Below are 56,678 nucleotides of genomic sequence, written 5' to 3'. Positions count from 1 at the left end.
GGTAGGAATCGGAATCCACCGGGACCTTCAGGGTGAAGAAGCGGCGCAGGCTTTCGGTATCGATGGAGGACCAGGCTGAGGGGGTGTCGCTGCTCAGCTTGTTGGCCTTGATGAGGAGATCCCATGAGAGGGCGGCGATGGCGGGGGCAGAGTAGGCGTCAGCATTCAGATCGGTGAGATCCCGGATGTCCCGATAGGTGACCAGGCTGCTGCCATTCGTATCCGCCAAGTACGGCGACTGCAGCAGGCTGGTGGCCATGCCGTAGGGCATCCCATCGATGAGGGCATGGATCGGATCCAGGCCGGTCTTACGGGCGAGTCCGGTGGCATCCAGGGGCAGCTGGTCGCTGGGGGGGGTGTAGGGCGTGACGGTCGTGTGGGAGTAGAGGGCGTTCCGGGCGCAGAGCATGAATATGATTGATTCATCCCATGCGTCATCGTTTGCATTGGCGCGCAGGGCGCCGTAGTAGCGGCTGGCATCGGAGTAATCGACGAAGCTACCCTGGGTGTCGTCGGCCATGTTCGGGCGGTAGAAGAGGTCCAGAGAGCCACCCGGCGTGGGGTCGCCGTAGACATCCGTGAAGGTGTAGATGGAGTCGATGATTCCCAGGACACGGCTTCCCACGGAGATCCCCAGGGTGGTGTCCTTTGTGGTCGTATTGAGGAGGGCTTCGAACTTCGCGGCGGTCTGGTCCGGGGAGGCGGCGATCCACCACGGCGTGCTGGAAGTTGCGGCGAAGTTCACGGTGACGTTTCCCGAAGACGCTGTGGCGTGAATCGAGTTCCCGGTGTCCGAGGTCCCGTCCAGGGCTTTGCGGAGGGAATAGAGGGTGCAGTCCGCAGCGACGGTGTCCTTGATGGTGGCGTCGGTGCCAGAAACGATGCGGATCGGTTCGGTGCTGCTGGTGCCGGCGATGCTCTGGACCTCGATGAAGGCGGGCACGCCCTTTTCGACGCTCAGGGAATAGTTCCCGTATTCATCGGTGTAGGTGGTGCTGGCAACGAGGTAGGTGGTGGTGCCTTCGTCCTTGGCCTCAATGGCGCGAACCCGGACGCCCCTGGCGGCCTGGGCGCTTCCCTCCGTCGCCAGGCCGCTGGGAATGCCGGTACTGGCGTTCTTGGCCAGGGCGCAACGTGTGTAGGTCACCTTGCCGCTTACAGTGACGTTGGAGGAATCGCCCCCGCTGCACGCGAGGGTCAGGAACGCCAGGGTCGCCACTGCAGCGCCCGCACATTTCCCATGCCAGAAACCTTTGAAACAAACCATGTCTTACCTCGGGAATCGAGCCAAAGCCCAGCCTACCACGCAGGCGACCCGAGTACGAGCCGCATCCATCATGGGTGCGCGTAAGGCTGGCAAGGTTCACCGCAGGCCCGCATCGCCGAACGTGTGGCGAAACGGGCCGATTGTTCCGGTGAATCGGGAAGGGTCAGCGCTCGGTGGTCATGGCCCGATTCTGGGCCATCATCTCGGCGGAGATCTCTTCGTCCTCATTGAGATAGGGCATGGGGTCGCGGTGGAGGCCGTCGAGCCGGACTTCGAAGTGGAGGTGGGGACCGGTGGAACGGCCGGTGGAGCCTACGGCTGCGATCTTCTGACCCCGGTGGACAATATCCCCTTCCTGGGCGAAATTGGCGCTGTGATGGGCGTAGAGGGTCGTAACGCCGTTCCCGTGATCGACCACGACGAAGTTCCCGTACTGCCTGTGATAGCCCGCGCTCACCACCTGTCCGTCCAGGGCGGCATAGACATCCGTTCCCGTAGGCGCGTTGAGATCGATGCCCTGGTGTCGGCCACTGAAGCGCACCTTGACCTTCCGTTTCCGCTTGCCTTTGACCTTGAGCACCGTGCGGGTCCGCATTCTGGGCCCGAACTCGGAGCTGACCGTACGGGTCTCCACGGGCCAGAGCAGGTCCAGCTTGTCGGGGTTTGCCGGCTCAAAGGTGGAAGAGGGCAGCGCTGCAGAACTGGGAACAGGGGTCTGGGGAAGGATGGGGCGGATATCGCCCAGGGGTACACCGGGCGACGGAGCGTTGTGCGCTTCGGGTGCCGTTCTGCGAAGGCTGGCTGGAAGCATGCGCTCCATGTGGGCCAGGTTAGTGGGGGCGATCCGCGGGGTAACGGGCAATTCCGGGGCCGCCTCATGGAGGGAGGGGGCCTTCCTGGTGGCAACCCGGGGGGCCGCACTTTTCCGAGGGGCCGCGACATGCAGAGTCGTCCCGACGCTCAGTTTGCTGAGCCGGACCCGGGGATTCAATGCTGCCAACTCATCCAGGGTCAGATCATGCTGGCTGGCGATCTTGGCAGCCGTCTCTCCCCGCTTGACTTTGTGGGCAGCCTTCTTGGTCGTCTCTGCCTTCCTGGCAGTCTGTGCTTTATGGACCCGGTTGGATCCCTTTCGGGTGGTCTTTGCTGCCTGGAGGTTCCCGGACATGCCAAGCATGGCGATGGCCAGAACGATCGGCGACAGTTTCATGAATCCTCCCCAAGGTGAGGGACCAAATGGATCTCTACACGCTAACGAGCCTCCTGGGGACCTGCCCCATGGTGGACATTTTTGGAATTTGCTAAATGCTACCCAGTCTCAACTGGAATTTCAACTTAACACGAACCAGGGGGGCCTTGGAACCCCCAAAGTGAGACAGTGTACGTACAAGGCTATTGTATGCAGCAATTGCTAGGGTCTGGGGAGCGCCCCGAGGAGCTTCTGGATGACCTGATCAGTGGTGACTCCGTCCGCCTCGCTCTCATAGGTGAGGAGGAGACGGTGGCGCAGGATGTCGGGGGCGATGGAGACCACATCCTCGGGCATCACGCGGTTCCGCCCACCCAGGAGGGCCAGGGCTTTGGAGGCGGATTGCAGGGCTAGGCTGGCCCTGGGGGAGGCCCCGTTGCGGAGCTGCTCCCGACCCTTCCATTCCTTGCCGTGACCGGGTCGGGTGGCGGAGACTAGGCGCACAATGTAGTCCCGGATCGCATCGTCCAGGTGCACCGCCTTGGCCTGGCGACTCGCTTCCAGCACTTGGGCGGCGTCCATGACGGGCAGGACAGGCTCTTCTCTCCCATCTGCCCGACGCAGGACCTCCACTTCTTCCTGAACGCTGGGATAGTCGATCTTGATCTTGAAAAGGAAGCGATCCATTTGGGCCTCCGGCAGGGGGAAGGTGCCCTCCTGTTCCAGGGGGTTCTGGGTCGCCAGCACCAGGAAGGGTTCCGGGAGGCGAAAGCTGTCTTCTCCCAGGGTGACCTGCCGTTCCTCCATGGCCTCCAGGAGGGCGGACTGGACCTTGCTGGGGGCGCGGTTGATCTCGTCGGCCAGGAGCAGGTTGCAGAAGACAGGTCCCTTCTTCGGGGTGAAGGTCATGGCCTTGGGGTCGAAGACCAGGGTGCCCATGACATCAGAGGGAAGGAGGTCAGGGGTGAACTGGATGCGACGGAAGGCCATGTGGGTGGCCTCGGCCAGGGTCTTGATCGAACGGGTCTTGGCCAGGCCGGGCAGACCCTCCAGGAGAACGTGGCCACGGCAGAGAAGGGCCACCAGGAGGCGGTTCAGGAGGAGGGGCTGCCCCACAATGACCTTGCGGCATTCGTGGAGGAGGGCGTCGAGGGGTTTGGCATGGGGCTGGGTCATGGTCTTCCCGAGTGATGCTTCATCTTGACGTGCCTTGGGGGATCCAGGCGAGCCTTCACTGCGCGTCCCAGATCCGCGACTGCTGAAGCATAGAAGAAGCTGCGGTTGTAGAGGGTGAGTACGTGGAAGTTCCGGAAGCCGATCCGGTACTGGGTCGCCTGCCCGGGGCTGGGCAGATCCACCACCAGCACCTGGGTTTCGCTTCCCCTTGGGCAGTGGGAAATCTGTACACCTGCCCTCCTCAGCTCCAGGAGGCTGAGCCTGGGTTCGGGAATGCCATCGGCGTGCGCGGCGGCGGCCTTCCGGCTGCCGGGTCCACCTGTCACCGGGAGGTCTACAGGGCGCCCCTCCTCCCATCCATGGGCCTTCAGGTAGTGGGCCACACTTCCAATGGCATCCGCCGGGCTGGCCTGGAGGTCGATGCGGCCGTCCCCATCAAAATCCACCGCCCACTTCTGGATGCTGCTGGGCAGGAACTGGGGAAGCCCCATGGCCCCCGTGTATGAGCCCCGCCAGCGATGGGGGTCCTGGTGGGTATCGCGGCACCACACCAGGTAGGCCTCCAATTCCTGGAGGAAGAGGGCCGTCCGCCGAGCCCGGTTGGGGGCTTCGGGGTATTCGAAGGCGAGGGTGGCCAGGGTATCCAGGACTGGGAAGGTGCCGGTGTTGCGCCCATAGATGGTTTCCACGCCGATGATGCCGACGATGATTTCCTCTGGGATTCCATAATCTCTGCGGGCCTTTGCCAGGGTGCCCCGGTGCTGGCGCCAGAAGGCAAGGCCTGCCCGGATCCGGATGGGCTCGATGAAGCGGGAGCGATAAAGTCGCCAGCTCTTCTGGATGGGCACCGCAGGGGGTTTGACCCACTGCTTGGCCATCTCCTGGGGCTGGACATGGTCAAGGAGTTCTCTCAGAGCGAGGGCTTCAAAGTGGTGCCGGTTCACCAAGTCCTGGATGAACGCCTTTGCTTCCGGGCGGTCGGCGTAGCCTCCCCTGAGGAGGCAGGTGCCAAGGAGGCAGAGGGGGAACAGGGCTTTGTGGAAGGTCATGGTTGGGACTCTTTGGAGAAGGTTCGCATGAGTCTAACCTGAAGCCGCTCCAGTCCTCGACTTGACGGAATCCATGACCGTGGGCAGTCTGACGCCTGAACTTTCACGGAGGAACCTATGAAACTGCTTCCCGCTTTGGTTCTGCTTTCCTGTTCCCTGGTCTTTGCCCAGACGCCTTCCCCGGCTGCCAAGGCCAAGGTGGCCTCCCCGGTGGGTGAAGTTGTGGCCAACAAGGAGTCCAAGGTTTTCCACAAGCCCACTTGCAAGCTCGCCGTGAAGATCAAGGCAGAGAACAAGGCCAGCCTCGCCTCCAAGGCGGATGCCGCCAAGGATGGATACAAGGCCTGCAAGATCTGCAAGCCTTGACGGCTTTGGGTTCTTCTGGCGCCTGGTCCCAGGTATAATCCCTGAACAGTTCCTGACTCTGCTCCAAATCCCCGATCCCGAAACCTCGCGAGGGGTCCCATGGTCTGGCGTCCTGCTTGATCCGAGACGGGGGGGCTTGCACAGCAAGGGTTGTGATAATTAGTATATTTCTACCGATACAGCCAACGCCTGTAGGGCGCCATAATATATCCAGGGGTGAATGAATGGGGGTCCAGATGATGAGAACCGGGTGCAAGGCTGTGCTCTCCGTGATTTGCCTTGGGGTGGCCAACCTCCTTCCTGCCCAGGCGCCCCAGGTCAGGCCTCTCGTGGCCGAGGGCGGCGAATGCCTGATGTACGCCATGGGTCTCTGGGGTGATGTCTACAAGGCGAAGGCGCCGGGTTTCTCCCTGGATGTCCGGGTCGAGGGTGAAGCCAAGGCCATGAGCGATTTGACCGCGGGTTCCGCCCAGATGGCCCTGCTCGCCAGGGACGCCTCTCCCGAAGAGATCGCCGCTTTCAGCAGCAAGTGGGGCTACCCCCCGACCCGGGTGGCCGTGGCTATGGACGCCCTGGTGTGGGTCGTGAACAAGGACAACCCCGTCAAAAAGTTGAGCCTACCGCAGATTGAGGCGATCTTTTGTGCCGAGCGCAGCCTCGGCTGGCCCAGGGAGATTCTGACCTGGGGAGAGGCCGGGGTGAAGGGCGCTGCCTGGACCGACCGGCCCGTCAACCGCTATTCACGCACCATGGACTCCAGTGTGATGGGCCTGATCCTCATGTTCATGCCCCCCACACCCCCCAAGCAGCCGACGCCCTTTGTCTCCGATGCCATGGCCATGACCGAGGCCCTGGCTGCGGATCCGAACGGCATCTGCACCGCCAACATGGTCGAGGTCTTCGCCTCGCTGAAGGCCGTCCCCATCGTCCCCCCCGGTTCAGATACCGCCGTCGAGCCTACCCCGGACACCGTCTCCTCGGGGGCCTATCCCTACTCGCGGTTCCTGTACGTCTATGTGAACAAGAACGCCAAGAAGGGGCTGGAGCCGACTCTCAAGGGTTTTCTCGCCTTCGCCCTCTCGCAGGAGGGGCAACAGCTTGTGAAGGCTGCCGGGCAGGCTCCCCTGGCCAGGGATATCTGGGCCCTCAATTACCTGAAGGTGACCGACCGTTTCGACATCGATTCCAACACGCTGCGGTAGTTGTCCTCACTCAAGGCCCGGGACTGGTAACGGTCCCGGGCTTTTCCTTTTCAGGAATCGCTCCATCTAACCCAGGGCCTCCCCGTGCACCCCCGGCCGAATAGCCTTTGGGGTCGGGATCGTGCCCAGGTCGAAGGGGGTGCGCTGGTAGACGCAGTAGTTCAGCCAGTTGGCATAGAGCAGGTGGGCGTGGGAGCGCCAGGTGATAGGGGGTTCCATTGCGGGGTTGTCCCCGGGAAAGTAGTTCCGGGGGACCTCGATGGGAAGGCCTCGCTCGCGATCGCGGTCGTATTCAGCCTTGAGGGTGAGGCGGTCGTACTCGGGATGTCCCGTCAGGAAGATCATTCGCCCGTCGGAGGTTGCGGCGAGCAGGACACCAGCCTCCTCGGACTCGGCGAGGATCTTCAGTCCGGGGATGTCCTGGAGATCCTCGCGGCGGACTTCGGTGTGGCGGGAGTGGGGGGCGAGGAACACCTCGTCGAAGCCCCGGAGCAGGGCCTCGTGTTCGTCCAGGACGCGATGGGGGAAGATTCCGAACATCTTCTTCCCCAGGCCGTATTTGGGGACGCCGAAGTGCCAGTGCAGCCCGGCCTGGGCAGCCCAGCAGACGTGCATGGTCGAGAAGACGTGGGTCTTGGCCCAGTCCATGACCTTCACCAGCTCGCTCCAGTAGTCCACCTCTTCGAAATCGAACTGCTCCACGGGGGCTCCCGTGATCACCAGGCCATCGAAGTTCTGGTCCCGGACATCCTCGAAGGTCTTGTAGAAGGTCTCGAGGTGCTCCTGGGGGGTGTTCTTGGATTCGTGGGTATCCATGTGGAGGAGGGTGATCTCCACCTGGAGGGGGCTGTTGCTGAGGAGGCGGAGAAGCTGCGTCTCGGTCTGGATCTTGGTGGGCATCAGGTTGAGCAGGGCGATCCGGAGGGGGCGGATGTCCTGATGGACCGCCTGGAGGTCCGACATGACGAAGATATTCTCTCGTTCGAGAATGCTCCGGGCTGGCAGATCTTGGGGAATGTTGACAGGCATTGAGGAACTCCTGGCCTTTCAGTCTAGCGGGTCGGCCCCGTGCAATCGGAAATGGACCGTCTGCAAAAGTGTGCCCTGCGTTCATCTGAATTTTTGTGTTGAAGCATCAAAATTACCGATCTAGACTTCCATCAATTCTTCAACCAACCAGGCTCCTTCCCGACGGATCGGGCCACCATTCAAAGGAGTGTCCTAATGGACATCAAGAAGGCTGTGCTTTCGCTGGGCATCCTGTCACTCGGCACCTCCCTCGTGGCTGGCGATGTGACCATCAACATCAAGGGTCTCAAGAGCAGCAAGGGACAGGTCATCGTCGGGTATTGGACCAAGGCCGACGGCTTCCTCGACAAGATGGAGAAAGTCGCTGCCAAGCAGGCTGCCCAGATCAGCGGCAATGCCGCCACTGTGGTCTTCAGGAATGTTGCCCCTGGCGTCTGCGCCTTCAACCTCATCCACGACGAGAACGGCAATGGGAAGATGGACACCAACTTCATTGGTATCCCCAAGGAGGGTTTCGGCTGCACCAACGACCCCCGCCCCAAGATGCGCGCGCCCAAGTTCGACGAAGCCAAGGTCAATGTAGGCGCTGCTGGTGCCGCCTACACCATCAACGCCGCTTACTGATCCCTCCTTCCAAAAGCAGAGCGGGCCCGCTGGGGCCCGCTCTGCTTTTGGAAAGGGCAACTACCTGCCGCTCTTCTTCCAGTCGGCCATGAAGCCTTCGATGCCCTTGTCGGTCAGGGGATGCTTGACCATCTGTTCCATCACCTTGGTGGGGATGGTGGCGACGTGGGCACCGGCCAGGGCGGCCTCGGTGACGTGGCGGGGCTGGCGGATGCTGGCGGCCAGCACCTGGGTCTCCAGGCCGTAGTTCTCGAAGATGGCGGCCAGTTCGCGGATCAGGTCCAGGCCATCGAGTCCGATATCATCCAGGCGGCCCACGAAGGGGCTGACGTAGGTGGCCCCGGCCTTGGCTGCCATGAGGCCCTGGGTGGCGGAGAAGCACAGGGTCACGTTGGTCTTGATGCCCTCGCTGGAGAGGACCTTGGTGGCCTTCAGGCCCTCAGCGGTGAGGGGCACTTTGACGACCACGTTCTTGTGGAGCTTGGCCAGTTCGCGGCCTTCCTTGATCATGCCCTCGGCTTCCAGGCTGATGACCTCGGCGCTGATGGGGCCGTCCACGATGTCGCAGATCTCCTTGATGATCTCCACGAAGGGCTTGCCGGACTCCTTGGCGATCAGGGAGGGGTTGGTGGTCACGCCGTCCAGGATGCCCCACTCGTTGATGCGGCGGATCTCGTCGATGTTGGCGGTATCCAGAAAGAACTTCATGTCGGCCTCCAGGGGGGATAGGGCGGGAACCGGGTACACCGACCGGGCTCCCTGCTCGCCTGCCAAGCTCAGCATTCTCTCAGGAATGCAGGGCAAGTCCAAGATCAGGTCTTCCAGGTCTGATGGGATAATCTGGGGACTACCCTGGAGGTTCCATGTCCCATCCTTCCATTCCCGTCCTGGACCGCGGCTTCGTGCAGCTGGTGGACCACATGGGCTCGGACCTGTCCATCGTCAACGCTGCCCGGGTCTCCTTCGGGAAGCGCAAGGAAGTCATGGACGAGGGCGACGAGAAGCTGATCCGCTACCTCGCGGCCCACGAGCACACCTCCCCCTTCCGGCACACGGCCATGACCTTCCATGTGAAGGCCCCCATCTTCGTCTTCCGGCAGTGGATGAAGCACCGGATCGGATCGGAGTTCAACGAGATCAGCGGCCGCTATGTCGAATTCGCCGAGAACGAGTTCTACGTGCCTGAGACCTTCCGCCAGCAGGCCAAGGTCAACAAGCAGGGGAGCGAAGGCCAGATCGAGGAGGGCAACCGCGCGAAGGCCCACGCCCTCTACCTGGCGACCTGCCAGACAAGTGTGGCCAATTACCGGGAGCTTCTCGCCATGGGCGTCTGCCGGGAGCAGGCCCGCTGCGTCCTGCCGGTGGGGCTCTACTCCGAGGTCTACTGGACCGCCAGCCTCCAGGCCGTGGCCCACTTCGTGCGCCTGCGCACGGATGGCCACGCCCAATGGGAGATCCAGCAATTCGCCCATGCCGTGAAGCAGGCCACCGAAGCCGTCTTCCCCTTCGGCCTGAAGGCCCTCCTGGAAGGCCCCACGGCGTGAACCAGGCCCCCCTGAACCCTGGGCTCTTTCGGCTGGATCCGGACCACCTCTGGGTCCAGCACTGTTCCGATGGGCCGATCCCGATGGCTTCGGTCCAGGCCGTCCAGGCCCACCTGGAGCGAGAGCTGAAACCCTGGGAAATGGACTTTCAGCGCGATGGCCTGGACCTGCCCGCTGCAGTCCGCCGGGAGGCCGCCCAGGTGATCGGAGGCCGGGCCTCGGACATCAGCCTCACCCAGAACACCTCTTCGGGGCTTGTGACCGTGGCTCAGAGCCTCTCTTTGAACGCGGGAGATGAAGTCCTGGCCCCCCTTGGGGAATTCCCCAGCAATGCGTGGCCCTGGAAGGCCCTGGAAAACCGGGGGGTCGTCTTCCGTGAAGTCGCTCTCTGGGAGGGGCACGCCGCAGGCGAAAACGCATGGTCTTCGGCGGCTCCTCAGGTGGCGGATGATCCGGAGGGCCGGATCCTGGCGGCCCTGGGGCCCCGCACCCGGGTGCTGGCCCTCTCCTGGGTGCGCTTCCAGGACGGGGTGAAACTGGATCTGGGCCGTCTGGGGGCGGGCTGCCGGGCGCGAGGCACTTTCTTGGTGGTGGATGGCATCCAGGGGGCGGGGTGCGCAATGCCGGACCTCAGCCAGGTGGATGCCTTCGCCACCGGCGGCCACAAGGGACTTCTCGCTCCCCAGGGCCTGGGATTCCTCTGGACTGCCTCAGCCTTTCGCGCCTGCCTCGCACCCACCGGCAGTTGGCTCTCGGTGGAGCAGGGAAGCGACTTCCGGCGGGCTTCCACGGATTTTGACAGGGCTTGGCTTTCCGACGGTCGCCGCATGGAGCCTGGCACCCCGAACATCCTGGCCTGTGCTGCCCTGGCCGAATCCTTGAAGACGCTCAACAGTGCAGGGGTGGGAGTCATCCAGTCCCATATCGTGGGCCTTCAGGCTCGCCTTCTGGATCGGGTTGTCCGTGGGCCCTGGGCTTCGGAGTCGCGGCGCCTTCGGGGCTTGCTGGAATCAGGTCGTCTGGGTCCCATTCTCAGCTTTCATCACCAGGGCTGGGGTGTGGAGAAGCTGCTCAAGCTCCTGGCCCACGCCATGGAGCGCGGCATCTTCCCCTCCGTCCGGGAGGGATACCTGCGCATCGCCTTCCATGGATGGCACACCGGAGAGGATGTGGACCGCATCGCCGACTGGCTTGAGACGGTATCCTGAGCATGTCGTTTGGAGTCCCCATGCTTGCTTTCCTCCTGAGTCTGATGCTTGCAGTGCCTGGAGGAGCTTCCGACGGGGGGCAGGTGTTCGCGAAAGGCCAGCGTTTCAAGGCCGAGGTGGCCCGGACTGACATGGACCGCTCCCGGGGGCTCATGTACCGGCAGTCCCTGCCCAAGGATCGGTGCATGATCTTCATCTACGATGAGGACGGCTATCACGCCATCTGGATGAAGAACTGCCTCATCTCCCTGGACGTGGTCTGGATGCTGGCGGATGGGACCGTGGTGGAGATGGCGGAGAATGTGCCGCCCTGTTCTCCGGTGCTTGGCAATGACTGCCCCAATTACGGTGGGACCATCCCCTCACGCTTTTTTGTGGAGTTTGCCCCGGGCACGATCCGTCACCTGGGGCTGAAGAAGGGAGACCGCCTGGGCTGGGATCTCACGCTGGACAATGGCCAGGCTCTGGTGGGGGGCGCTCCTCCGGTCAAGGAAGCCGCCAAGGCCAAGGGGCGTCGGAAGTAGCCCTACCGTGCGTTCAGGATCAGCATGGCATCGCCGTAGCTGAAGAATCGGTAGCGCTCTCGGATGGCCTCGGCATAGGCCTCCTGGGCCAAATCCAGGCCAAGGATCGTGGAGACCAGAACGAAGAGGGTGCTCTCGGGAAGGTGGAAGTTGGTCAGGAGCAGGTCTGCGGTCTTCAAGCGGTATCCTGGGCGGATGAAGAGTCGGGTGGAGCCGCTCTGTTTGAGGCTCTCCCCGTCCCAGGCCGATTCCAGGGTCCGTAGGCTGGTGGTGCCCACCGCCAGGAGCGGGCGGCTCCGTTCCCGCAGCACAGGCTCCAGTGCCTGGGCTGTCGTATCCGGAATCTCGTAGCGTTCCTGGTGCATGACGTGCCCGTCCAGGTGTTCTGCCGTCATGGGGCGGAAGGTCCCGAGGCCTACATGGAGACGCACGGGCTCCCACAGGCAGTCCCGTCCCCGCAGCTGGCCGATCAGTTCATTGGTGAAGTGCAGACCTGCGGTGGGGGCGGCTACGGCCTCACCCTCCTCGGCCCGGAAGACCGTCTGGTAGCGGCCCTCGTCGTCTTCTCCCGCGATATGGGTGATGTAGGGGGGCAGGGGCAGGCGACCGATGCGATCCACCGCATCCCAGTCCAGGGGCACTCCTCCCTGGGCGACCCGGACCCGGCGCAACCCTTCCTCCAGGGTTTCCTCGATCTGGAGTTCGGCCAACGGCGCCCCACTCTGAGGGTCCACCACTTGGGCGGTCTTGCCTGGCTTGAGGCGGGAGCCTGGACGTACCATGGCTTCGAAGGTGCCGTCGGGAAGGGCACGCAGGAGAAGCGCCTCCCCTTCGCCACCCCCGGCCCGGCGCAGGAAGAGCCGTGCGTGGCGCACCTTCACATCGTTGGGGACGCAGAGGGTTCCACGTGGAACAAGGCCCGGGAGATCCCGGATGCTGGCATGTTCCAGGGTTCGGGACCGGGGATCTACCACCAGAAGCCTGGCCTGGTCTCGCTGGAGGGCAGGGCTCTGGGCGATGAGTTCTTCCGGAAGGTGGAAGAAGAAGTCGGAGCGCTTCATGTCAGTCCTGGAACTGCATCTTGCGGAGCCGGTCGTAGTCCCCTTGCAGGGCCAGGAGTTCGGCATGGGTACCCATCTCGGAGATCCGCCCATGCTTGAGGACGCAGATCCGGGTGGCCTTCTGGACCGTGGAGAGGCGATGGGCGATGACCAGGGTCGTGCGGTCCTGCATCAGGACCTCCAGCGCCTGCTGGACGGCGCGCTCACTTTCCGTGTCCAGGGCCGAGGTCGCCTCGTCCAGGATCAGGATGGGGGGGTCCTGGAGCAGGGCTCGGGCGATGGCGATGCGCTGGCGCTGGCCCCCACTGAGGGTGGAGCCCGTCTCGGCCAGGGGGGTGTCATAGCCACTGGGAAGGGCGGCGATGAAGTCGTGGGCGTGGGCCTTCTTGGCGGCCTCCTCCACGGCCTCGCGGCTGGTCTGGATCCCATAGGCGATGTTGTCGTGGATGGAGTCCATGAAAAGCAGGGTCTCCTGGGTGACGATGCCGATGCGACGCCGGAGCTCCCTTGCATCGAAGTCCAGGAGGTCGACGCCGTTCAGGGTCAGGCGGCCAGCCGTGGGATCGAAGAATCGGGGCACCAGATTGACCAGGGTGGTCTTTCCTCCGCCGCTGCCCCCCACCAGGGCCACTGTCTCGCCGCTTCGGACCTCCAGACTGATGCCCTTCAGCACCTCGTTCCGTCCGTTCTTGCCGTCATAGCTGAAGTGGACATCCTCGAAGCGGAGGACCTCGGGGTGGATTGGCACGGGCTTGGGGTCAGAGGCGATATGCATCCCAGGCTGGCGGTCCAGGATCGAGTAGACCCGGTCCAGGCTGGCCCGGGCGGCCTGGATCTCGTTGTTGAGCTTGGTCAGGCGCCGGACGGGATCGTAAAAGGCGTAGACGCTCATCAGGTAGGCCGCGAAACCCGTGCCTGACATCTGGCCGGACTCGATCATGCGGCCCACGTAGAGGATCAGGGCGGCGAGCATGAGGCCTGCCACAATCTCCATGATGGGGCTGGAAAGCGCTGCGATCCGGGCGCTTTTCATTCCGATTCGGTAGAGGTGGTGATTCTGGCGCCGGAAGCGCTCCACCTCGTATCCTTCCCGGGCGTACCCGATGACGACACGGACATTGCTGAAGACCTCCTTGATGCGCTGGAGGAGCATGGCCGAGGCTTCCTGGTTGCCGTGGTTCACCTTGCGGATGAGCTTGCTGAGGCGACGGACAGGCAAGATCACCAGCGGAGCGGCGATGAAGATCACCAGGGACAGCCTCCAGTTCATGTAGAGCACCACGATGAGCAGGCTGACGGCCTTGGTGCTTTCGCGGACGAGCTCGGCGAACTGGTTGGAGGCGATGCCCTGGACAGCCCCCACATCTCCAATGCACCGCTGGAGCAGTTCCCCCACGGGGTGTTTCTGGAAGAAGGAGGGCTCCTGGTCCAGCATGCGGCCGAAGAGCCGCTCCCGGAGGGCCTGGGTGGCCTTGATGCCGCACCGGATCATGATGATGGTGCCAGCGTAGATCAGGATCGCCTGACCGCAGAAGAGGGCCACGATCACGAAGGGGATGAAATACAGGTCCTTGTGGAAAGGGGAACCCGCCGGCAAGAACGATTGGAGCCAGAGCTTGCCCTGGGCGATCTTGAGAAAGGCCCCGGTGTCAGGGATCTGGGAGCTCACCCCGAGGGCTTCCAGGACGAACTTGAAGCTGGCCGTGAGGGCACCCTGGAGACCGCCTGCCATCATGAGCAGCACGGAGGCCAGGAAGATCCAGGGCACGAAGCGGAGCATGTGCTCCTTGAAAAAGCGGCGCAATGATTCCATTGAGGAGTGTCCTAGCAAAACTACAGGTTACTCCACCGTCCGGAAATCCGGTTTCACCTGACTCACACCGTGAGGATCAAGCGGGCAGGTGACGGAGGGTGGCAGGTAGGTGCGGGCTGGCCAGAAGGGCCTGCTGTTCGCTTTCCGAAAGGAGGCCCCAGATACGGATGGCGGCTTCCCTAGGGGTCTTCGGGTTCAGGAGGAGTTCGGACATGATCGCCGGGTGGGCCATGAGGATGGGGTGGCCGGCAATGCGTTCCAGGACGCTCCTCGGGGTCTGCTTGTTTCTGGCCAGGCGCAGGAGGATGCTGGGGTCGAGTTGGCGATCCACCACTACCAGCAGCAGGGAATCCTCGTCCTTCAGCACCTCCTGGGGGAGTTGGCGGATCAGTTCGCCTCCGGAACTCCTCAATGCCAGAATCCGCTCTTGGGTGCTCATGCTCTGGTAGATCTGGCGGAGGGCCTCCAGGGCCTCCTGCTTGACTTCCATATGGGGGAGGCGGGAATCCCTCAGGACCTCCAGCAGGGCCCTGGGCGTTTTCAGGCGCTGGAGGAGCAGGAGGGCCGTGCTCGCGGATAGGTGGATATTGTGGAGGAGGGCTTCCGCGATGGCAGGGTTCTCCTGCCAGATCCGGTGGGAAGCCAGACGTTCCGCCCGGATGACGTCCATGCCTGGGATGGCCGCCAGGATCTCCCGGGGTGAAAGTCCCGGGTTCTCCAGCACCACCAGGAACACCTGGGGATCGGGGTCCTTGAGGGAGGCGATGAGCTGATCAGGCTGGGTGGCCTGGTTGGCCATGAAGACCCGCTCCTCGAGGGAGGCCCATTTCCCCTCGCTGGCGGTGGGGCTCATCCCCGTGGCGGTGTGGGTCCGTCTTCGTTGGAGTCGGTCGTAGAAGATCTTCACGACCCGCAAAAGGTTGGGGGCGTTCCGCTTGGCCCAATAGGTGAGGTACTGGTACTCGGACTCTTCGATCTGACTGAAGAGGGAGACGATGCGGTGCAACTCCGCTCCGTTACGGGGACCCTGCCCCAGGAAGGCGATCAACTCCCGGGTCCGGAGGATATCCTTGGCCAGGGACACCGGGCATGCAGGGGAGGTGTAGATGGCCTCACGGACCTTCTCCCGGAAGTACCAGCGGGCCTCTCCGTAGACCTCCTCCATCAGGCTTGCGGAACGGCTCCGGGGGAGCGCATCGCACAGGATGTCCTCAGTCACCATGGGGTTGCGGAGGGCCGCCTGCCAGAGCTCCTCGGCCTCCTCCAGCAGGTAGTCCATCAGTTCTTCGGGGGCCAGGGTGCGCTCGGCCCGAGACAGGTGCTCCTCCCGGGAGATCCTGAGGGGCACTTTCTGGAAGGCTTCCGTTTCGGCCGGTGGGGTTGTGAGGGTCTCCCAATCCTGGTCGTCCGAGGGCAGGGGGGGGAGCTCCTGGGTCACCCCTGTGGCACTCACGGGGCGGGCCAGCTGCTTGAGCTGCTGCTTGACAATGGGCTTGAGTTCCGCCGGGAGCTGCTGGTACAGGGACTTGGCCCCTTCAGCGTACTCCTGGCGGTAGGCCAGGGGAGCCTTGTCGGCCTCCCTCATGAGGTCGAAGAGGGAGACCGCCATCTCAAGGTCACGGCGGATGGGCTCCGGGGTGGCCTCGTTCTGGGCAAGGGCATTCAGCACCGGTCCGTGGAGCAGCCAGTGGGGAGTCCGGGCGATGAGGGTCAGCAGGCGCGGCGAATTGAGGGAGCGGGCCAGGCCTTCGACCAGCGCGAGCTGCCCTTCGGAGGGCAGCTGGGGCCGGATGAGGGCGAGATTCCGGAAGTGGGAGCGCTCCTGCTCCGTGAACTGGTTCAGAAAGGGTGGTTCCTGCTCCAGCACGGGGTTGGCTCCTAGGCGCAGGGCTGGGTGCTATGGAGCACCAGTTGGGGGTTCCCCGCCACATTCCAGGCATCCAGCAGGACGCCTTGGAGCCCAGGGATGGAGGAGGCGATGTGGACGTGCTCTTCCGTCGCGACCGTCCCACTCATCAGGAGGGGGATCTTGGCGATCTCGGCGATCCGGCGGGCACTCTGGAAGTCTGGCTCCTGGCCGGCCTCCCCAGGGATATCGATGAAGAGGGCCCGCCGGATGCCCAGGTCCCTGATGCGCTGGGCTGCCTGCTCAAGGGTGACGTCGGGCCTTGCCCCCCCTCCCGATTCACGGAACTGGCCATGGAAGGCGGGCAGGGTTGCCGTCAGACGGCTCTGGAAACGGGCCACCAACTGCTCGGTCATGATGGGGGAGCGCTGGAGGATTGCGTTGACGAGGATCCAGGTGATGCCGTGGTCCAGATACAGCTGGGCCATGTCGGAGCTGCGGATGCCGCCGCCCACCTGGATACAGACCTTGCCGGCACTCTTGACGAAGCGGTGGGCCAGCTTGAGGATGAGCTCGCGGTTGTTACCCTTTCCGACTGCGGCATCCCGGTCGATGAAAGTCACGTGGGTGCAGCCCAGATCCAGGAGCTGCTCCACCATGTCCACGGGGGAAGTCTGCGCCGGGGGCTCGCCGATGAAGGGAACCGTCAGGCCGTTTTCGATTTGCAGGGTGGGAAAGACCTTCAAAGGGGCACCTTTTGATCACTCAAACCTATTAATTCTAGCCGATGCCGGGCATCCGTCACGGGGATTAGTGCAATTCCTCCCTAAGGAGCCTGAGGGCCTCCCGTGCGGCCCTGGTCTGGGCTGCCTTCAGGGTGGGAGCCTCCCCCTGGGCCTCGATTCCGGCAACCTGGACCCTCACCAGGAAGTTGGGAGCATGGTCTGGGCCAGACTTCTGGAGCAGTTCGTAGGTCGGCGGCGGGCATCCCCGGGAGGCGGCAGTCTCCTGAAGCGTCGTTTTTGAATCCCTCTCGGCCCAGATCCCTTCGAAGGCCTGGCGAACCGGAAGCTCAAAGTGGCGGGCAACCAGGGCACTGGCGGCTGGCAGGCCCTGTCGTCCCTGGCCCTCCTCGTCCAGGTACACCGCGGCGATCAGGGCTTCCATGGCATCCGCCATGGGCTTGCCCGGAATGGTGGTGCTGGCTCCCTTTTTGGGAGAGCGGGGACCCCGGGTCAGGTCCAAGCCAAGCTCCGTGGCCCAGGCTTTCAGCGATTCGGTACACACCAGCATGCCCCGGAGCTTGGACATGGAACCCTCTCTCCAGTCCGGATGGATGGCGAAGATGAGACTGGATACACAGAGTTGGAGGATGGCATCCCCAAGGAACTCCAATCGCTGGTTGTCATCGGCCAGACCGGCGGACGGGGGGGTGAGGGCTTGCACCAGCAGGGAGTGGTTGGCGAAGGCGTGCCCCAGCCGCTGTTCAAGATTTCCTTTCCGTCGCGCATGACCCATGTCTGTTCGCACTCCCAGAATCGAAGCATACCTGTAATGCGGGGACCTGCTTTCGAGTAACCTGGATTAAGGACGGGTCCAGATCCGTCGAATACTTAATATCGTGGGAAATATGACAGATCCGGATGCTTCGCAGATTCTCCCCATTCTGATGGGTTCCCTGCGCCAACAGGGCGCGGAGGGCGAGCTTGTCCTGGAGCAGAATGATGGCAATCGACACCTCTTCTGGGTCGGTGGTGAATTGGTCCATCTCCACAGTGATGCCGCCGGCGAGCAACTGGGGAACTATCTGCTGCGTCAGGGGGTGCTCGACTTTCCGGCCTTGAGTGAGCTCCTGGCCAACGAGGAGCAGGGGCGCCTGGGGGAGAAGGTGGTGTTGTGGGGGCTGATGTCCGCTCAGGAGCGAGACTTTCATCTCCAGGCACTGCAGGAGCAGGTGATGGTGCATGCCCTGGAGCACCCCATCATCCGCTCCAGCTGGATTGAGAAGTCCGTGGGGCAGGAACTGAGCCAGGATCTGAAGTTCCGGCTCAATCATCGCCAGTTCATCTGGGCCACCTTCCAGGAGGCTCATCACCTTGGAGATATCGACGACCTCCTCTCTGCCGAGAGGTCATGGTGCTGGCAGGCTCCCCCGGACCTGCTTTCCGGTCTTGGTGATCTTCCCCTGACCCCGAAGATGGCCTATGCCCTTTCTTTTCTCGGGCAGGAACCCATCAACTACCCCATGTTCCAGAGTCTGGGCGGGCTCGATGAGAGCGATGCGGCTCGTCTTCTGGTTTCTCTCTGGGCCCTGGGGGCCCTCTCCCTGGTCAAGGGTGAAATGCCCAAGGTGGTGAAACGCCAGTCGCTGCCGGAACCTGCTCCGGAGGCGACCCCTACCCCTTCGACACCCCTGCCCCTCCTGATGCCTCCGACGCCGACTCCCTTTCCGGAGCTCCAGCTGGATCTGGACCACGGATACCTTCCGGAGCTGGAACGGGCCGATCAGGATCCCGAACCCCGCCATATCGAACTGGATCAGCCTTCTGAGGAGGGGGAGGCGCCTGCCCTGAGGGCTCGGAAGCTTTTTCTCTTTGCCCGAAACCTTCTGGTTCAAGAGCGCTATGCCGAAGCCCTGAAGTCCTTGGAGCAATCTCTCCAGCTGGATCCGGAATCCGACCTGGCGTTTGACCCCTGGCTGACCCTTGGCAAACTGCGTCTCGCCAATCCCGCCTGGTCCACCCGAGCCATCGAGGCCTTCCAGCATGCCTCCCGCCTTCGCCCCGCTGCTGCGGAGCCCTGGGCGCTGATGGGGGATCTCTATCACCGGAAGGGCTTCAGGGCCAATGCCCAGGCATGCTTCCGGAAGGCCTTGGAGCTGGACCCCTCCACTCCGGTTCCCACTGAACTGGACCTCGGCATCGCCGAGACCGATCCCGGCACAAGCTCGATCCTGGGCCGCTTCAAGGCGATCCTCGCCCGGCCCGAAAAACGGTCCTAACCCTCGGAGCAATCCATGACCCAGCCCGATCCCCCCGTTCTGGACTCCAATACCCTGGATCAGCTTCTGGCCCTGGATGACGGTGGTCTCGGCCTCTTCCTGGAGATGTTCCAACTCTTCCAGGAGGATACCCCTGGGCGCATCGAGTCCATGGGCCCGCTGGTGGCGAATGGCGATATTGCCGAGCTGGCGGATGTCGCCCATGCGATCAAGGGAGCGGCCAGCACCATGGGAGCCATGAGGCTCAGGGTTGCTGCCGCGGCCGTGGAGGCGGCTGGGCGGAAGGGTGAATCAAACACCGATTTCCAGGGGATGCTGAAGCGGATCCATACAGAGTACGCGGAAGCCATCCAGGCGATGGATGACTTCCGGAAGTCCAGGGAAGGGTAGGGGCACCCCGGAACAGGCAAAAGAGAAATCAGGGTCCGTGGCTGAAGAGGCGCGGACCCTGATACTTATTCCTTGACGGCGCTTGTCAACTCCTTGCTGGCCTTCTTGAACTCCTGGATGCCCTTGCCCAGGGACTTCCCGAGTTCGGGGAGCTTCGACGGGCCGAAGAACAGGAGCAGAGCAGCGCCGATCAGGAGCAATTCAGTCATGCCAAGGTTCCCCATGGGGCACCTCCTTTATTGTTGGTTCATGGTGTTGAGAAGTCGAAGGCGTGGCAGGTCGCGCAGAAGTTTTCGCTCTTCGTGTGTTGATGGTGGCAGAGGTTGCAGTCCTCCTGGTAGCCGTGGGGGCTTTCGTGAGGGTTCTGGGGCTTCAGTTTGGAGGTCTTTTCCGTCAGGGCTTTCTGTTCGTGGCAGGAGACGCACTTGGCTTTGTCGACGGCCTCTGGCTTGCCCTTACCGTGACACTGGGTGCAGGTGACTCCCTTCATCTGGTGGGCGTGCATGAGGGGCAGCTTACCCACCAGGGAGGTCTTGGACCCCTTCTCGTGACAGCCCTGGCAGTCGGCTAGGCTCAGGCCCTTGGTATCCGTATGGTCCTTGGGAAGGACTGGCTTGTCGCTGTGGCAGGCTTTGCACTGGCCCGGCTTGGCAGTGGCCAGTCGCTTGGGCGCGGCCAACAGACAGGCGCCGACCATCAGTGCGCAGGCCAGGGATACGAGCTTGTTGGCGATGCTTGGGAACTTCATCAGATGACCCTTCGTGATCTGGCTTCACCCTGGGGAGGGACCGGGAGGGTGGCCCTGGGGACCCTCCCGATCTGTGTCACGTGGAGGCATCAGCCCCAGGGCTTCTCCTTTGCGGCGTTCTGACCGGCAACCCGGCCCATCACGATGCAGTCCGTGATGGCGCAGCTGCCGAGGCGGACAGCGCCGTGGACGCCGCCGGTGGACTCCCCAGCTGCATAGAGGCTGGGGATCGGCTTGTCGGTGCTGACGTCCATGGCCTGGGCAGCGGTATTGGTATAGATGCCGCCCATGCAATGGTGGACCTTGGGAAGCAGGCGGGATACGTAATAGGGGGCGGTCTCGACGGGCTTGACCTCCTTGGGGAGGGTCACGCTGTTCTTGACGTCATCCCGAACACCCTCACGGATGTTCTTGTTGTACTTGGCGATGGTCTCCTTGAATGCATCCAGGGGCATGCTATAGGCGGAGGCGACGTCTTCCAGGGTGTCATATTTCTTGACCACGCCACGCTGGATGAGCTTGTCCATGATGCCCTTGGTCAGGCGGGATACACCGTAGGAATCGGCAAAGGCGATGCAATTCTCGCCCTTGTTCATGAGCATCATGATGGCGTCCGCACGGACCTTCCGGTTGGCCAGCTCATCGACGAAGCGCTTGCCTGTCTTGGCGTTGAGCCAGAGGCCATACATGGCAGCGGCCTCCTGGGCGAAGTGGGGGGCCAGACCGAAGCCTTTCTCGTCTGGGCTCGCCCAGGGGCCCACCTGGATCCAGTCGCCCTGGATCAGGTTGCACCCGATCCGTGAGGCCTCGCGCCACATCTCGGAGGTGGCGCCGGGCTGGTTGGTGGATTCGAACTTGGCGGTCAGCTTGGGATCCTGGATCATGCGATAGGCCACGTCCTGGCTGAATCCGCCGTGGGCCAGCACCACGGCCCTGCGGGCCTTGATGTTCTTGACCTTGCCGCTGTCGGCCTTGGGGAAGGCGTAGCCTTCGCGGACCTGGACGCCCTTCACGCGGCCATCCTTGTCCCGATAGATCTTGGTGACGAGAGTCTGGGTGCGGGGCTCGACGCCCAGGCTCTTGAGCTTCGCCAACTCCGGGAGCACAAGACCCGCCCCGCTGGAATTGGGCAGCTTGATGCTGCGCTGGACGGTGTGCCCGCCCTCCTGCACCATCTCACCCTCCTGGAACTTCATGCCCAGCTCGTTCACGGTCCAGTCGAAGGCTTCCACCGACTTTTCGCAGATCAGCTTCACGAGGTCAGGGTGGTTGAGTCCCAGGCCCGCCTTGATCATGTCCTGGGCCATGAGCTCGGGGGAGTCTTTGATGCCCATCTTGGCCTGAAGGGGAGAACCGGCCACGGCGAAGATTCCGCCGTTGATAATGGAATTGCCACCGGCGGTTTTCATCTTTTCCAGGACGGCCACGGAGGATCCGGCCTTCTTGGCTTCGATGGCGGCAGCCAGGGCGGCGAATCCGCTGCCTACCACCACCACGTCAAAGGTTTCGTCCCACTTGCGCGGCAAGGCATCCTGGTCGGTGGCCTTCCCAGGGGCGGCGTTCAGCACGCCTTGGGACAGGACTGCGCCGCCGAGGATTGCTGCGCCGCTGGTCCCCAGGAATCCTCTGCGGGTCAGGCCGGTCTTCTTCTCACTCACGGTATACCTCCATGAATCAAGAGACTGATTGGGTTTGGACCCCCAGCATCTTCCAAAGGGGAAGAACAGGCAATGAAATATCAGGATTAAAATCCCGAATCACCATTTAACCGGGCTTGAAATGGCACGGAGTCCGGCTGCGGCGAGTTTATGGTGGTACTGCTTTAACCGGGCCGAACGATTCACGGCCCTGGCGGGGGCCAGGGCCGTGAACACTCAGGGCATCAGGTGTTTCCGCTGGCTCACTTCCCGCGGTTGGTGGAGCGGGCGTGGCTCAGGGTGCTCCGGACAGGCTTGGTGCTGGCCTTCACCTTGGGCATGGGCGCCTTGGTCTCCATGCGGGCTCCAGGCTGGCGGTTCTCGGCTTCGCCAGGCTTGTGCTCGCTCAAGGTTTTCAGAAGGTTGGGGACAAGGGGGGATTTGGGGTTCGACATGCTTCCATCGTACTCCCTCGGAGAGGCATTCTTCAGCCTTTTCTCGACAAGCGGATCCCTTCATTCTCAATCGTTATCTGCCTGTTTTTGTACAGGGATCCCAGGGCCAGCTTGAAGGCCTTCTTGCTGACCCCGAAGAGATCGTAGATCGCCTTGGGGTCGCTCTTGTCGGTCACCGCCAGAAAGCCTCCGCGGCGCTCCAGGGCCTTGAGGATCTCCTGGGCGATGGGATCAGCCTTCGCGTGACCCGGGGGCATCAGGGAGATGTTCAGCTTGTGGTCCGGGCGGAGGGCCTTGATGTAGCCCTCGCGGGCATCCCCCCGGCGCAGGGTTCCGAAGATCTCGTTGCTGTGGATCAGGCCCCAGTGGCGATGGTTGACGACCACCCGCATGCCCAGATCCGTGGGGTCGGACACCAGGAGGCTGACCTTCTCACCGGGCCAGAAGCCGTCGGCCTCGTCGGTCAGGAAATCGTTCAGTCGGGCCGAGGCGGCCTCCCGCCCATCCTGATCCTGGATAAGCATGACCAGGATCTTCTTCCCTTCCACGATCAGGTGCTTCTGGTCCCGTCGGACCTCGCGCCAGGACAGCAGCAGATCCTTGGGCAGGCCCCAGTCAAGGAAGGCTCCTGCGTCCTTCACCGCTACGATCTTCAAGTAGGCCACCTCGCCCACCTGGGCCTTCGGGAGTCGCGTGGTGGCGACCAGGCAGTCCGCCGCGTCGTGATAGACGAATACCTTCAAGAGCTGGCCAGGCTCGGTACCTGCTGGGACTTGCCCGGAGGGCAGAGGAATCTCACCCAGTTCGCCACCGTCCAACATGGCCCCCTGCGCGGAGATGCGGAGGAGGGTCAGATCATTCACAATGCCGGGGGTCGCCATGGGATTCCAAAACCCTAGGATATAGCGAAGCCCCCTTCCTTGGCCTTGCGAGGCTAGAGGAATTCTTTCATGGCCTCAACGAGGGCTTCTGCTGTGATGGGTTTGTTGAGGATCCGCTTGACGCCAAACTTCAGGAAGTTTCTTTCGAGTTCAGGATCCCGCAGGGCTGTGAGGATCAATACCGGAATTTTGGGATTCGCCTTGGACACCATCTTGGCCACGGAAAGCCCATTCATGCCGGGCATCTGGTAGTCGCTCAGCACCAGATCCGGTGTGCTGGCGGTGATACGATCCGGGATCTCCATGGGGGAAAGGGGCAGCCAGTCCTCCACCTCGAAACCGGCCTCCTCCAGGTACTGGCGGAGGATTCTTCTCATGAAGCGGCTGTCATCGATGACGAGGATCTTGGGCACGGGATCTTCCATTCCTGTTGGAAGGATAGCTCAGAGTGAGTCGGGTGCTGTCAATGTGTTGCGCATTGCACCCTGGGGCTTCGTTTCCCGGAAGATCCAGAGAACTTCTCCTTTCGCCCGGTGGCCCTTGGCTGTCAAATCGAATCGACCCGTTCATCCGAGGTGCACCCATGCGTGTACAGACCATTCGAAGGACTCTTCTAGGCCTATTGTCTGTCTTTCTGCTGGGAGCTTCCGTTCCCGGGAATGCCCGAACCGGGAGGGACCCGGCGGAAACGCTCTGGGAGAACGCGGAAAAGGCCATGGAGTCGAAACGCTATGCCGAAGCTCTACGCCTCTACGAGCGCTCAATGGCCTTGTGCAAGGCGGACGAACTGGATTGCCAGTCCTCCAACTACAACGGAATGGCCCGGGCATACGAGGGGCTCGGCGATGATCTCAAGGCGCGCCGATGCTACGAGGCATCCCTCAGGATCAACCGAAGGCGTCGAAGTGAACCGGACATCGCCATCGATCTGATCAGCCTGGGATCCGTGCTCTACATGACCTTCGATGAACACGCCCAGGCCCTGCCCCTGTTTGAGGAGTGCCTTGGCATCTACCGCAAGCTGGGGCAGCGAGGGGAAGTGGCGCTGACCCTCTCCCACCTTGGAGCGGTCAAGACCGCCCTGGGGCGCTACCCGGAAGCCATCCGTGACCTGGAGGAATCGCTCTCCATCAACCGTTCGCTGCGCAATGAGACGGGCATTGCCACGGTGCTGGCCCACCTGGGGGATGCCAGCAATCGTTCTGGGGACTATCCGAAAGCTGGCGCTCATTACGAGGAAGCCCTCTCGGGCCTGCGCAGCCAGAACCGCCTCAAGGAGTTAGCCGCGGTACTGAACAGGAAGGGCTTGAACGATCTGGACCAGCACCGCATCGGTTCGGCCATGACGAGCTTTGAAGAAGCCCTTCGGCTCGGACGGCAACTGGGAGACCAGCTGGTGTGCGCCAATGCCCTTCTCAATCAGGGCGTGCTTCAGTTTGGCCAGGGGCAGTACGAGAAGGCTCGGGGTTGCGACGAACAAGCCCTTGCCTTGTGCCAGCAACTCCAGAAGAAATCCGTCATCGCCATCGCGTTCAACAACCTGGGGCAGGTTCACGATGCCATGGGGAGGCATGACCAGGCGATTGCGCAGTACCAGGCGGCACTCTCGCTGAACCGCGAGCTGGGTTACCGTGCTGAGATCGCCGTGAACCTCAACAACATCGCCATGGTGTACCACGCCATGAAGCGCTTCGATGAGGCCATTCCCTGGCTCCAGCAGGCCCTGGATGCTGAGCGCCAGCTCGGCAATCCCGTTTCAGTGGCCCGGGCGCTCAGCAATATCGGAGTTGCCTACCTCTTCAGCGGCGATTTCGCCAAGGCGGAAGCGTGCTTCCTGGAACGGAAGGCTCTCCAGGGGAGGATGCGGGGGGTGAAACTGCGCAACCCAGGCCTAGCGGAACTCTATCTCCTCACGGGAAGGCCCCGGCAGGCTTTGGATCTCCTGGAGTCGGAGCCTGCAGGCGCCTTTGCGAGCGAGCCCGCTGTGGCGGAGTACCATATGCAGCTGGGCCGGGCACAGGCTGGCCTTGGACAACTCGCCCCGGCCTCCGAAAACTTGCTCAAGGCCTATACCATCCTGGAGGAGATCCGTTCTGCCACGGTCGATCGGAACGGCTTCCTTTCCGCAGGGGCCGCCGGAGGTCGCTTCCGAACCTATCGCGCCCTCTCGTCGGTGCTGGCGGAACGGGCGCTGAAGGGTGAGGCCATGGATCCCGCCTTCCGCCCCTACGGGGACTCCTTGGCAGCGGCCGCCTTCTTCTTCTCGGAATCCACCAAGGCCCGCTCCCTGATCGAGAACCTTGCCGAAAAGGGGCGCACGGCGGCCATGGGCTCCATCCTGCCTTCGGGTCTTAAGCGCGAGGAGGAGCGCCTTCGCAGCCGCATGGCGGCGCTGGAGGTCGGACGGGACAGGAGCGCAAAGGAGGGAAGTTCCGCCTATGCCCGCAACAGCGAACAGCGCGCGGACCTGGCCCGGGAGCTGGATGCTTTCGTGGCGCGCCTGCGCAGGGATCAGCCGGTCTACGCTGCCATCAACTATCCGCGGCCGGTTCCCGCAGCGGAGCTGCCCCTGGCTGCGAACGAGTTGCTGCTCGCCTATTCCCTGGGGGAGAGATCATCGCACCTCTTCGCAATTCGACGGGGCGGCGTCGAGCGGGTCTTCTGTGTGCCTGTGTCTCGGGGTGATTTGGAAGAGAAGGTGAGAACCTTTCTTGCACCGCTGGCCAACCGGAAACCCACCGATTTCTCCTCGCAGCGTGGGCAGGAGCTTTTCCGCCTGCTCCTGGCGGACGGGCTTGCGCTCGCCCGCCCAGAGGACCGGATCGTGATCGTTCCCGATGGCATCCTTGGCACGCTTCCATACGAGATTCTTGTCACCCGCAGGGGGACGAATCCCGAGGACAGCGGGTACGTGGGTGAGAGCCGGACCTTCTCCTATTACCAGTCTGCATCCCTCCTGTCCCTGAAGCGGACGCTGCCCGCAGGCAGGGCCCCAAGGCCCCTTTTCGCCCTGGGGAATCCGGATTTCTCCACCAACGCCTCCGCGGGGGGCTTCCGTGGCATTGCCGTGGGACCCGTTCCGGGGGGGGCCTCCATGGTGGTTCCCTCCTCGGCGGGCTCCACCCCTCAGATCGAATTCCCCCAACTTCCTGAAACCGAGGTGGAAGTCCGGTCCATCGCCGCTCTCATGAATGTTCCCGTGCAGGCTCCGGACATCCTTCTGGGGCGGGGAGCTTCGGAGGCAGAGCTCAGGAAGGCCCCCCTCGGCGAGTACCGCATCCTCCACTGGGCCACCCACGCCGCCCTGGCGGGCATGATCCAGGACATCAACGAGCCCTTCCTTCTCCTCAGCCAGTACGGCAAGACCCGGGAGAACGATGGCTTCTTCACGCTGAGCGAGGTGCTCGACCTGAAGCTGAATGCAGATATGGTCGTGCTTTCCGCCTGCGTGACCGGGCTGGGCAGGAATGTTGAAGGAGAGGGGGTGGCCAACTTCGCCCGCGCCTTCCAGGCGGCAGGGGCCAGGCGCGTGGTCGTGAGCCTTTGGGAAGTCGCCTCGGAGCCCACGGTGGAGTTTGCGACCCTCATCTATTCCGGTCTGAAAGCGGGGAAGGGCTACTCCGAATCCCTGAAGGCCGCCCAGATCGCCATGCGAAAGAAATACCCGAACCCCTACTACTGGGGCGTCTTCATCCTGCATGGAGAGCTGTGAAAGGCTGCCCCTTGTTCCGAGGCACTGCAATCATTATCGCGGCCAGGGTCAGACTTCTGTCCCTTCCGACAGGATCTCCAGTACTTGGCTATACGCGAAAAGACGGTTCCGTTGCGGGGCCTCGATCTGGGGCGGCTGAAGGGACTCGAACCCTCGACACCTGGAATCACAAGAAAGGCCTCGAAGCCCGAAGAATAAGTGCTGGCGGGGGCCGCAGGGTAGCCTTTGGAGGCCACACCACAACTGGCTATAAAACACCAAAAGATACAAATATTGTTACTCAATGTATATCTATAGACGGAGAAGCGAACCATCGAGTGGCCTGGATCAGGCCCAACCTGGTAAACCATGAGGTTAAGCGTTCCCGTTACCCTTGTCTTTCCTCAGGTTCCTCCGTATCCCTGAAGATCTCCTCCCGGATGATCCGCTCGGTGGCTTCGTTGAGATAGGCTCCCAGGGCTTCTGCCAGCTGGGTGAACTCGGGCCACAGGACGTCGTTGGCGAAGGTGGGGACAACCCTCAGCATCACGGTTGTCCGACGCTGACCATGCTTGCGGTAGGGCTTGAGCCCATAGCGGCGGCAGAGGGCCAGGAAGAGTTTGAGGTTCCACCCGTCGCCAAGGGTGAAGCGCATCTCGACTGGGCGCTCCTGATCTTCCAGGCCACGCAGCTTGACCTGAATGCGTTCCCTGGCCGCCTGGGCGGCGTCCCGCTCCCCGGCGGTGGCAGCCCCGGCGAAAAGGGCCTCAATCTTCCTCAGTTTCTCCTTCAGCTCGGCTTCGGTGGTCATGGGGCTCCGGGACTCGCTTCAATCATATGGGGTGGGAGGCAGGTGCCTGAATTGGGATATCCGAAATTCTGGATTCTAGAATGTTGAACGAAAATCAAATTCACATGACCTCGCACGACTTCTTCGTTGGTGGGCCCCTCACCAGGGCTCCTAGTCACAGATCCCGGCGCAGACCTCCTTCATGCTCAGGAACGCCACAAATGCCCCGCCTTGCTTGGCGCCCCAGGGTTAGACTTCTGTCCCTTCGGATAGGATCTGCAGCACTTGGCTATACGCGAACAGCCGGTTCCGTTGGCCCCCGGTGATCTCTTGGACGATCCCAATCTGGGTCAGGGTCTTCAGGGCCTTGTTGATGGTGGCGGCTGAGAGGTTTTCCGCCTCACCGATGGTAGAGGCGGAGGCGATGGGCCGCCCCTGCAGGTAGTGGTGGACCTGCAGGACGGAGCCAGCGATCTTGCCGTGCGCCTGGATTCGCTTTCTGTCTTCGGAGAAGAGCTGTAGGAGCCGCTGAGCGGTCATGACAGCGCTATCGGAGGTTTCGGTGACGCCCTGGAAGAAGAAGTCCAGCCACGCCTCCCAGTCTCCCTCGATGCGGACCTTCTGCAGCAGCTCGTAGTAGGTCTCTCTGTGCTGCTTCAGGAAGAGGCTGAGGTAGAGCAGGGGCTCGCGAAGCACTCCTTCCACACTGAGGAGCAGGGTGACGAGCAGGCGTCCCACACGGCCATTGCCGTCCAGGAATGGGTGCAAAGTTTCGAACTGCACGTGTGCGAGAGCCGCGCGGGTCAGGGGATCTGCGATGACGGCGTCTCCGTGCAGGAAGGTCTCCCAGGTCCTTAGGCACTCGGCGAGTTCCTCGTGGGGAGGGGGAACGAACTTCGCGTTCCCTGGTCGGCTCCCACCGATCCAGTTCTGGCTCGTCCTGAATTCCCCTGGTTGCTTCCCACTGCCTCGGCCTGTGGTGAGAAGCACCTCGTGGATCTCACGGATGAGACGCAGGCAGAGGGGGAAGCCCTCTTTGAGTCGCTTCAACCCGTGGTTCAGGGCCGCGACGTAGTTGGACACCTCCACCACATCATCGAGGGGGACCCCCGGGGCGTGCTGGTTCTCGTAGGCGAGGAGGTCCGAGAGGGAGGACTGCGTCCCCTCGATCTGGCTGGAGAGCACGGCCTCCTTGCGAACATAACTGTAGAGGAACAGGGCGGGGTCCGGTAGCAGGGCTGTGACCCCGTCCAAGCGACCGAGGGCTAAGGCCGCCCGCTGCTGGGCGGCAAGCAGGCCAGGTGTCCATTGGATGGGAGGGGTTGGCGGCAGGGGGTTCGGGACGAAGGTCCGGACGGGCTCACCCTGAGTCGTATGCACGACGTAGCGACCTGTGACGTCCCGCTTCATTCCTCCCTCCAAAAGTAAAACAAGGATGAGCCTTATTTTAGAAAAGTGCAAATATCTAAAACAATACTTCGCCCTGTTTCACATCCGAAAAGGGTGGAGTGGGTGATGAGGGCTCACATTGATTGCCCGTCATCGCCTGGCCGGAGGGTGACCAAAGAACAGGGTCAGAAATCCCACACCACACATACACCGCAACCACCGGAACCCAGTGGCCAAACAAAGGACTTACGAGCACCCAAAAACCCCGGCTCCTCCCGATATCAAAAAGCCCCGAAAGCATGTGCTTTCAGGGCCTCGATCTGGGGCGGCTGAAGGGACTCGAACCCTCGACACCTGGAATCACAATCCAGTGCTCTAACCAACTGAACTACAGCCGCCGTAGAGCTCATCAGCTTAGCGTGGATTCCGGGAACTGACCAGTGGAAACCTTTTGCAGGGTGGCATCATGTCAAGAAGGTCCGGTAATCCGGTCATTTCACAGAGGGACGTATGAAGCAGCAGGTCAAACAGGTCATCGGCCTTTCGTTCTTCGCATCGGCATGTATGGCAGTGGGCATGGGGCTCAGCCACGGTTGGGTGGCCCAGGCCCAGGAGGAAAAGCCCATTGCCGTGAGCGCGAGAGGCCTGGAGAGCATGCCCCCCATTGCGGAAGTGGCGGAAAAGCTCAATCCGGCGGTCGTGGCCATCACCAACACCAGCATCATCAAGGGACAGGCCCAGGGAAGCAGCCCCTTTGCCCAGGAGTCCCCCTTTGACTGGTTCTTCGGCCCCAACCAGCGTCGACGCAGCCCGGGTTCTGACGAGGAACAGCGGGTCCAGGGGGGCGGCTCCGGTGTGATCATCTCGTCGGATGGCGAGATCCTGACGAACCACCACGTCATTGAGGGCATCCGGGGGGGGGAGGCCAGGATCGAGGTCAAGACCGCTGATGGCCATTCGTATCCCGCGACCGTTCTCGGCAAGGACAAGGAGCTGGATATCGCGCTGGTAAAGATCGACGCCCACCACCTGCCCTTCGCGGAGCTGGGGGATTCCGACGCTGCCCGCATCGGGGAGTGGGTGGTTGCCATCGGCAATCCCCTCGGTCTTGACCACACCGTGACCCAGGGCATCATCTCAGCCAAAGGCCGCAGTGGGCGCATGCTCGGCGGGGGGAGCGGCCTGGAATCCTTTATCCAGACCGATGCCGCCATCAATCGGGGCAATTCCGGAGGGCCCCTGCTGAACCTCAAGGGTCAGGTGGTGGGCATCAACACTGCCATCAGAACCGATGGGCAGAACATCGGTTTCGCCGTGCCCATCAATATGGTCAAGCGGATCATAAAGGATCTGCGCGCTGGCAAGCCCGTCAGCCGGGGCTACCTGGGCGTTACCCCCCAGGAGCTGGACCGGGCCTTCCAGGAGAGTCTCGGGGTCAGGGAAGGCGTGGTGGTCGGTGATGTCCAGCGGGGGCAGGCTGCGGACAAAGCCACGGTCCAGCGGCTGGACGTCATCACTACGGTGGATGGCCAGAAGGTCAAGAGCCCCGACGACCTGATCTCCGCCATTGCGGGGCGCCGTGCCGGTGAAACGGTGAAGCTTGGCATCATCCGGGACGGAAAGTTCAGAGAACTCTCGGTGGTGCTCGGGGACCGCAAGAGCCTCAGCGGTAATGGCGGCAGCGACGGGGAGGGAGCCGAGGAGTCCGCGCCCCAATCCGGAGAGTCCGATGGACGCAGCGTGAATCTGGAGAAGACTTACGGATTCAAGGCAGAAGCCCTCACCCCCGCCAACCGTCACCAGTTTGGCGTCGAGGATGACCGCAAGGGTGTGGTGGTGACCTATGTGAGCCCCCGCTCCCCGGCGGCCGATCTGCGGGGATTCGGGCCAGGCATCATCATCGCCGCGGTGGGGACCAGGAATGTCGAAGGGGTGAAGGATTTCCAGGCCGAGGTCAAGAAGGCCAATGGGCGCCCCCTCCTCCTGCTATTGCGCAATCCAAGGGGGGCTGGACAGACCACGGTGGCTGTGCCCCCACGGTAGTTTCCCCGTTCTTTCGCCGCCGGGCCACCAGCCCGGCGGTTTTCTTTGCATCCACCTGGAGCCTCCGGGCGACGCTTCGTATAGACTGGTAGCCTCTTACCAAGGATCAATCATGGGTCAGCGCCTCCTCGTCGTCGACAATGACAGGGCATTCCTGGATGAACACAAGGCTGCTCTGGAGGCAGCCTTCGAGGTCGAGTACCTGGCGGCCACCGATGGAGCCATGCCTCGCCTCGAACGCGGAGGCATCGCAGCGGTGCTCATCTGCGTGGAGGTCTCCGAGAACAAGGGTTACGCGCTCTGTTCGGCCATCCGGCGCAGCCCGGCGCTCCAGGATCTCAAGATCATGCTTATCAGCGCCAAGGCCACCGAGGAGGAATACGCCCGCCACCAAAGCCTCAAGGGCCGCGCGGACGTCTACCTCCACAAACCCATGGAATCCGAGGCTCTGGTGGCCAGCCTGAGCCCCTTTGTGCCTGTCCGGGCCGGGGAGCCCGATGATCTGCTGGGCGATCTGGATGGGGCCGACCTGGGTGATGAGTGGCTGGAAAGTCTCAAGTCCGAACTGGAGGTCGATTTCGCCCCCGTCTCCGAGCCCGCTCAAGAACTGGAGCCCGCTACCACCCGCATCCTTCCCGATGCCGCCCTGGAGCATCGGATCCTGGAGCTTGAGGCGCTGGTGAGGGAGCGGGATGCCCTCCTGGAGGCGAGGGCTCCGGAGTTGGCAGAACCCAACGGGGATTCCGGGGATCTGGACCGTCTCCAGTTCCTGGAGGGAGCCCATGCCGCCGCCGAAGAGGAATTGGCCCGGGTGCGGGAGAGCTTGGCCCTCAGCCAGGAGCGGCTCCAGGCCCTGGAGTCCCAGGCCGCACCCGGCGGCGGTACCGAGGAACAGGACCGGGAGTTGAGACTCCTGAGACAGGATGTGGCCGGGCTTGAGGGCACCCTGCGGGGGCAACGCCGGGAGTTGGCGGAGCAGGCCATGCGCCTCCAGGACCTGGAAAAGGAGGCCGAGGACCTGCGAATCCGTGCCGCTACTGCGGAGAACCAGGTCGGGGAGCTGGAAGCCAGCCAGAGCAGCCTGAGGGAGGAAGCCGAGGGCGTCCAGCGCGAATTCGAATCCGTCCGCGCTCAGCTCCTGGCGAAGGAGCAACTGGTGGCCCAGGCCGAGACTCGCTGCGACGAGATGGAGGTCAGGGGCGCCGAACTCCAGGCCACCCTGGAACAGGCCGAGGCCGAGCGGGAGGTCTTCCGCACGGACCTGGACGCCTGCCAGACACGGCTCGCCCAGGCGGAGACAGAACTGGCCGAGAAATCCACTCTGGCCCTCCGGCAGGAGCAGGAACTGGTCGCCCTCGGTGAGCAGTTCGAGGCCGCCCGGTCCACCCGGGATCGCCAGGCCGAGGAGCTGGGGGAACTCCGGATGAACCTCGAAGCCCTTGAGCTGGGACTCCTGGCCCGCCAGGCGGAGCTGGAAAGCCTCGCCTCCGAGCGTGAACAGGCCCAGTCCAGGTGCGCCGACCTTGAACAGCAGCTCCAGGTCCGTCAGGTGGAACTGGGCAGCCTCGCTTCCGAGCGGGATCAGGCACGGGCGCGCTGCGTCGAATTGGAGCAGCGCCTGGCCCGTGAGGCCCAGGATTGTGAAACCCAGCGGATGGAACTCCTGGCTGGCATCGACGAGCGGGAGACAGCCCTCTCCCGGATGAAGACCACGCTGCAGGAACTGGAAGCCCACGCCCAGGGTCTGGGCAAGGAGAAGCAGGAGCTGGAGGGGCATCTCAACGAACGCACGGCCAGGTTGGACTCCCTCACCAATGTCATCTCCGATCTTGAGGCGGGGATTCGCAGGGCCACGGATCTGACCCGACCCTTCTGATGGATCTTTTCACCCTCATTGCCACCCTCCTGCTGATCCTGGCCACTGCCTTCTTTGTGCTGGCGGAGTTCTCGGCGGTGAGGGTGCGTTCAACCCAGCTGGAGGCACTGCTTCCGGATGAGCCCAGGGCGGCCCAGGCCCTTGATGTCCATCAGCATCTCGATCTTCACCTCTCCAGCATTCAGGTGGCCATCACCCTCCTGACCATTACCCTCGGTGCGGTGGGCGAAGGGGTCTTCATCGAGGGCTTCCGGACCCTTTTCCACCGCCTTCCCTGGCCCCACCTCGGGGTGCTGCTGGGGTCGGTCCTGGGGCTCCTGGTGATCACGCTTCTCCAGGTCGTCCTGGCGGAACTCCTCCCCCGCAGCTTTGCCCTGCGGGCCACCACGGTCTGGGCCCTCCGGACCGCCCGGCCCCTCCTCTACTGGTCCCGGCTCATCCGCCCGGTGACCTGGGTCCTGGTGCACCTCACCCGCTTCACGGAGCGTCTCATGGGGGTCGCCCCGGAAGAGGTCCATGCGGAGGAGCACGCCCCCACGGAGGAGGAGTTCCGGCACATGCTCATCAAGAGTCAGGCCCAGGGGAGTCTGGAGCTGAGCCGCAAGGAACTCATCGAGAACGTCTTCAACTTCTCGAAGCGCAGCATCAAGGAGGTCGCCATCCCTCGGGCCCAGGTGGTCTTCTTCGACCTCCACCGCCCCCAGTCCGAGAACCTCCATCTGGCCCGCCTCTCACCCCATACGCGCATCCCCCTGGTGGACGGCGACCTGGACCATGTCGTCGGGGTCATCCACCTCAAGGAGCTGCTCTGGGCCCTGAACGACCAGGGGGATCGCATGGATCTGCGCTCCCTGGCCCGTCCTGCCTTCTTTGTCCCCGAGATGCGCCTCATCCAGGACCTGTTGCTGGACTTCCAGAAGGAGAAGCAGCATCTGGCTCTGGTGGTGAACGAGCACGGTGGCATCGATGGCATCGTGACCCTGGAGGACGTGCTGGAGGAGCTTGTGGGCGAGATCCAGGACGAGTTCGACCGGGAGGTCATCAACCTGAAGCAGACCCGGGGTGGCGCCTGGGTGGCCCAGGGCAACGTCACCCTGGAGCAACTGGAGGATCACCTGGACCTGAAGATCGAGGTGGAGGCCGGGAGTGTCAGCCTGGGAGGCTACTTCCAGGAGGAACTGGGGCGGATCCTCAAGGTGGGGGACGAACTGAAGATCCAGGACTGGCGGGTGCGGGTTCTGGAGATGCGTGGCATGGCTCCCCGGAAGTTCCTGCTCCGCCCCCCCGACAGCGCCCTGCACACGGAAGACCCCTCGGAGGAGGGGGATTGAACCGCCTGGACGCCTTCATCCTGGCCGCAGGGCTGGGCACGCGCATGGGACCCCTCTCCCGGGTCCTTCCCAAGCCCGCGTGGCCCCTTCGGGACAGGCCCCTCCTCCTCTGGGGAGCCGACGCCTTCCACAGGGCTGGTCTGGCCCACGTCGGCTGCAACACCCATCACCTGTCGGAACGCCTGCGGGAGGCCGTGGCCGGAGAACTTGAAGTATTTGAGGAACCCGAACTCCTGGGCAGTGCCGGGGGCCTCCTGCATGCCCGCGGGCGTTGCGCCGACCCCCTGGCGGTTTGGAACGGTGATGCCATCGCTGAGGTGCCCTGGGCAGCCTTCATCGCTGAACATCGGAGGCGGGGGGCCGAGCTCAGCTGGCTCCTGGTGCCCCATCCCGGCGGTCCCTGGAATCCCGTCTGGCTGGGTGAGGACGGGCGCATCCTTCCCAAGGGGCAGACGGGTCTGGGACCCTACCACTTCACGGGGGCCAGCCTGTGGGGGCAGGGGGTCCTGGCCCTGCTTCCCAAGGGGCCCTCGGATACCAAGGTCGATGTCCTTCCCCACCTTCGCCATCACGCGGGCATCGTCGTGGAACCCTTCCCATGGATCGAGGTGGGCACGCCGGACCAGCTCATCGAGGCCGCGGCCCGTCTGGCCCCGGAAGGGGAGGGAAGGATGCCTGGGTGCTACCTCCATCCCACCGCCTCCGCAGAGGCCCGTCTGGAACGGTGCATCCTGGGGCCCGAGGTCCACCTCGGCCCCGAGGTGGAGGATCGGGATGCCCTCTGGTTCTTCGAAGAGGGACACTTGGAGCGCTTGCCGCTATAGACTGGTTCCATGGATCCGAGACTGCAGGACGCCCTTGATCGCTGGGATTGCCGCGACCCCCAGGCCCTCGCCGGAGACGCCGGGGCCCGCCAGTATTTCCGGGTGCGGCACCCCCACCTGGGCACAGCCCTGGTGGTGCTCTATCCCCCGGCCCCGGAACCCGGTCGCGCCGACGACGCCTATTACGATTTCCGGGCCCTCCAGGCCTATCTGGATCCCGTGATCCGCGTGGCCACCATCATCCAGCACCACGATGAGTCCCGGACGATGCTCATGGAGGACCTGGGGGACGAGACCCTGGAACGGCGCCTGATGGTCCACCCCGAAGAGGAGAAGCACTGGGTCAACATTGTGGCCCTTCAGCTGGCCTCCTGGGTTGGGCTGCTGACCGAGGGCGCTCCCTCAAGGGCCTTCTTCATGCTCCGCTCCTTCGATGAGGCCAAGCTCCAGTTCGAATGGGACTACTGCCGCACCAACTTCTTTCAGGACTTCCTCCAGAAGGATCCCCCCCGCTGGCTGGATCGCCTGATGGAGGACATCCACCGGGGCCTGGAGCCCAGGGCCCGCTTCCTGGCCCACCGGGACTTCCACGTCCGCAACCTCATGGTCCAGGGGGATCGCTTGGTGACCCTGGACTTCCAGGATGCCCGGAAGGGGGCGGCCACCTATGATCTGGCTTCCATCCTCTTTGACGGGTACTGGGACTGGTCCGAGGAGGCCAGGGCCATCCTGGTGGGGCGGGTGCGGGAGGAGCTGGGCTGGTCCGAGACCCTCCTGTGGGAGGAGCTGAACCTCAGCGCCCTTCAGCGGAACTTCAAGGCCCTGGGGACCTTCGGTCACCAGCTCGTCCACAAGAAGAAGGCCTATTTTGCGCCAGCCATTCCCCGGACCCTGCGCCACATCATCGGTCACTTCCAACGCATCCATCACGGCGAAGGGGCGCTACAGGCCGAGAACTGGCTGCGGCTCGCGGAGCGGAGATTGATGGAGCGCTAGTTCTTCCTGTCCGCACTGGCGGTCAGCCTCTTGATGAGGGGGACGAAGAGCAGCATCAGCGCCCCGCCGACCAGACCGATTACCACGAAGAGCGAAAAGAATCCGGCGTTGGTGGCGGTGACTTGCTGCAGATAGCCAGCGAAGCCGACACCGGCTGCTCCGGCGCGCTCGACGCCGGGGGTGGGGGTGAGCCCGGCCAGGGCACCAGACAGCTTGTTGGCGATGGTGTTGGCCAGATACCAGGCGCCCATGAGCAGCGAAGCGTATCGCGCGGGGGCCAGTCGGCTCACATAGGAGAGGCCCACTGGAGAGAGGCAGAGCTCGCCGAGGGTGTGGAAGAGGTAGGCCAGGGTCAGCCACCAGGCCGAGGCCTGAGCCCCGCCGTCGACGATCCGTCCCCCCTTCACCATGAACAGGAAGCCGATCCCGAGCAGGAAGAGACCGAAGACCATCTTGATGGGGGTGGAGGGCTCCTTCCCGCGCCTGCCCAGGAAGCCCCAGAGTCCAGCGAAGACCGGGGCCAGGACGATGATCATCACGGGGTTGAACCACTGGAACCAGGTGGCGGGCATGGTCCACCCGAAGAGGGAGGGGAGCGCCGTATGCCGATCGGCAAAGAGGTTCATCGAGCTTCCCGCCTGCTCGTAGGCTGTCCAGAAGAAGACCACGAAGAAGGCGGTCAGGAAGATCCCGAGCACCCGCTTCCGCTCGTCGCCGTGGGAGCCGAGCACCGTCACCGCGACAGCGACGCCCACCGCCACCCCCAGCAGGATCGGGTACCAGGCCGCACCGCTCAGGATCCAGGCCACCACTGCGCCGACTACGGCACCGATGGCACCATGGACCATCATCCTGCCGTCGGTGGTGCCGTGTTCCTGAGTGGTGGCGCTCTGCTGCCCCCCGACCCTCTGGCCGATGCCCGGGAGGTACTTCTCCCGATAGACCAGGTAGGTGGCCAAGCCAGCGACCATTCCCACGCCAGCCGCTCCGAAGCCCCAGTGCCATCCGACCTTCTCGGCCAGCAGCCCACAGAGCAGCGGCCCCAGGAAGGCTCCGAGGTTGACCCCCATGTAGTAGATGGTGAAGCCCGCGTCGCGCCGGGAGTCCCCGGGCCGGTAGAGCTGGCCCACCATGGTGGCGGCGTTGGACTTGAAGAAGCCCGTGCCAATGATGATGAGGCCCAATCCAAGGTAGAAGGCCGTCATCCCGTTGAAGGCCAAGCAGAAGTGCCCGAGGGCGATGATCGCACCCCCGAGTACCAGCGAACGTCGGGTACCGATCACCCGGTCGGCGAGGTAGCCGCCGATGAGTGGCGTCAGGTAGACCAGGCTGGTGTAGGTGCCGTAGAGGCTCGTCGCGTGCGCATCAGGCCACTTGAGGGCCTTCACCAGGTACAGCACCAGGAAGGCGCGCATGCCGTAATAGGAGAACCGCTCCCACATCTCCACCACGAAGAGGAGTCCCAGGCCGCGGGGGTGGCCGAGGAGTGAGCGGTCGTCCAGGATGTCCGGCCGGGCGATGGGTTCAGCTGGGTTGGGCACGCGGAGGCCTCCTCGGAATTCCTACTCGTGCCGCTTGCTCCAAGCGACGGTGTCGGTGCGCCATTCCGCCAGGGAGGCGGCATCGGCGGGATCGATCTGGCCCTTCTCCTGGGCCTTGGAGGCCAGCTCTTCGAAGGTGGCCAGGACCCGGAGGGGCACCTGGGCGGCCTGGAAGGTGGCATCGGCCTGGGGCAGGCCATAGCTGAAGAGGGCCAGGACCTCCAGGACCTCGGCATCCTCGTGACGCAGTGCCTCCACGCACTTCACGCTGCTGCCGCCGGTGCTGATGAGGTCCTCGATGAGCACCACCCGGTGCTTGTCAGCGTGGGGACCCTCCACCTGGCGGCCCATGCCGTGCTTCTTGGGCTCGGGGCGCACATAGGCCAGGGGGAGCTTCAGGCGGTCCGCCACCAGGGAGGCCCAGGGGATGCCTGCGGTGCTGGTGCCCGCGATGAGGGTGGGATCCTTTTCCGCCGCCCGCTCGGCCAGGGCCTCGGCGATGGCCGAGCGCAGGTCCGGGAAGCCCAGGAGTTGGCGATTGTCGCAGTAGATAGGGGCCTTGAGCCCGCTGGCCCAGGTGAAGGGGCTCTTGGGGGAAAGCCTCACTGCGCCTGCGTCCAGAAGTCCGGCGGCCAGATCCAGGTTCGTCATCATCGCTCCGTGCATAGGGCCTCCATTGTAAGGTCTGGGGCCGAACCTGAAGCGGGGATTCCTGGCCTTGGTATATTGGAAGGTTCAGAGGGCCGCGCTCGGGCGGCCATTCTCTTTTCCCGGAAGCCCCATGCCCCCCATCCGTCGTCTGTTCGTCGAGAAGAAGCCCGAATTCGCCGTGGAGGCCCGCCACATCCTCCACGACCTCAAGGAGAACCTGGGGATCGCTGCACTTGAGAACCTCCGCCTGATCGTCCGCTACGACGTGGAGGGGCTGGGGGACGCCGAGTTCGAGGCCGCCCGCTGGACGGTCTTCGCCGAACCCCCCGTGGATGCCCTCTTCGACGAGGAGCTGCCCTTGGCTGGCGACGAGCGCGCCCTGGCGGTGGAATACCTGCCGGGTCAGTACGACCAGCGGGCGGATAGCGCCGCCCAGTGCCTCCAGCTCCTCTCCCACGGTCTCCGTCCCACCGTGGCCTGTGCCCGGGTCTATGTCCTGAAGGGTTCCCTGGATCTGGAGACCGTGGCCAGGGTGCGCGGCTACCTGGTGAATCCTGTGGATAGCCGGGAGGCCACCGTCGCCAAGCCGACCACCCTCAACCCCGCCCTTCCCGAACCTGAGGAGGTGAAGGTCATGGTGGGCTTCAACGGGGCCGACGAGGCCCTGCTCCTGGAACTCCAGGGTCAGCTGGGCATGGCCATGACCCTGGCGGACCTGAAGCACACCCAGGCCTACTTCCGGGACGAAGAACATCGCGAGCCCACCGAGACCGAGCTGCGCCTCCTGGACACCTACTGGTCCGACCATTGCCGCCACACCACCTTCCTCACCGAACTGGAGAAGGTCACCATCGAGGACGGCCCTTTCTCCGGTCCCATCGCCAAGGCCTTCCTGGACTACCGGAACCTGCGGCGCCAGGTCTTCGGCGAGCGCATCTCGGAGAAGCCCGAGTGCCTGATGGACATCGCCCTCCTTCCCATGCGCGTCATGCGCCAGGCCGGAAAGCTTGATGACCAGGAGCAGACCAGCGAGATCAACGCCTGCTCCGTAGTTGTGGATATCGACAACACCGCTGCCCCGGAGGGCCACGAAGAGTGGCTCCTCATGTTCAAGAACGAGACCCACAACCACCCCACCGAGATTGAGCCCTTCGGCGGAGCCGCCACCTGCCTGGGCGGCGCCATCCGGGATCCCCTTTCCGGTCGTGCCTACGTCTACCATTCCATGCGGGTCACGGGCAGCGGCGATCCCCGGGTGCCTGTGAAGGACACCCTGGCCGGCAAGCTGCCCCAGCGCAAGATCACCACGGAGGCCGCGGCGGGCTTCGCCTCCTACGGCAACCAGATCGGTCTCTGCACCGGTCAGGTCCAGGAATACTACGATGCGGGCTACGTGGCCAAGCGCATGGAGATCGGTGCCGTGGTGGGGGCCGTGCCCCGTGCCCAGGTGCGCCGCGAGGAGCCCGTCACTGGTGACAAGATCATCCTGGTGGGCGGCCGTACCGGTCGTGATGGCATCGGCGGCGCCACCGGCAGCTCCAAGACCCACACCGAGGAGAGTATCGAGAGCTGCGGGGCTGAGGTCCAGAAGGGCGACGCCCCCATGGAACGCAAGCTTCAGCGCCTCTTCCGCAAGCCCGAGTTCAGCCGCCTGGTGAAGAAGTGCAACGACTTCGGTGCCGGTGGCGTCTCCGTGGCCATCGGAGAGCTGGCGGACGGCCTCGTCATCGACCTGGACGTGGTTCCCAAGAAATACGAAGGCATGAACGGCACCGAGCTGGCCATCGCCGAGAGCCAGGAGCGCATGGCCCTGGTGGTGGAGCCCAAGGATGTGGAGGCCGTGCTGGCCCTGGCGGCCCAGGAGAACCTGGAGGCCGTGGTGGTGGCCGAGGTTACCGAGGAGAAGCGTCTGCGCATGAGCTGGCGGGGCAAGCCCGTCGCCGATCTCTCCCGGGCCTTCCTGGATACCAACGGTGCCCCCCAGGGCACCCAGGCCCGCATTGCGACGCCTGGAAGCTCATCGCCCTTCAAGGCCAGGAAGGTGGAAGCCTCCGGGCTTGCCCAGCAGTGGTTGGCTTCCCTGGCCGACATCAACACCTGCTCCCAGCGGGGCCTGGTGGAGAAGTTCGACAGCACCATCGGCGCCGCTTCCGTCCTGGTGCCCTTCGGTGGCAGGACCCGCCGCACCCCTGCCGAGAGCATGGTTGCCAAGTTCCCGGTGCTGGGGGGCGAGACCCGTAGCGCCAGCGCCATGAGCCACGGCTTCCTTCCCGAGGTGGCCAAGTGGAGCCCCTTCCACGGGGCCGTCTGGGCCCACGTTGTGGCTGCGGCCCGACTGGTGGCGGTGGGTGCGGATCCGAGCCGTCTGCGCTACACCCTTCAGGAATACTTCGGCAAGCCAGCTGGTGACCCCCTGCGCTGGGGCGCGCCCCTGGCGGCCCTCCTGGGAGCCCTCCAGGCCGAGCTGGAATTGGAGACTCCTGCCATTGGTGGCAAGGACAGCATGTCCGGCACCTTCAAGGATCTGGACGTGCCTCCCACCCTGGTGGCCTTTGCCGTGGATGTGGTCAAGGCCGACCAGGTCATCAGCCCCGAATTCAAGGGCGCTGACCACGATGTGGTGCTGCTGGAACTCCCCCGCACCGCCGAGGAGCTGCCGGACTGGGCTCCCCTGCGTGCCCTCTATGCCCGCCTGGGCCAGCTGATCCGGGAAGGCCGCATCCTCTCTGCCAAGGTCGTTGGCATGGACGGCCTGGCCCCGGCCCTCTCCATCATGGCCTTCGGCAATGGCCTGGGCCTGGAGCTGGACGAGGAGCGGGAGGCCGCCTATTGGTTCCAGCCCCTGCCGGGCTCCTTCGTGGTGGAACTTCCCAGCTCTGAACGGGCGGACATCCTCTTCAGCGACCTGGACTGGGCCCTCCTGGGTCGCACCACGCCTGAGCCCGTGATCCGCCTCGGCGAGACAGTCCTGGATCTCGCCAAGGCCCAACAGGCCTGGGAAGCCCCCTTGGAGAGGATCTTCCCGACCGCCGAGGCCGAGGAGACCCCCGCCGCCCTGCCGTCCTTCGCCCCCGTGGCTGCCATTGAGCGCAAAGCGCCAGCCATCAGGATCGCCCGCCCCCGGGTGGTCCTCACGGCCTTTCCCGGAACCAACTGCGAGTACGACTGCGCCCAGGCCTTTGAGCGGGCCGGAGCCGTCACCGAGACGGTGGTCTTCCGCAACCTCAATCCCCAGGCGGTGGAAGAGAGCTTGGACGCCATGGCCCAGGCCATTTCCCGCTCCCAGATCATCATGATCCCCGGGGGCTTCAGCGCGGGCGACGAGCCCGAGGGCTCGGGCAAGTTCATCGCCGCCGCCTATCGCAATCCCAAGGTGCGGGACGCAGTCCACGAGCTTCTGAAACAGCGGGATGGCCTGATGCTGGGCATCTGCAACGGCTTCCAGGCCCTCATCAAGCTGGGGCTGGTGCCCTACGGCGAGATCCGGGAGCAGAGCCCCGAGTGCCCCACCCTCACCTTCAACAACCTGCGCTACACCAGCCGCATGGCCACCACCCGGGTGGTGAGCAACCGCTCGCCCTGGTTCGCCCGCCTCAGCCCCGGCGACCAGCATGTCGTGGCCATCGCCCACGGCGAAGGTCGCATCGTGGGGCCCAACGCCACCCTGCGCCGCCTCCTGGCGGAGGGCCAGGTGGCCACCCAGTATGTGGATCCCACGGGCCAGCCCACCCTGGACCTGGACTACAACCCCAACGGCAGCGCCCTCGCCATCGAAGGCCTCACCAGCCCCGATGGGCGCGTCCTCGGCAAGATGGCCCACGCCGAGCGCGTGACCCCCAACGTCTGGCGCAACGTGCCCGGAGAGAAGGATATGCAGCTCTTCCGGGCGGGTGTGGAATACTTCGCCTAGGGCCTGAACATGCAACGCAACGGAGCCAGCACCCGGAAGGGAGCTGGCTCCTTAGTTCGCGGGGCTTCCCATCACGAAGTTATAGTAATGCCCCGAGAATGCACCTGATCCATAAGGATTCTGCTCGATTTGATGCCGTAGTCACTGCCGACAGCCTCCTGAGGCCGAGGAGTTCGAAGGCTTTGCAGTGGTAGGCTTGGCGGTCCGAGCATAGACGGAGCCGTTCTCGCCGAGTCGGGTCTCCTGGAGGCCATCGGGGAGAGGCCCACTGTTCGGCGGTCCTCCCAGTCTGCCTTCTCCCCTGCCGGGACGCCCGGTGATCCCCGGGGGGGCTCACCGAGCGGGAGTCGGCGGGGCGAAGGAGAGACGGAGGGTCTTCCAAGGGCTGGGTATCTCCGGGGAGGAGGCAAGCCAGGTCAAGCCCAGAACCGTTCCATCCTCGCTCCAGTCCAGAACCCGGAGGAAGGACTCCTCCCCGGCCTGGCAGTGCGACATGCCCCCAGGGGTGGAGGGGTGAGTGTCGCGGATCACCAGGGTGGAGACACCCACCTGTCTCAGGATCTCCAGACGTCCACTCCTGGCCTTCCGGGAGATGGAGGGGTCCCCTTGCAGCACGAGTATCATGGGCCGGTGTCCAGGGGGGGGTGACGGTCACGGTGATCCCGTCCCGGGACCGACTGAGGCTTGCCGCGCCTCCCTGTGGGAGCGGGATCCTCTCCTGCCCAGCAGCGGGCGAGAGGCAGAAAATCAAGAGGGCAGCAGGTCTACTCCAGTACACGGTCGGCATAGCAGACTCCCAGGTATTGCCAGTCCGCCCCGCTTGGACGACTCGAGTAGGAACCTTGGTCCCTCGCCCGCAGAGTAGTCTCGGTCTTGCCCTTGTTAATAATAATTAAAAATTGCCATAAGTAATTATATATCTATTTGCTGACGATTTTATTTTGAATCATGATCCTGAGCTTTTTCCGGAGGTGCCAATTTTCTCCAAGCAGGGCTGCCAGGACAATAATGCCAAGCACATCGAACGCTCTTTGGCCAAGGTAGTGCCAAAAGGCCCATGCTATAAGGAATATAGGCACGGCCACAAGCAGCAGTCTTCCATCGTCCTTGGTCATGGGCTACACCGTGCAGATTGTAGAATACTTGCGTTGGAAGCTGTGCTGTTGCAAAATATATGCAAGATGGTTTGAATTAATATCATGCAGGTGAGCCGTCGCAAAAAGATCCCCAAGGGAGTACCCGCCTGATATCGATTTCCCGGTGGCAACAGCAAGACTGCCAATGCAAATCCCCACGTAGGCGGCAGCGGTTCCAGCGGCAGCGAATCCCAATATCTCTAAACCAGTCCCAGCTACTGCTAACTCAGCAAGAGTGACAGATGGTCCATGCTTCTCTATTTCGGAAAGAATGGTTTTGATTGTGGCTGTAGCAGTTGTAGCAGTTGAGAACAGGGTTTCAGGGCACGGTGCACCCATGGCATCCATATTTTCCTTAAAGTAGCCGTAGAAGGTCTTCCTGACTCTAACCATAGTGGGCCCCATATGTTTATAACTACTGTTTAAACTATGGTTAATTTGGCAGAAACAAGCAAGCGCCTTGATCTACATGGGCGGCGTCAATTAGGAATGTGCGTCGCAGGGGTAATTGTCGTCGCGCAATCTACAGTTGTCTCAAGGCGCTTGCTGTAAAAAAGGTTTAGATCTATGCCGTGGCTTTATTTGTTTTGAGATCCCAGCCAGCACTCACACTGCCCGCGCTCTGGCCAGTGGCCTTGTCCTGCTGGTTGTATTTCCAGGTGTAGCTGCCAGCACTAAGGGTGACTACCTCAGAAGGGAATTCCCCGCTGCCAGCGACGGCCACAGCGGAAACAAGCACGTCCTTGAGGGTGATTTCGCCGTAGAGCATCTTGTTCCCCCCTGCGCGATTCAAATGCAGCGTGGCTTCCTTGATGTGGGTGCCCTTGCAGCAGGCCTCATAGAGCTTGGGGCTCGCCTTGTCGAAGGGATGGGCAAAGTTCAGAGGGGAGATGTTCACCCGCTCGGCAGAGGAACCACCCGCAGTGCTGGCGCTTGCTGATGCAGGCTGTGAAAGATCCCAGTTAAAGGACCCGATCTCGATCCAGTCTTTGTGCTTGTCGTCGGTGCACTCGCCGGGGATTCCGTCGATCTTGATGAAGGCGTCAAAAGCCATGATTTTCTCCTAGAAATGGAGGTTGGGGGTAACTGCGCTATCGGGAGGCCGGAGCAGGGAGCTCAGCCACAAGTCGCAGAGAAACAGTCAGTTCGTCGAGCTGGAAATGGGGCCGCAGGAAGGCCGCAGCGCGATAGACACCGGGCTTGCCCGGCACCTCGACCACTTCGACCTTGGCTTCCCGCAGGGGGTACTTCGACTTGGCTTCCTGGGACGCGGAATCGTCCAGGAGCACGTACTGCGCCAGCCACCCGTTGAGGAAGTCCTCCACGTTGCTCCGGGAAGCGAAGCTGCCCACCTTGTCCCGCATGATGGCCTTCATGTAGTGGGCGATGCGGGATACGGCGAAGATGTAGGGCAACTGAGTGGAAAGGCGGGCGTTGGCGTTGGCCGCGTCCGTGCTGTAAGTCTTGGGCTTCTGGGCGGACTGCCCGCTGAAGAAGGCGGCATAGTCCGTGTTCTTGCAGTGCACCAGGGAGATGAAGCCCAGGTCCGAGAGGGACTTTTCATTGCGATCCGTGATGGCGACTTCGGTGGGGCACTTGAGGGCGATCTCGCCATCGTCGGTATTGAAGGTGTGGGTCGGCAGGCCCTCTACGAGGCCGCCGCCCTCTACGCCCCGGATCGCAGCCAGCCATCCATACTCGGCAAAGGCTCGGGTGAGACGGCCGGCGTAGGAATAGGCGGCGTTCACCCACAGGTACTTGGAGCTGTCGCTGCCATCCACATCCTCGACGAAGTTGAATCCTTCCGCCGGGTGGGTGTCCGGGCCGTAGGGAAGGCGACCCAGCACGTGAGGCAGCACGAGACCCACGTAGCGGGAGTCTTCCGATTCGCGGAAGGACTTCCATTTGGCATACTCGGTGGTGTCGAATATCTTGGCGAGATTGCGCGGTTTCCCGATCTCGGCGAAATTTTCGAGGCCGAAAAGGCCGGGGTGGGCCGCAGATACAAGTGGGGCGTGGGCTGCGGCGGCCACATGGGAGAGTTCCTCCAGTAGGAAGAGGTCTTCAGGGTGCCGCGAGAATTCGTAGTCTCCAATGAGGGCCGCATAGGGCGCGCCGCCGAAGGTGCCGTATTCCTCTTCGTAGATTTTCTTGAAAAGGGCGCTCTGGTCGTAATCCGAGGAGGTGCGGAGATCCTTGACCAGTTCCGTCTTCTTGGAGTTGAAGACCTTGATCTTGAGCGAGGGGCTCGTATCGGTCTGGGAGATCATGTAGCGCAACCCGCGCCAGGAGCCTTCCAGCCGCTGGAACTCCGGGTGATGCATGATGGCGTTGAGCTGTTCCGAAATCAGGTGGTCGATCTCGGCGATCCGGGCATCCAGGCTGGTGGCGAGATCCCGCTTGACCTGGACGGTGCCGGAAAGCACCTGTTCGGCGAGCTCGCCGATCAGGTCTCGGGTACGCACCCGCTCGGCCTCGCTGGAGGCGGCGCGGCTGTTTTCGATGATGCTGTCCAGAAGGCTTGGGGCTTCCGCCAGCGCGGCATCGCCCTGGCCCAAGGGCAGGGTGGTGGCTTGAGGGTTGTCAGAAGTCATGTCTAACCCTCCGTCTCAGGCTGAGGCCGGGAAATGGACTGAAGCTTTTCGGTGTCGTGGACGATCTGTTCGAGAAGCTCCTCGAGCTTGTCGTTGCCGGCCAGCTTTCCCCGGAGATCGGAAAGGCGGGTCCGGGCCTCTAACAGCTGGCGGAGGGGGTCGACCTGCTGGACCACCTGGAGCGGCTCGAAGTCTTCCATCTTGTTGAAGTTCAGTTCGACGCCGACTTGGCTGTCGTCGTTCTTGAGCTTGTTGTCCACGCGGAGGACGAGTCGAGGCGCTATCCCCTTCATGACGTCATCGAACCTTTCGCCGTCGATCTGCACGAACTTGCGATCCTTGAGCTTGGGAAGGGGCTCCTTGGAGTGGCCGCTGTAGTCGCCCATGACTCCGAGGACGAAGGGAAGCTCCTTCGTTTCGATGGCGCCTCCGACCTCAACGTCGTAGTTGATCTGGACGCGCGGTGCTCGGTCGCGAGCGATTCGTTTCTGTGTGCTTTCTCGACTCATAACCCCTCCATTAGTACACGGTTTGAATAAAAAGAAAATAGGTACAGTTCATTGATTTGCATCGGCGATCTTTCGAGATGCATCCTTAAGAAATGCAAGCAGAGACGAGATCGGAAGGTATGGATCCGAGAGAATTCGATTCATCGCATAGGTCGTTTCTGCATAAATCTTATGTGATTGCCACATGGGTTGCTCAGTGGTCAGATTGAGGCGGAGTTCCTCGGGGGGCTCCCCACCAAGTGCCAAGAGAAAGGCTTTCCCCGGCATCCGCCCGAAAGAGGCGATGAGGTGGGTTCGATGTGGCCCTTTGCTCAGGAAGAAGCTGATGTTCCGGGAACCCTCCGGACCCGCCAGGGCGGACAGGATATTGAGCCAGGTGCTGGCATAGAGGGCATCTTCCCCGGGGCCTCCCCGAAGGGGCAGATCGATGACCAGAATGGTCGAGGGGAATCGGCGCAGGAAGTCCCGGTAGAAGGCGATGTTGAGCAGGGCCTGGGCGATGGGGAAGGAAGCGCCTTCCTGATTTGGCGGAGGCTCGAGAATGCTGGGGTGATGGGTGTCCGTGAACTGTTTGACGATCTGTTCCGCAAGGGGCAGGTCGCTGGCTTCGCTGGACCACAGGTCGGTTTGGGATTCCAGGAATTGCCGACAAGCCAGCGCTTCCACGGAATTCTCGATGGCGCTCGAGAGCTGTTCCCGCATTCCTTGGAAAAAAACCTCGTAGGCGATGGGCACCAGATGCTGGTCATTGCCTACGGTTTGGGCTGGCATGGCGATCCCGGCCACCAGGGGGTACCTTCGACCGGACTGGTCCTGGCTACGTTGCATGGTGCCTAAGAAGACCCACTTCTGATCCCTGGTGGTGTAGCAGAAGTCGAGTGGCGAAGCTTGGTCGTAGCGGCTCTCCCATCCCTCCTGAACTCGGAAGTGCTGGAGGGCGAACTGGACCAGTTCGTCGAACTCTGTGACCACGGGATGGGTGGCATTGATGCGAACGAAGTCCGGGCGATTCGGCAGCTTCCCGAAGATCAACGGGGGGAGCTTGGTTGCTGGGCTTCCCAACAGTATCGGGGACATGTCTTTGCTCCTCAGTTGCAGATCCGGTGGGGCAGGGAATGGTTACGAAGGGCTTTCAAGGCCAAGGGGTTAGCGCCACTAACTATCCGGAGGTTGAACCGGATGCGATTGGGGGAGGCAGAACCCTTAGCTGCGGCAGTGGAGGCTCGCGTCGCAGAGCCAGCGGGTATCTTCATGCTCCACTCGAGGGTGGAGCATGCTCCACCGGCCTGGTCTACGCGCGCATTATCCAGCAAGCGAAGGAGCCCGAGGCGACCGCTGAAGCTGTGGATCTGGACTGTGGCGCCTCCAAAGGCTGTCACCTGAAGCCGGGCGCCTTGGCTGGTGGACAGGCTGGGCCAGGCGATCGGTGCCCAGATCTGGGGGCCCATGCGGTAAAGGATCTTTTGGCCATCGATTTCCAGGAGGATATCCGTCAGTCCGGGTGTTGGGAAGGGCTGAAACTCCAGCCTGGAGGCTTCGTTCTCGTGAAGGACGCTGGCCGCGTTGGTCAAGCGGGAGATCGCGTTGAGGAAGGTCGGGCTGAGGCCGATGCCCTGGCCGCCCCAGGTCCGGGCGACGAAGGTATCTCCCCTGCGTGCCACGAGGTTTCCCAGTTCATTTTCTACGAATTTGGGTAGAGTCCCATCGTTCTGGTTCAGGAACTTAGCTATTTCGGCCATGGTGGCGTCGTTGCTGGAGTCGGCGAAGGGGTACTTCGTAGCGAGGCTGCTCCAGGGGCCATAGACCCGCTGCTGCCACAGGGTGTTGATTTCCTGCTGCGCTGGCCCGGTCAGAACGGCAAAACTCTCCATCAATGGCCGAAGAAGTAGAGGCCGGACAACGTCCTTTGAAGTCTCATCCAACCTTGTCAGCATGGAGGAGTCCACATAGTTGAGACCTTCCGCGAGCTCGGATCCGGAGCCGCTGAGGGTGGCCTGCATCAGGGCGCGCGACCCTGATCCTATGTCCCCGGACGATGTGATGCCGGTCAGCTTGCCGCGAATCTTGTTGAGGATCTCGAGATAGCCATCCACTGCGGAGCGGCCTCCGGCCTGGGACGTGGAGAGTTCCGCAATGGGGGCGAAACGCCCTCCGACCCGGCCCAGCTTGGACTCTTGACTGCCAGGGCTCGAGCCTACCCCCAGCAGACTCTCGGTCCTCGCAATGACTGAATCCCCGGCTTTGCTGCCGCCCTTGTTCAACTCCGAGGGATTATCCCAGGCCGTCTCCGTGGCCACTCTCATCAGGATGAGCTTGATGGGGGAGCTCTGGGGGTCGCCGAAACGGGCTAGGCTAGTGGATGCCCGCTCCAGGGTACCCATGGGGTGGATCACGACGCCCTGGAGGAACTTCTCCCACTCCTTGATGTAGTCTTCCTGGTACATGGCCAGAAGTTTCTGGTGGCGTGCCTCCACGGAACCCAGTTCGTCAAGGTTGTCGGGAAGGGGCGAGGCCAGAACCCAGTCCGTGCCTTTGAACTTCCCCTGGCTGCCCAGGGTGAGGGCTTCACGGAAGAATCCGTCCCAGGCTTCCCGACTGAAAGAACCTGGGACTGCGGCGCTGGAGCCGATCAGATCCATGTCCTTGTTGTTCAGGATGCGGGCCACCGTAATCGGGGCGTAGCGGGTGTTGGCCTGGGCCTTCATCTCGCTGTAGAGGCGCTCCAGGGGGGAAAAGTGGGCGACATCTCCCCGCAGGTGGTTTCGAACCTGGGTAATCAGATCGTCCCGGTTGTCGATGAGGGGAAGATCCTGGCATTTGCTCTGGGAGACGTAGAATGCCACTGTGCGCTCGGCCATGCGTGCGATTTCGGCCATGGGGTAGTCGCCCCGGTGAGCCTCCAGCCAGTTCCGCCAGTGCCTGGGCATCTGGTCCGTGAGGTGGTTCGGATCGATGCGCTCCCGGGTGTGGAGCATGATATAGGTTTTCAACGTGTTGTAAGTTTCTTCGATCCGTTTGCCTCTTGATGATGGTTCGCTGGAGGAGGGCAGGGTCAGGATGGTGCTACCGGTCCGGCTGCGCTGCGCGCGCGCGGGTGGGGGAGTCCCCTCCGCCGGGGCCTCTCCGCTAAGGGATCGGGAGAGCTTTTCCTCCAGCTGCTCCCTGATGGGCTCGAGCATGACCTGACGGGCCCCGGCAAAATACTCCGCACGCATGGTCTTCTCTATCTCGTCGCCCTGGTACAGCCCGTAGCCGATCTTCCAGGGATGGCCCTGCTTGCGGAACTGGTGGAGCTGCTCCAGTCGGTACTGCAGCACCTGGAGGGCTTTCAGCTGGTCGCCCAGGTTCCCGTTCCGAAACAGCTTCTTTGAGATGACAAGTTCTTCCTGGGCCTCGGAGATCAGCTTCCGGTTCCCCGTGAATGACCAGGTCCAGCACCCGCTCATGATCGCCAGTATGAGCACCCCGGCGGAGAGACCCATGAGCTTGGTGCGATTCTGTTTCGGGTTAACGGTTCGGCCCACCAGGTGCATGTCCTTGAAGATCACCTGGCGAAAGAGGGATTCCAGGAAGAAGGGCTTGCTGCCAGCCAGCTCGCTGGGTTTGAACCCGAACTTGGTCAGATCAAACATGTTGGAGATGCGGCTCGTGGTCGTGACGGTCTGGCTGTTCTCCTGGAGTGCGCTGGTCAGGTAGAAGCCGCGAATCAAGGGCTTCGTGTGGTACGGGTCCGGCGCCACCAGGTGTTCCGTGAACTTGCAGATGGCGTCCTTGATTCCGTGGAATTCCAGGGGAAACGCGAAAAGGGCTGGGCGTTTCTGGTTGGCCTTGTTGCTGGCCAGCTTGTCGGTTCCCAGCTGAGTGAGGCCGTGGAAGAGGGCGTCGAAGTGCTGCCCCACCGCCTTGACCGCATTGAAGTTCTCCGGCTGTTCGTGGGTGAGGGTGGCGCCCCAGACCTGCTTGCGCTCCTCCTCTGTCAGATCCTCGAAGAACTGGTCGAAGCCCCGAAGCAGATCGATCTTCGTGAAGACCAGATAGACCGGGACCTTGGTGCCGAAGGTGTCGTCCACTTCGTTGATCCTCTGGCGGATCTGCCGGGCATAGTGGATGAACGCCTCGCTGTGGTGCTGGAGCAATTCCGGGAGGCTGAGTGCGATCAGGATGCCGTTGAGGGGTGCCTTGGGGCGGTGCTTCTTGAGGAGCTTCAGGAACTCTAGCCATTCGGCGCGATCCTCTGCCTCGGTGGAATAACGTCCTGCAGTATCCAGCAGCACACCCTCCGTGGAGAAGAACCAGTCGCAGTTTCGAGTGCCGCCGATCCCCTGGACGGAGGCGCTTCCCTTCGCTGCGAGGGGGAACTTCAGCCCCGAGTGCGAAAGTGCGCAACTCTTTCCCGCCGAAGGGTGCCCCACGATCATGTACCAGGGGAGCTCATACAAGGCCGCATTCCCGCGGGTCTTCCCGAGGTTGGAGGTCTTGAGGGTCTGTATGGCTGCAAGCAGACGCTGCCTCAGCATGGCGGCCTCGGCCCGCTGTTCGGGCGAGGCGGATACCACCGCATCGTCAGCCTTGCGCCGGAGGACCTTTTCCAGCAGCTTGGCGGATCGCTCCTGGATCACCTTGCCCACCATGAGGATGGCTACCCAGATCAGCAGGATCAGAATGATCACCGTGAATCGGGCCTCGCTGGACTTGAGGCCCATGTAGGGCCCTGCGAACCAGATGAGGCCTATGAGCACCAGGAAGATGATGGCTGAGAGGATCTTTGTATTGCGTAACCAGGACATGATGTTTCCTACGTGAGAATTTTTGGAGAATCAGGAAGACAGAGGGTGGTTCAGGGTCGTGTGAGAGCCGCCTGCTGGGGGGCCTTGGGTTTCGTGCGCCACTCCACGTGGCCCAGGTCATTCATGGCCCAGTTCCCGCCCCAAACGAGGCCCAGGGCGGCTGCTTCCTCCCCGAGGACCTTGTAGGCCGCTGCGGCCCAGGGGTCTCGTTCGGAGATCACGAGTTTGCCGTTGCGGATTGGGGCAACATCCGCCGCAAGCCCATACTGGTGCTTGCTCTGGAAAGCCCTGGCGTGGGTAACGTGCAAACCCTTGGATGCAAGCATGTCCTGGCGCTCTGGGCTGCGATATCCTTCAAGGAGCGCTAGCGGGTATTGCCGACTCTGCATCCTTTCAAAGAGTTGCAGGAGGGTCTTGGCGAAATTCAGATCCAGCCGACTCCACTCGCGGTTGGCGGTTTCAAGATTGGGGATCTCTGTGCCAGAGAAGGTAGAAGGGGGCAGAGGCGCTGGTGCCAGGAGCTTCTCTTCCCCCATGATGATGCTCACCTTGTCCTCTGGGCCGATGCCAGTCCTGCTGAGGTCATTCAGCTGGTGGTGGTCTGAAAGGCTCAGGGTGAAGGCGACTGTGAGGCCCACCAGCAGAATGGGGACCGCAAGCCAAAACATGCTCCGACCCTTGAAAATCGTCGGCAGGGCGAGATGGGGCAGGGAAATCCTTGGGATCGCCCATTTCGGGCGCGGCCACGTAAAACGGCTCCAGGGTGCGGCCACATTTTCGGCGAGGGGTTTCGTCCGGTTGGAAGCAGAGTGGGAAGGGTAGAAGAACCGCCATCCGACCCAGGTTAAGGAGGCAAGGATGGTCACCAATGGGAGGAAGATCGGTAGCATTGTGGTTCTGAACATGTGGCGAGGCCAATTATGATTAGATTTATTTATCTATTAATTAATATATTTTTTGTCAACGTTTGTCCAAATCGATTTATCTGCTTCGCGGGTATGAGTTTTATGTGATGATTCGCGGTGTATAAAAAATATTAATATAACTTGGGATGGAACGCTTGGGTGAATTGGGCTTCTCAAGTAGCCCCGGCTGGGCATTGGATTCAATAATAGATCATCAAAATTGATGCATTCCTAAAATCGAGACTTTCGCATTCTGCTTACATTTCCCCACGCAGATCCAAGAGGTCGTGAAGCTGCCCGAGGGTGTTCTCGTCCTTGATGACGTGCCCAAGCCAGTGCTCAAGAGACATCTCGCCCCAGCGGGCGGCGCGCTCCACCAGGAGGGCCACGGGACTGTGGGGTTCGTGGGCCCGGAAATACTTGGCGATCTCACGCAGCTGGCGAATCGCCTCTGTGCGCGAAGAAACGCCTCCGGTGGTGGGATGGGCTGGAACCACGGTAATGGATTGGGTTATAGGTGCGTCCAAGTTGAGGGTTAGGGCGGCTGCGGCAAAGGCTTCTTCTCTGGGGGCGACACCTGTAAAACGTTTAAGGCATTGGGAAGCTAGGTTGTGGCACCCTTCAAGGGCAGTCTGGATGGCGCTCAGGTTCGGAGAATCCGGAGCAAAGTGGCATTCGACGAGTTGTTCCAGTTGCTCGAAGGAGGCTTGAAGGCCATTCATCATGTCGAGCAAGGCTATATAGAAATGGGGGCCGGACGCCATTGCGGCCTTGTCCCATGCCTCCCCGGCCAGTTTCCCTTCTGCGAGCGCCTGCTCCTTGGCCTTGGTGTCTCGCAGGCCCAAGTTCTCGACAGCCCGGGATTCTTCCCACTGGATGAGCGAGTAACTGCCCGTGGCTGGGGTTGTCATGGGGACGTTGCTGATCACCAAGGGCAACTGGGCGTTCAGCCATTCGAACCGGGCGATGCGTTCGTCTTGGTCAGTGGGGAAGAGGGCGGAATGGTCAATGCCTCCGAAGCGTTCCAGGAGGCCCTGGAGTGTCCCGAGGCCGAGGGCCAGTCCCTGGAAACCTTCGGAATTTGTCAGGGCCTCGGTGTACCAGCAGGCGACCTGGAGGTCCTTCGTCTGGGTCTTGAGCAGTCCTTCGCAGAGTTCTCTGACTCGGGCCCATTGCGGAGCTTTGATCTCGCAAACCCATTCTCCCTGGGCGAGAAGGGGGTCATCGCCCTTGCGGAGCTTGCGGATTTCGTCGAATTCCGGGGAATGCGTCATATCCCTGCCACTGGGGTGGTCTCCGGGAATTGGGCAAAGGAGGGGTTCGAGTAGCTGTCTATTCATGTCATTACCATGCTTTAATTATTAACGTTATGGAGCAATGGACTCCTTGTTTGATCCGTTCGCCTCAAATGGAATGATACAAGATATCATGAAATGTTAACCATTTTGCGGCCCGCCGCTTCTTTGAGGAACGTGAATGAAGACAGGTCTGAAACCCCTGATTGGCAAACTGAACCCCCTCTGTCGGCGGGCGATGGAAACGGCGGTGAATGTGGCATTATCGCGCACTCATCATGAGGTGGATGTGGAGCATGTCCTGTTGGAGCTCCTCGCCCTTCAGGATTCCGACTGTGTTGCGATCCTAAAGGCCTATGACATCCAGGTCGCCCGCCTGGAAAAGGATCTCCTGGCGGGTCTCAGCAGGCTCAAGACAGGGAATACACGCAGCCCGGTGCTTTCGGTCAATATCCCGCGCTGGCTGGAAACGGCTTGGCTGATGGCGAGTGTGGACCATGGAGCGGCGATACTGCGCAGTGGCTTCCTGCTGGAGGCTTTGGTTGTGGACGAGGATCTCCGACGCACCCTGGGGAGTTCCTGCGAGCTGTTGGGCCGTATCCCTGCAGACGAGCTTAAGAAGAATCTCCCCGCGATCCTGCGCTCAGCCAAGGAAGGCGCGATGAGTCCGGCCCCGGCCTCTGGAGAGGGCGAGGGCACCGAGCAGAAGGGTATGAACACGACGGGGGCCCCCACCCGCGCTCTGGATAGCTACACTTCGGATCTCACGGCCCTGGCCCGGGTGGGCAAACTCGACCCCGTGCTGGGACGCGATGGCGAGATCCGCCAGATGATCGATATCCTGCTGCGCCGTCGGCAGAACAACCCCATTCTCACGGGCGAGCCGGGCGTGGGTAAGACCGCCGTAGTGGAAGGCTTGGCCGCACGCATCGTTGAGGGGGATGTGCCCGATCCCCTCAAGAATGTTGCTCTCCGATCCTTGGATATGGGCTTGCTCCAGGCTGGAGCCTCCGTGAAGGGCGAATTCGAGAACCGGGTGCGTTCCGTGATCGATGAAGTGAAGGGCAGCCTCATCCCCATCATTCTCTTCATCGACGAAGCCCACACGATGATTGGCGCCGGGGGCCAGGCCGGGCAGAGTGACGCTGCCAACCTGCTCAAACCGGCTCTGGCCAGAGGAGAGTTGCGCACGATCGCGGCCACCACCTGGTCGGAGTACAAGAAGTATTTTGAGAAGGATGCGGCTCTGGCCCGGCGCTTCCAGGTGGTGAAGGTTGAGGAGCCCTCCGAGGATTCGGCGATCCAGATGATGCGCGGCATCGCGGTGGCCATGGAAACCCACCACAAGGTCCGGATCCTCGACGAAGCCGTGGTGGACGCGGTAAAGCTCTCCAGTCGCTACGTTGCCGGGCGCCAGTTGCCCGACAAGTGCGTCAGTGTCCTCGATACCGCCTGCGCTCGGGTGGCCCTTTCCCAGGCGAGCAAGCCCGCGGCGGTAGAAGACCTCACACGCCTGATCGAGAACATCGATCGGGAAAGCGCCGCTCTGGACAAGGAGAAGGAGAATCCGCAGCACAAACCCCGTCAGGAGGAACTCAAGAAGCGGCGGGCCGAGCTGGAGATCGATCTGGAGAAACAACTCGGGGAACAGAAGCTCCAGGCCGAGCTGGTGCAGGAGGTTCGCAGCCTGCGGGAGCGCATCACCATGGGTGACGACTCGAAGGAGGCCCAGACCCAGCTCCGCTCGGTCCAGGAGCGGCTTCGCGACGCGCACAAGACCCAGCCCCTCATCTACGACTGCGTGGACAGCGCTACCGTGGCGGAAGTCATCTCCGGTTGGACGGGCATTCCCCTGGGGCGCATGGTGGCGGACGAGATCGGCACCATCAGGAACTTGAAGGCCCTGCTGGAGGCCCGTGTCATCGGTCAGCCCCACGCCCTGGAGCTCATCGCGCGGCATATCCAGATCGCCAGGGCGAACCTGGAGGACCCAGGCAAGCCCAAGGGCGTCTTCCTGCTGGTGGGGCCCTCCGGCGTAGGCAAGACCGAGACGGCCCTGGCCCTGGCGGATGTGCTGTACGGTGGCGAACGGAATCTCATCTCCATCAACATGTCCGAATACCAGGAGGCCCATACCGTGTCGGGCCTGAAGGGTTCGCCTCCGGGGTATGTTGGCTACGGAGAAGGGGGCGTCCTCACCGAGGCCGTCCGACGAAAGCCTTACAGCGTGCTGTTGCTGGATGAAGTGGAAAAGGCCCACCCCGATGTGTTGGAGCTCTTCTACCAGGTCTTCGACAAGGGCCTGATGGAGGACGCCGAGGGGCGGGAGATCGATTTCCGGAACACCATCATCCTTCTCACCTCCAACATCGGATCGGATCTGGTGTTGCGCGCCGTGGAGCACGGGGTGAAGGAGGGGGACAAGGTGCGCCAGCCGACTCCCCAGGATCTTCAGGAGGTTCTCAGGCCCACACTCCAGAAGGCCTGCAAGCCGGCATTCCTGGGGCGCCTCAGTGTCGTACCCTATTACCCGGTCCAGGACGAGATCCTGAAGGCCATCATCCGGCTGAAAATGGAGAAGATCCGCAAGCGGATCGAGGCCAACCACTCGGCCACTATGACCTATGACAACGCCCTCATTGAGCTCATGGCCGCGCGTTGCACTGAGGTGGAGAGCGGGGCGAGAAACGCGGACGCCATCATCTCTCAGGTGATCCTTGCGGATCTTTCCGGCAGGCTGCTGGAGCGGATGTCCGAAGGCAAGAAGATCAAGAGCATCGCTTTGAAGACCAAGAAGGATAAGGTCAGCTTCCAGATCGTCTAGGGGGGGATGTCCGGTTCAGATCAGTCTGAACCGGACATCATCCAGATCCTTGGTCGCGGGAGAGGTCCGGGCCCACGCGTTGAATCCCAGCATGACCGGGACCGGGGCCACTTTGCTGAGGAGCGTATCGCCGACAGCCTCTTGCTCCAGGACCAGGGTGATATCGCAGTTGAGCGACTGGCCCTGGCAGAGCTCTACCAAGTGGCGCAGGGCAAGGGCTGCCGAGCGTCCCGGTAGGAACTCGTTGAACTTGGCCTGCCTCAAGGGGCCGATTCGAAGCCGGATCTTGCTCTGCTGATCCCAAAGCCGCTGGCCCACGACCGTGGTCATTCCCAGAGAGGCGCACTCCCCACCGAGGGTACTCTGCTCCGAAAGGGGAGCCTCGATCCATTGCCCGACGAACTGCTCGATCTCCAGCTCCACTCCGAAATAGGTGCTGAGCAGGCCCTTCAGGCTGGAGCTTGGGAGAGGCCGCCGTCCAAGGATCCCCGAGAAGAAGGCTGTGAGTTGAGGGGGGACAGCTTCACCATTATCCCAGGTGCTCGCCGTGCCCAGAAGTTCGGTCAGATGCCGGGT

The 56,678-nt window shown here is 62.6% G+C and carries 48 protein-coding genes and 1 tRNA gene (2 of these 49 only partly in view); 16 read left to right on the top strand and 33 right to left on the bottom strand.

Annotated elements, in window-relative coordinates; all coding sequences use genetic code 11:
• The 4 genes from HOLFODRAFT_RS0211435 to mltB form a co-directional block, all read right to left on the bottom strand.
• Positions 1-1,219, bottom strand: the 5' portion of a protein-coding gene (locus HOLFODRAFT_RS0211435; RefSeq protein WP_043485819.1) for a hypothetical protein. Its footprint begins 584 nt before the window's first position; only the first 1,219 of its 1,803 coding nucleotides appear in the window; it begins with the start codon at positions 1,217-1,219; its stop codon lies beyond the left edge, outside the window.
• Between the two features lie 211 nt (positions 1,220-1,430).
• A complete protein-coding gene (locus tag HOLFODRAFT_RS23125) occupies positions 1,431-2,477 on the bottom strand; it encodes a LysM peptidoglycan-binding domain-containing M23 family metallopeptidase (RefSeq protein WP_005032856.1) in 1,047 nt (348 codons plus the stop codon).
• A 201-nt stretch (positions 2,478-2,678) separates the two neighbouring features.
• Positions 2,679-3,632, bottom strand: a complete 954-nt coding sequence (locus HOLFODRAFT_RS0211425) for an AAA family ATPase (RefSeq protein WP_005032858.1) — start codon at positions 3,630-3,632, stop codon at positions 2,679-2,681.
• Entirely contained in the window at positions 3,629-4,681 is a 1,053-nt protein-coding gene (gene mltB / locus HOLFODRAFT_RS25100; RefSeq protein ID WP_005032859.1) for a lytic murein transglycosylase B, read from the bottom strand. The genes HOLFODRAFT_RS0211425 and mltB overlap by 4 nt, the downstream gene beginning before the upstream one ends.
• Positions 4,682-4,798: 117 nt before the next feature.
• Between mltB and HOLFODRAFT_RS0211415 the strand changes: the two genes are divergently transcribed.
• Both HOLFODRAFT_RS0211415 and HOLFODRAFT_RS0211410 read left to right on the top strand, forming a co-directional pair.
• On the top strand, positions 4,799-5,047 hold the full coding sequence (locus HOLFODRAFT_RS0211415) for an Ada metal-binding domain-containing protein (RefSeq protein WP_005032861.1): 249 nt from the start codon (positions 4,799-4,801) through the stop codon (positions 5,045-5,047).
• A 236-nt stretch (positions 5,048-5,283) separates the two neighbouring features.
• Positions 5,284-6,249 (top strand): PstS family phosphate ABC transporter substrate-binding protein, encoded by a 966-nt coding sequence (locus tag HOLFODRAFT_RS0211410; protein ID WP_244432625.1) that lies wholly within the window; start codon positions 5,284-5,286, stop codon positions 6,247-6,249.
• A 66-nt stretch (positions 6,250-6,315) separates the two neighbouring features.
• Here HOLFODRAFT_RS0211410 and metA read toward each other — a convergent pair whose 3' ends face one another.
• The gene (metA, locus tag HOLFODRAFT_RS0211405; RefSeq protein WP_005032866.1) at positions 6,316-7,278 is read right to left on the bottom strand and encodes a homoserine O-acetyltransferase MetA; all 963 of its coding nucleotides are present in this window, start codon (positions 7,276-7,278) and stop codon (positions 6,316-6,318) included.
• Positions 7,279-7,473: 195 nt separating this feature from the next.
• Here metA and HOLFODRAFT_RS0211400 point away from each other — a divergent pair, with 195 nt between their 5' ends.
• Complete coding sequence (locus HOLFODRAFT_RS0211400) at positions 7,474-7,902, top strand: DUF2141 domain-containing protein (protein WP_005032869.1); 429 nt, start codon at positions 7,474-7,476, stop codon at positions 7,900-7,902.
• Positions 7,903-7,962: 60 nt separating this feature from the next.
• Here the strand turns inward: HOLFODRAFT_RS0211400 and fsa are convergent, their stop codons facing one another.
• Positions 7,963-8,610 (bottom strand): fructose-6-phosphate aldolase, encoded by a 648-nt coding sequence (gene fsa / locus HOLFODRAFT_RS0211395; RefSeq protein WP_026939259.1) that lies wholly within the window; start codon positions 8,608-8,610, stop codon positions 7,963-7,965.
• A 155-nt stretch (positions 8,611-8,765) separates the two neighbouring features.
• On the opposite strand from fsa, the gene thyX reads away from it, so the two are divergent.
• Genes thyX through HOLFODRAFT_RS20795 form a run of 3 tightly spaced genes read left to right on the top strand, consistent with a single transcriptional unit; the run spans position 8,766 to position 11,178 of the window.
• Positions 8,766-9,446, top strand: coding sequence for an FAD-dependent thymidylate synthase (gene thyX, locus HOLFODRAFT_RS0211390; protein ID WP_005032875.1), 681 nt, complete (start codon positions 8,766-8,768; stop codon positions 9,444-9,446).
• On the top strand, positions 9,443-10,654 hold the full coding sequence (locus HOLFODRAFT_RS0211385; protein WP_005032877.1) for an aminotransferase class V-fold PLP-dependent enzyme: 1,212 nt from the start codon (positions 9,443-9,445) through the stop codon (positions 10,652-10,654). The genes thyX and HOLFODRAFT_RS0211385 overlap by 4 nt, the downstream gene beginning before the upstream one ends.
• A gap of 20 nt (positions 10,655-10,674) precedes the next feature.
• Entirely contained in the window at positions 10,675-11,178 is a 504-nt protein-coding gene (locus HOLFODRAFT_RS20795; RefSeq protein WP_005032879.1) for a DUF192 domain-containing protein, read from the top strand.
• Between the two features lie 2 nt (positions 11,179-11,180).
• Here the strand turns inward: HOLFODRAFT_RS20795 and queA are convergent, their stop codons facing one another.
• From queA to HOLFODRAFT_RS0211355, 5 genes are all read right to left on the bottom strand, one after another.
• Positions 11,181-12,239 carry a tRNA preQ1(34) S-adenosylmethionine ribosyltransferase-isomerase QueA gene (gene queA, locus HOLFODRAFT_RS0211375; protein WP_005032882.1) on the bottom strand — a complete coding sequence of 353 codons (1,059 nt, stop codon included), beginning with the start codon at positions 12,237-12,239 and terminating at the stop codon, positions 11,181-11,183.
• A gap of 1 nt (position 12,240) precedes the next feature.
• Positions 12,241-14,052 carry an ABC transporter ATP-binding protein gene (locus HOLFODRAFT_RS20790; protein ID WP_005032884.1) on the bottom strand — a complete coding sequence of 604 codons (1,812 nt, stop codon included), beginning with the start codon at positions 14,050-14,052 and terminating at the stop codon, positions 12,241-12,243.
• A gap of 76 nt (positions 14,053-14,128) precedes the next feature.
• Positions 14,129-15,919: a hypothetical protein gene (locus HOLFODRAFT_RS0211365; RefSeq protein ID WP_005032886.1), complete on the bottom strand. Its 1,791-nt coding sequence runs from the start codon at positions 15,917-15,919 to the stop codon at positions 14,129-14,131.
• Positions 15,920-15,930: 11 nt separating this feature from the next.
• Complete coding sequence (locus HOLFODRAFT_RS0211360) at positions 15,931-16,644, bottom strand: HisA/HisF-related TIM barrel protein (protein ID WP_005032888.1); 714 nt, start codon at positions 16,642-16,644, stop codon at positions 15,931-15,933.
• Between the two features lie 64 nt (positions 16,645-16,708).
• Positions 16,709-17,416 (bottom strand): ribonuclease III family protein, encoded by a 708-nt coding sequence (locus tag HOLFODRAFT_RS0211355; RefSeq protein WP_005032889.1) that lies wholly within the window; start codon positions 17,414-17,416, stop codon positions 16,709-16,711.
• Positions 17,417-17,528: 112 nt separating this feature from the next.
• Between HOLFODRAFT_RS0211355 and HOLFODRAFT_RS0211350 the strand changes: the two genes are divergently transcribed.
• Entirely contained in the window at positions 17,529-18,899 is a 1,371-nt protein-coding gene (locus HOLFODRAFT_RS0211350; protein ID WP_005032892.1) for a tetratricopeptide repeat protein, read from the top strand.
• A 15-nt stretch (positions 18,900-18,914) separates the two neighbouring features.
• On the top strand, positions 18,915-19,289 hold the full coding sequence (locus HOLFODRAFT_RS23120; protein ID WP_005032893.1) for an Hpt domain-containing protein: 375 nt from the start codon (positions 18,915-18,917) through the stop codon (positions 19,287-19,289).
• Between the two features lie 65 nt (positions 19,290-19,354).
• Here HOLFODRAFT_RS23120 and tatA read toward each other — a convergent pair whose 3' ends face one another.
• From tatA to HOLFODRAFT_RS0211315, 6 genes are all read right to left on the bottom strand, one after another.
• Positions 19,355-19,513, bottom strand: a complete 159-nt coding sequence (gene tatA, locus HOLFODRAFT_RS24025) for a twin-arginine translocase TatA/TatE family subunit (RefSeq protein ID WP_005032896.1) — start codon at positions 19,511-19,513, stop codon at positions 19,355-19,357.
• 23 nt (positions 19,514-19,536) lie between these two features.
• Positions 19,537-20,037 carry a cytochrome c3 family protein gene (locus tag HOLFODRAFT_RS0211335; RefSeq protein ID WP_005032898.1) on the bottom strand — a complete coding sequence of 167 codons (501 nt, stop codon included), beginning with the start codon at positions 20,035-20,037 and terminating at the stop codon, positions 19,537-19,539.
• A gap of 89 nt (positions 20,038-20,126) precedes the next feature.
• Positions 20,127-21,695 carry a flavocytochrome c gene (locus tag HOLFODRAFT_RS0211330; protein ID WP_005032900.1) on the bottom strand — a complete coding sequence of 523 codons (1,569 nt, stop codon included), beginning with the start codon at positions 21,693-21,695 and terminating at the stop codon, positions 20,127-20,129.
• Between the two features lie 242 nt (positions 21,696-21,937).
• Complete coding sequence (locus HOLFODRAFT_RS0211325) at positions 21,938-22,129, bottom strand: hypothetical protein (protein ID WP_005032903.1); 192 nt, start codon at positions 22,127-22,129, stop codon at positions 21,938-21,940.
• A gap of 32 nt (positions 22,130-22,161) precedes the next feature.
• Positions 22,162-23,010: a CvfB family protein gene (locus HOLFODRAFT_RS0211320; RefSeq protein WP_005032905.1), complete on the bottom strand. Its 849-nt coding sequence runs from the start codon at positions 23,008-23,010 to the stop codon at positions 22,162-22,164.
• Positions 23,011-23,063: 53 nt separating this feature from the next.
• Positions 23,064-23,423, bottom strand: coding sequence for a response regulator (locus HOLFODRAFT_RS0211315; protein ID WP_026939258.1), 360 nt, complete (start codon positions 23,421-23,423; stop codon positions 23,064-23,066).
• 170 nt (positions 23,424-23,593) lie between these two features.
• On the opposite strand from HOLFODRAFT_RS0211315, the gene HOLFODRAFT_RS0211310 reads away from it, so the two are divergent.
• Positions 23,594-26,722, top strand: a complete 3,129-nt coding sequence (locus tag HOLFODRAFT_RS0211310; protein ID WP_005032910.1) for a CHAT domain-containing tetratricopeptide repeat protein — start codon at positions 23,594-23,596, stop codon at positions 26,720-26,722.
• Positions 26,723-27,089: 367 nt separating this feature from the next.
• Here the strand turns inward: HOLFODRAFT_RS0211310 and HOLFODRAFT_RS0211305 are convergent, their stop codons facing one another.
• The 3 genes from HOLFODRAFT_RS0211305 to HOLFODRAFT_RS0211295 all read right to left on the bottom strand — a co-directional run bounded on the left by HOLFODRAFT_RS0211305 (position 27,090) and on the right by HOLFODRAFT_RS0211295 (position 29,278).
• Positions 27,090-27,512, bottom strand: a complete 423-nt coding sequence (locus HOLFODRAFT_RS0211305; RefSeq protein WP_005032913.1) for a hypothetical protein — start codon at positions 27,510-27,512, stop codon at positions 27,090-27,092.
• 228 nt (positions 27,513-27,740) lie between these two features.
• Entirely contained in the window at positions 27,741-28,901 is a 1,161-nt protein-coding gene (locus tag HOLFODRAFT_RS0211300) for a Fic family protein (protein WP_005032915.1), read from the bottom strand.
• A gap of 300 nt (positions 28,902-29,201) precedes the next feature.
• Positions 29,202-29,278: transfer RNA gene (locus tag HOLFODRAFT_RS0211295), tRNA-His, on the bottom strand.
• Between the two features lie 112 nt (positions 29,279-29,390).
• On the opposite strand from HOLFODRAFT_RS0211295, the gene HOLFODRAFT_RS20780 reads away from it, so the two are divergent.
• The 5 genes from HOLFODRAFT_RS20780 to HOLFODRAFT_RS0211270 all read left to right on the top strand — a co-directional run bounded on the left by HOLFODRAFT_RS20780 (position 29,391) and on the right by HOLFODRAFT_RS0211270 (position 35,950).
• On the top strand, positions 29,391-30,923 hold the full coding sequence (locus tag HOLFODRAFT_RS20780) for a trypsin-like peptidase domain-containing protein (protein ID WP_005032918.1): 1,533 nt from the start codon (positions 29,391-29,393) through the stop codon (positions 30,921-30,923).
• 112 nt (positions 30,924-31,035) lie between these two features.
• Complete coding sequence (locus HOLFODRAFT_RS25525; protein WP_005032920.1) at positions 31,036-32,799, top strand: response regulator; 1,764 nt, start codon at positions 31,036-31,038, stop codon at positions 32,797-32,799.
• Entirely contained in the window at positions 32,799-34,130 is a 1,332-nt protein-coding gene (locus tag HOLFODRAFT_RS0211280) for a hemolysin family protein (protein WP_005032922.1), read from the top strand. Before HOLFODRAFT_RS25525 ends, HOLFODRAFT_RS0211280 begins: the two co-directional genes overlap by 1 nt.
• Positions 34,127-34,954, top strand: a complete 828-nt coding sequence (locus HOLFODRAFT_RS23115) for a nucleotidyltransferase family protein (RefSeq protein ID WP_005032925.1) — start codon at positions 34,127-34,129, stop codon at positions 34,952-34,954. The genes HOLFODRAFT_RS0211280 and HOLFODRAFT_RS23115 overlap by 4 nt, the downstream gene beginning before the upstream one ends.
• Before the next feature lie 9 nt (positions 34,955-34,963).
• Complete coding sequence (locus HOLFODRAFT_RS0211270; RefSeq protein WP_005032927.1) at positions 34,964-35,950, top strand: phosphotransferase; 987 nt, start codon at positions 34,964-34,966, stop codon at positions 35,948-35,950.
• On the opposite strand, the gene HOLFODRAFT_RS0211265 is transcribed toward HOLFODRAFT_RS0211270, so the two are convergent.
• Positions 35,947-37,491 (bottom strand): peptide MFS transporter, encoded by a 1,545-nt coding sequence (locus HOLFODRAFT_RS0211265; RefSeq protein ID WP_005032930.1) that lies wholly within the window; start codon positions 37,489-37,491, stop codon positions 35,947-35,949. The two genes, HOLFODRAFT_RS0211270 and HOLFODRAFT_RS0211265, sit on opposite strands and share 4 nt — an antisense overlap.
• Positions 37,492-37,512: 21 nt before the next feature.
• The gene (gene pyrE / locus HOLFODRAFT_RS0211260; RefSeq protein ID WP_026939257.1) at positions 37,513-38,142 is read right to left on the bottom strand and encodes an orotate phosphoribosyltransferase; all 630 of its coding nucleotides are present in this window, start codon (positions 38,140-38,142) and stop codon (positions 37,513-37,515) included.
• A 130-nt stretch (positions 38,143-38,272) separates the two neighbouring features.
• Here pyrE and HOLFODRAFT_RS0211255 point away from each other — a divergent pair, with 130 nt between their 5' ends.
• Complete coding sequence (locus HOLFODRAFT_RS0211255; RefSeq protein ID WP_005032934.1) at positions 38,273-42,052, top strand: phosphoribosylformylglycinamidine synthase; 3,780 nt, start codon at positions 38,273-38,275, stop codon at positions 42,050-42,052.
• Positions 42,053-42,385: 333 nt separating this feature from the next.
• Here HOLFODRAFT_RS0211255 and HOLFODRAFT_RS0211250 read toward each other — a convergent pair whose 3' ends face one another.
• From HOLFODRAFT_RS0211250 to tssA, 10 genes are all read right to left on the bottom strand, one after another.
• Positions 42,386-42,676: a hypothetical protein gene (locus HOLFODRAFT_RS0211250; RefSeq protein WP_148300431.1), complete on the bottom strand. Its 291-nt coding sequence runs from the start codon at positions 42,674-42,676 to the stop codon at positions 42,386-42,388.
• A gap of 296 nt (positions 42,677-42,972) precedes the next feature.
• Positions 42,973-43,167, bottom strand: coding sequence for a hypothetical protein (locus tag HOLFODRAFT_RS20765; RefSeq protein ID WP_005032937.1), 195 nt, complete (start codon positions 43,165-43,167; stop codon positions 42,973-42,975).
• A gap of 3 nt (positions 43,168-43,170) precedes the next feature.
• Positions 43,171-43,581, bottom strand: a complete 411-nt coding sequence (locus HOLFODRAFT_RS24540; RefSeq protein WP_148300430.1) for a hypothetical protein — start codon at positions 43,579-43,581, stop codon at positions 43,171-43,173.
• 172 nt (positions 43,582-43,753) lie between these two features.
• Positions 43,754-44,242: an Hcp family type VI secretion system effector gene (locus tag HOLFODRAFT_RS0211240; protein ID WP_005032939.1), complete on the bottom strand. Its 489-nt coding sequence runs from the start codon at positions 44,240-44,242 to the stop codon at positions 43,754-43,756.
• Positions 44,243-44,279: 37 nt separating this feature from the next.
• Positions 44,280-45,782, bottom strand: a complete 1,503-nt coding sequence (gene tssC, locus HOLFODRAFT_RS0211235; RefSeq protein ID WP_005032942.1) for a type VI secretion system contractile sheath large subunit — start codon at positions 45,780-45,782, stop codon at positions 44,280-44,282.
• A gap of 2 nt (positions 45,783-45,784) precedes the next feature.
• Complete coding sequence (tssB, locus tag HOLFODRAFT_RS0211230; RefSeq protein WP_005032944.1) at positions 45,785-46,291, bottom strand: type VI secretion system contractile sheath small subunit; 507 nt, start codon at positions 46,289-46,291, stop codon at positions 45,785-45,787.
• A gap of 48 nt (positions 46,292-46,339) precedes the next feature.
• A complete protein-coding gene (tagF, locus tag HOLFODRAFT_RS0211225; protein WP_005032946.1) occupies positions 46,340-47,368 on the bottom strand; it encodes a type VI secretion system-associated protein TagF in 1,029 nt (342 codons plus the stop codon).
• Positions 47,369-47,379: 11 nt separating this feature from the next.
• Positions 47,380-51,078 carry a type VI secretion system membrane subunit TssM gene (gene tssM, locus HOLFODRAFT_RS20760; RefSeq protein ID WP_005032949.1) on the bottom strand — a complete coding sequence of 1,233 codons (3,699 nt, stop codon included), beginning with the start codon at positions 51,076-51,078 and terminating at the stop codon, positions 47,380-47,382.
• A gap of 50 nt (positions 51,079-51,128) precedes the next feature.
• Positions 51,129-51,746 (bottom strand): M15 family metallopeptidase, encoded by a 618-nt coding sequence (locus HOLFODRAFT_RS20755; protein ID WP_084053582.1) that lies wholly within the window; start codon positions 51,744-51,746, stop codon positions 51,129-51,131.
• A 494-nt stretch (positions 51,747-52,240) separates the two neighbouring features.
• The gene (tssA, locus tag HOLFODRAFT_RS0211210; RefSeq protein WP_005032953.1) at positions 52,241-53,323 is read right to left on the bottom strand and encodes a type VI secretion system protein TssA; all 1,083 of its coding nucleotides are present in this window, start codon (positions 53,321-53,323) and stop codon (positions 52,241-52,243) included.
• Between the two features lie 136 nt (positions 53,324-53,459).
• Between tssA and tssH the strand changes: the two genes are divergently transcribed.
• Positions 53,460-56,102 carry a type VI secretion system ATPase TssH gene (gene tssH / locus HOLFODRAFT_RS0211205; RefSeq protein ID WP_005032955.1) on the top strand — a complete coding sequence of 881 codons (2,643 nt, stop codon included), beginning with the start codon at positions 53,460-53,462 and terminating at the stop codon, positions 56,100-56,102.
• A 15-nt stretch (positions 56,103-56,117) separates the two neighbouring features.
• On the opposite strand, the gene tssG is transcribed toward tssH, so the two are convergent.
• Positions 56,118-56,678: the 3' portion of a type VI secretion system baseplate subunit TssG gene (gene tssG / locus HOLFODRAFT_RS0211200; protein ID WP_052572547.1), read on the bottom strand. Its footprint extends 423 nt past the window's final position; only the last 561 of its 984 coding nucleotides appear in the window; its start codon lies beyond the right edge, outside the window; the stop codon is at positions 56,118-56,120.

The sequence above is a fragment of the Holophaga foetida DSM 6591 genome, assembly GCF_000242615.2.
Classification (GTDB): domain Bacteria; phylum Acidobacteriota; class Holophagae; order Holophagales; family Holophagaceae; genus Holophaga; species Holophaga foetida.
The sequence above is the reverse complement of the archived record's forward strand: the minus strand, read 5'-3'. Positions and strand labels throughout refer to the sequence as shown.

Coding starts and splice junctions, on each gene's coding strand:
- HOLFODRAFT_RS0211300 (WP_005032915.1), bottom strand. CDS start 28,901: ATGAAGCGGGACGTCACAGGTCGCTACGTCGTGCATACGACTCAGGGT.
- HOLFODRAFT_RS0211240 (WP_005032939.1), bottom strand. CDS start 44,242: ATGGCTTTTGACGCCTTCATCAAGATCGACGGAATCCCCGGCGAGTGC.
- HOLFODRAFT_RS0211310 (WP_005032910.1), top strand. CDS start 23,594: ATGCGTGTACAGACCATTCGAAGGACTCTTCTAGGCCTATTGTCTGTC.
- HOLFODRAFT_RS0211350 (WP_005032892.1), top strand. CDS start 17,529: ATGACAGATCCGGATGCTTCGCAGATTCTCCCCATTCTGATGGGTTCC.
- HOLFODRAFT_RS0211425 (WP_005032858.1), bottom strand. CDS start 3,632: ATGACCCAGCCCCATGCCAAACCCCTCGACGCCCTCCTCCACGAATGC.
- HOLFODRAFT_RS0211255 (WP_005032934.1), top strand. CDS start 38,273: ATGCCCCCCATCCGTCGTCTGTTCGTCGAGAAGAAGCCCGAATTCGCC.
- HOLFODRAFT_RS20755 (WP_084053582.1), bottom strand. CDS start 51,746: ATGTTTTGGCTTGCGGTCCCCATTCTGCTGGTGGGCCTCACAGTCGCC.
- mltB (WP_005032859.1), bottom strand. CDS start 4,681: ATGACCTTCCACAAAGCCCTGTTCCCCCTCTGCCTCCTTGGCACCTGC.
- HOLFODRAFT_RS20795 (WP_005032879.1), top strand. CDS start 10,675: ATGCTTGCTTTCCTCCTGAGTCTGATGCTTGCAGTGCCTGGAGGAGCT.
- HOLFODRAFT_RS0211280 (WP_005032922.1), top strand. CDS start 32,799: ATGGATCTTTTCACCCTCATTGCCACCCTCCTGCTGATCCTGGCCACT.
- HOLFODRAFT_RS0211400 (WP_005032869.1), top strand. CDS start 7,474: ATGGACATCAAGAAGGCTGTGCTTTCGCTGGGCATCCTGTCACTCGGC.
- tssC (WP_005032942.1), bottom strand. CDS start 45,782: ATGACTTCTGACAACCCTCAAGCCACCACCCTGCCCTTGGGCCAGGGC.
- tssA (WP_005032953.1), bottom strand. CDS start 53,323: ATGAATAGACAGCTACTCGAACCCCTCCTTTGCCCAATTCCCGGAGAC.
- HOLFODRAFT_RS20780 (WP_005032918.1), top strand. CDS start 29,391: ATGAAGCAGCAGGTCAAACAGGTCATCGGCCTTTCGTTCTTCGCATCG.
- metA (WP_005032866.1), bottom strand. CDS start 7,278: ATGCCTGTCAACATTCCCCAAGATCTGCCAGCCCGGAGCATTCTCGAA.
- HOLFODRAFT_RS0211325 (WP_005032903.1), bottom strand. CDS start 22,129: ATGTCGAACCCCAAATCCCCCCTTGTCCCCAACCTTCTGAAAACCTTG.
- tagF (WP_005032946.1), bottom strand. CDS start 47,368: ATGTCCCCGATACTGTTGGGAAGCCCAGCAACCAAGCTCCCCCCGTTG.
- HOLFODRAFT_RS20790 (WP_005032884.1), bottom strand. CDS start 14,052: ATGGAATCATTGCGCCGCTTTTTCAAGGAGCACATGCTCCGCTTCGTG.
- fsa (WP_026939259.1), bottom strand. CDS start 8,610: ATGAAGTTCTTTCTGGATACCGCCAACATCGACGAGATCCGCCGCATC.
- queA (WP_005032882.1), bottom strand. CDS start 12,239: ATGAAGCGCTCCGACTTCTTCTTCCACCTTCCGGAAGAACTCATCGCC.
- thyX (WP_005032875.1), top strand. CDS start 8,766: ATGTCCCATCCTTCCATTCCCGTCCTGGACCGCGGCTTCGTGCAGCTG.
- HOLFODRAFT_RS25525 (WP_005032920.1), top strand. CDS start 31,036: ATGGGTCAGCGCCTCCTCGTCGTCGACAATGACAGGGCATTCCTGGAT.
- HOLFODRAFT_RS0211410 (WP_244432625.1), top strand. CDS start 5,284: ATGATGAGAACCGGGTGCAAGGCTGTGCTCTCCGTGATTTGCCTTGGG.
- HOLFODRAFT_RS0211415 (WP_005032861.1), top strand. CDS start 4,799: ATGAAACTGCTTCCCGCTTTGGTTCTGCTTTCCTGTTCCCTGGTCTTT.
- tatA (WP_005032896.1), bottom strand. CDS start 19,513: ATGGGGAACCTTGGCATGACTGAATTGCTCCTGATCGGCGCTGCTCTG.
- HOLFODRAFT_RS0211335 (WP_005032898.1), bottom strand. CDS start 20,037: ATGAAGTTCCCAAGCATCGCCAACAAGCTCGTATCCCTGGCCTGCGCA.
- HOLFODRAFT_RS0211305 (WP_005032913.1), bottom strand. CDS start 27,512: ATGACCACCGAAGCCGAGCTGAAGGAGAAACTGAGGAAGATTGAGGCC.
- HOLFODRAFT_RS23125 (WP_005032856.1), bottom strand. CDS start 2,477: ATGAAACTGTCGCCGATCGTTCTGGCCATCGCCATGCTTGGCATGTCC.
- tssH (WP_005032955.1), top strand. CDS start 53,460: ATGAAGACAGGTCTGAAACCCCTGATTGGCAAACTGAACCCCCTCTGT.
- HOLFODRAFT_RS0211320 (WP_005032905.1), bottom strand. CDS start 23,010: ATGGCGACCCCCGGCATTGTGAATGATCTGACCCTCCTCCGCATCTCC.
- HOLFODRAFT_RS23120 (WP_005032893.1), top strand. CDS start 18,915: ATGACCCAGCCCGATCCCCCCGTTCTGGACTCCAATACCCTGGATCAG.
- tssB (WP_005032944.1), bottom strand. CDS start 46,291: ATGAGTCGAGAAAGCACACAGAAACGAATCGCTCGCGACCGAGCACCG.
- HOLFODRAFT_RS0211270 (WP_005032927.1), top strand. CDS start 34,964: ATGGATCCGAGACTGCAGGACGCCCTTGATCGCTGGGATTGCCGCGAC.
- HOLFODRAFT_RS0211250 (WP_148300431.1), bottom strand. CDS start 42,676: ATGATACTCGTGCTGCAAGGGGACCCCTCCATCTCCCGGAAGGCCAGG.
- HOLFODRAFT_RS24540 (WP_148300430.1), bottom strand. CDS start 43,581: ATGGTTAGAGTCAGGAAGACCTTCTACGGCTACTTTAAGGAAAATATG.
- tssM (WP_005032949.1), bottom strand. CDS start 51,078: ATGTCCTGGTTACGCAATACAAAGATCCTCTCAGCCATCATCTTCCTG.
- HOLFODRAFT_RS20765 (WP_005032937.1), bottom strand. CDS start 43,167: ATGACCAAGGACGATGGAAGACTGCTGCTTGTGGCCGTGCCTATATTC.
- pyrE (WP_026939257.1), bottom strand. CDS start 38,142: ATGACGAACCTGGATCTGGCCGCCGGACTTCTGGACGCAGGCGCAGTG.
- HOLFODRAFT_RS0211355 (WP_005032889.1), bottom strand. CDS start 17,416: ATGGGTCATGCGCGACGGAAAGGAAATCTTGAACAGCGGCTGGGGCAC.